General features: G+C 53.4%; 42 protein-coding genes. 21 read left to right on the plus strand and 21 right to left on the minus strand.

The window, feature by feature from the left end; all coding sequences use genetic code 11:
- Window positions 1–173: 173 nt before the first annotated feature.
- Window positions 174–3,980 carry a calcium-binding protein gene (locus ACUHMQ_RS10435; protein ID WP_445295402.1) on the minus strand — a complete coding sequence of 1,269 codons (3,807 nt, stop codon included), beginning with the start codon at window positions 3,978–3,980 and terminating at the stop codon, window positions 174–176.
- A gap of 811 nt (window positions 3,981–4,791) precedes the next feature.
- Here ACUHMQ_RS10435 and ACUHMQ_RS10440 point away from each other — a divergent pair.
- Entirely contained in the window at window positions 4,792–5,943 is a 1,152-nt protein-coding gene (locus tag ACUHMQ_RS10440; RefSeq protein ID WP_445295403.1) for an NHL repeat-containing protein, read from the plus strand.
- A gap of 336 nt (window positions 5,944–6,279) precedes the next feature.
- Here the strand turns inward: ACUHMQ_RS10440 and ACUHMQ_RS10445 are convergent, their stop codons facing one another.
- Window positions 6,280–6,981, minus strand: a complete 702-nt coding sequence (locus ACUHMQ_RS10445) for a hypothetical protein (RefSeq protein WP_445295404.1) — start codon at window positions 6,979–6,981, stop codon at window positions 6,280–6,282.
- 23 nt (window positions 6,982–7,004) lie between these two features.
- On the minus strand, window positions 7,005–7,676 hold the full coding sequence (locus ACUHMQ_RS10450) for a hypothetical protein (RefSeq protein ID WP_445295405.1): 672 nt from the start codon (window positions 7,674–7,676) through the stop codon (window positions 7,005–7,007).
- Window positions 7,677–7,760: 84 nt separating this feature from the next.
- Here ACUHMQ_RS10450 and ACUHMQ_RS10455 point away from each other — a divergent pair, with 84 nt between their 5' ends.
- Together ACUHMQ_RS10455 and ACUHMQ_RS10460 are read left to right on the plus strand one after the other, a co-directional pair.
- Complete coding sequence (locus tag ACUHMQ_RS10455) at window positions 7,761–9,656, plus strand: ATP-binding cassette domain-containing protein (RefSeq protein ID WP_445295406.1); 1,896 nt, start codon at window positions 7,761–7,763, stop codon at window positions 9,654–9,656.
- A 12-nt stretch (window positions 9,657–9,668) separates the two neighbouring features.
- Entirely contained in the window at window positions 9,669–10,823 is a 1,155-nt protein-coding gene (locus tag ACUHMQ_RS10460; protein WP_445295407.1) for an MFS transporter, read from the plus strand.
- 197 nt (window positions 10,824–11,020) lie between these two features.
- Here the strand turns inward: ACUHMQ_RS10460 and ACUHMQ_RS10465 are convergent, their stop codons facing one another.
- The 7 genes from ACUHMQ_RS10465 to ACUHMQ_RS10495 form a co-directional block, all read right to left on the minus strand.
- Window positions 11,021–12,955, minus strand: a complete 1,935-nt coding sequence (locus tag ACUHMQ_RS10465; protein WP_445295408.1) for a S9 family peptidase — start codon at window positions 12,953–12,955, stop codon at window positions 11,021–11,023.
- A 169-nt stretch (window positions 12,956–13,124) separates the two neighbouring features.
- Window positions 13,125–14,165 carry a substrate-binding domain-containing protein gene (locus tag ACUHMQ_RS10470; RefSeq protein WP_445295409.1) on the minus strand — a complete coding sequence of 347 codons (1,041 nt, stop codon included), beginning with the start codon at window positions 14,163–14,165 and terminating at the stop codon, window positions 13,125–13,127.
- 424 nt (window positions 14,166–14,589) lie between these two features.
- Window positions 14,590–17,886: an efflux RND transporter permease subunit gene (locus ACUHMQ_RS10475; RefSeq protein ID WP_445295410.1), complete on the minus strand. Its 3,297-nt coding sequence runs from the start codon at window positions 17,884–17,886 to the stop codon at window positions 14,590–14,592.
- 110 nt (window positions 17,887–17,996) lie between these two features.
- The gene (locus ACUHMQ_RS10480; protein ID WP_445295411.1) at window positions 17,997–19,148 is read right to left on the minus strand and encodes an efflux RND transporter periplasmic adaptor subunit; all 1,152 of its coding nucleotides are present in this window, start codon (window positions 19,146–19,148) and stop codon (window positions 17,997–17,999) included.
- Window positions 19,145–19,981 (minus strand): TetR/AcrR family transcriptional regulator, encoded by an 837-nt coding sequence (locus tag ACUHMQ_RS10485; RefSeq protein ID WP_445295412.1) that lies wholly within the window; start codon window positions 19,979–19,981, stop codon window positions 19,145–19,147. Before ACUHMQ_RS10485 ends, ACUHMQ_RS10480 begins: the two co-directional genes overlap by 4 nt.
- 441 nt (window positions 19,982–20,422) lie before the next feature.
- Window positions 20,423–21,289, minus strand: coding sequence for a DUF4123 domain-containing protein (locus tag ACUHMQ_RS10490; protein ID WP_445295413.1), 867 nt, complete (start codon window positions 21,287–21,289; stop codon window positions 20,423–20,425).
- A gap of 469 nt (window positions 21,290–21,758) precedes the next feature.
- Complete coding sequence (locus ACUHMQ_RS10495; RefSeq protein ID WP_445295414.1) at window positions 21,759–22,307, minus strand: hypothetical protein; 549 nt, start codon at window positions 22,305–22,307, stop codon at window positions 21,759–21,761.
- Window positions 22,308–22,692: 385 nt separating this feature from the next.
- On the opposite strand from ACUHMQ_RS10495, the gene ACUHMQ_RS10500 reads away from it, so the two are divergent.
- Window positions 22,693–23,874: a glycosyltransferase gene (locus ACUHMQ_RS10500; RefSeq protein WP_445295415.1), complete on the plus strand. Its 1,182-nt coding sequence runs from the start codon at window positions 22,693–22,695 to the stop codon at window positions 23,872–23,874.
- Here the strand turns inward: ACUHMQ_RS10500 and ACUHMQ_RS10505 are convergent.
- The 9 genes from ACUHMQ_RS10505 to fdxA all read right to left on the minus strand — a co-directional run bounded on the left by ACUHMQ_RS10505 (window position 23,861) and on the right by fdxA (window position 33,172).
- A complete protein-coding gene (locus tag ACUHMQ_RS10505; RefSeq protein WP_445295416.1) occupies window positions 23,861–24,835 on the minus strand; it encodes a GlxA family transcriptional regulator in 975 nt (324 codons plus the stop codon). The two genes, ACUHMQ_RS10500 and ACUHMQ_RS10505, sit on opposite strands and share 14 nt — an antisense overlap.
- Before the next feature lie 96 nt (window positions 24,836–24,931).
- A complete protein-coding gene (locus ACUHMQ_RS10510; protein WP_445295417.1) occupies window positions 24,932–25,501 on the minus strand; it encodes a cysteine hydrolase family protein in 570 nt (189 codons plus the stop codon).
- A gap of 1,204 nt (window positions 25,502–26,705) precedes the next feature.
- Window positions 26,706–27,350, minus strand: a complete 645-nt coding sequence (locus ACUHMQ_RS10515; RefSeq protein WP_445295418.1) for a hypothetical protein — start codon at window positions 27,348–27,350, stop codon at window positions 26,706–26,708.
- A gap of 352 nt (window positions 27,351–27,702) precedes the next feature.
- The gene (locus ACUHMQ_RS10520) at window positions 27,703–29,154 is read right to left on the minus strand and encodes a bifunctional 2-methylcitrate dehydratase/aconitate hydratase (protein ID WP_445295419.1); all 1,452 of its coding nucleotides are present in this window, start codon (window positions 29,152–29,154) and stop codon (window positions 27,703–27,705) included.
- Window positions 29,155–29,353: 199 nt separating this feature from the next.
- Complete coding sequence (prpC, locus tag ACUHMQ_RS10525; RefSeq protein ID WP_445295420.1) at window positions 29,354–30,508, minus strand: bifunctional 2-methylcitrate synthase/citrate synthase; 1,155 nt, start codon at window positions 30,506–30,508, stop codon at window positions 29,354–29,356.
- A 38-nt stretch (window positions 30,509–30,546) separates the two neighbouring features.
- Window positions 30,547–30,996: an EVE domain-containing protein gene (locus ACUHMQ_RS10530; RefSeq protein WP_445295421.1), complete on the minus strand. Its 450-nt coding sequence runs from the start codon at window positions 30,994–30,996 to the stop codon at window positions 30,547–30,549.
- On the minus strand, window positions 30,996–31,541 hold the full coding sequence (locus ACUHMQ_RS10535; protein ID WP_445295422.1) for a GNAT family N-acetyltransferase: 546 nt from the start codon (window positions 31,539–31,541) through the stop codon (window positions 30,996–30,998). Before ACUHMQ_RS10535 ends, ACUHMQ_RS10530 begins: the two co-directional genes overlap by 1 nt.
- A complete protein-coding gene (gene prpB / locus ACUHMQ_RS10540; RefSeq protein ID WP_445295423.1) occupies window positions 31,541–32,425 on the minus strand; it encodes a methylisocitrate lyase in 885 nt (294 codons plus the stop codon). The genes ACUHMQ_RS10535 and prpB overlap by 1 nt, the downstream gene beginning before the upstream one ends.
- A 408-nt stretch (window positions 32,426–32,833) precedes the next feature.
- Window positions 32,834–33,172, minus strand: a complete 339-nt coding sequence (gene fdxA / locus ACUHMQ_RS10545) for a ferredoxin FdxA (RefSeq protein ID WP_445295424.1) — start codon at window positions 33,170–33,172, stop codon at window positions 32,834–32,836.
- A gap of 215 nt (window positions 33,173–33,387) precedes the next feature.
- Here fdxA and gluQRS point away from each other — a divergent pair, with 215 nt between their 5' ends.
- The 13 genes from gluQRS to ACUHMQ_RS10610 all read left to right on the plus strand — a co-directional run bounded on the left by gluQRS (window position 33,388) and on the right by ACUHMQ_RS10610 (window position 48,719).
- A complete protein-coding gene (gene gluQRS, locus ACUHMQ_RS10550; protein WP_445295425.1) occupies window positions 33,388–34,317 on the plus strand; it encodes a tRNA glutamyl-Q(34) synthetase GluQRS in 930 nt (309 codons plus the stop codon).
- Window positions 34,318–34,499: 182 nt separating this feature from the next.
- Window positions 34,500–37,139 (plus strand): motility hub landmark protein FimV, encoded by a 2,640-nt coding sequence (locus ACUHMQ_RS10555; protein ID WP_445295426.1) that lies wholly within the window; start codon window positions 34,500–34,502, stop codon window positions 37,137–37,139.
- 293 nt (window positions 37,140–37,432) lie between these two features.
- Window positions 37,433–38,215 carry a tRNA pseudouridine(38-40) synthase TruA gene (truA, locus tag ACUHMQ_RS10560; protein WP_445295427.1) on the plus strand — a complete coding sequence of 261 codons (783 nt, stop codon included), beginning with the start codon at window positions 37,433–37,435 and terminating at the stop codon, window positions 38,213–38,215.
- Window positions 38,216–38,410: 195 nt separating this feature from the next.
- A complete protein-coding gene (locus tag ACUHMQ_RS10565) occupies window positions 38,411–39,031 on the plus strand; it encodes a phosphoribosylanthranilate isomerase (RefSeq protein ID WP_445295428.1) in 621 nt (206 codons plus the stop codon).
- 43 nt (window positions 39,032–39,074) lie between these two features.
- Window positions 39,075–40,298 carry a tryptophan synthase subunit beta gene (trpB, locus tag ACUHMQ_RS10570; protein WP_445295429.1) on the plus strand — a complete coding sequence of 408 codons (1,224 nt, stop codon included), beginning with the start codon at window positions 39,075–39,077 and terminating at the stop codon, window positions 40,296–40,298.
- A gap of 51 nt (window positions 40,299–40,349) precedes the next feature.
- A complete protein-coding gene (gene trpA, locus ACUHMQ_RS10575; RefSeq protein ID WP_445295430.1) occupies window positions 40,350–41,153 on the plus strand; it encodes a tryptophan synthase subunit alpha in 804 nt (267 codons plus the stop codon).
- Between the two features lie 78 nt (window positions 41,154–41,231).
- Complete coding sequence (gene accD / locus ACUHMQ_RS10580; RefSeq protein WP_445295431.1) at window positions 41,232–42,098, plus strand: acetyl-CoA carboxylase, carboxyltransferase subunit beta; 867 nt, start codon at window positions 41,232–41,234, stop codon at window positions 42,096–42,098.
- A 142-nt stretch (window positions 42,099–42,240) separates the two neighbouring features.
- Window positions 42,241–43,506 (plus strand): bifunctional tetrahydrofolate synthase/dihydrofolate synthase, encoded by a 1,266-nt coding sequence (folC, locus tag ACUHMQ_RS10585; RefSeq protein ID WP_445295432.1) that lies wholly within the window; start codon window positions 42,241–42,243, stop codon window positions 43,504–43,506.
- A gap of 8 nt (window positions 43,507–43,514) precedes the next feature.
- A complete protein-coding gene (locus ACUHMQ_RS10590; RefSeq protein WP_445295433.1) occupies window positions 43,515–44,252 on the plus strand; it encodes an SPOR domain-containing protein in 738 nt (245 codons plus the stop codon).
- Window positions 44,249–44,740, plus strand: coding sequence for a CvpA family protein (locus ACUHMQ_RS10595; RefSeq protein ID WP_445295434.1), 492 nt, complete (start codon window positions 44,249–44,251; stop codon window positions 44,738–44,740). Before ACUHMQ_RS10590 ends, ACUHMQ_RS10595 begins: the two co-directional genes overlap by 4 nt.
- Window positions 44,741–44,790: 50 nt before the next feature.
- Complete coding sequence (gene purF, locus ACUHMQ_RS10600) at window positions 44,791–46,323, plus strand: amidophosphoribosyltransferase (protein ID WP_445295435.1); 1,533 nt, start codon at window positions 44,791–44,793, stop codon at window positions 46,321–46,323.
- A 285-nt stretch (window positions 46,324–46,608) separates the two neighbouring features.
- A complete protein-coding gene (locus tag ACUHMQ_RS10605; protein ID WP_445295436.1) occupies window positions 46,609–47,799 on the plus strand; it encodes a helix-turn-helix transcriptional regulator in 1,191 nt (396 codons plus the stop codon).
- A gap of 56 nt (window positions 47,800–47,855) precedes the next feature.
- Window positions 47,856–48,719: a DMT family transporter gene (locus ACUHMQ_RS10610; RefSeq protein WP_445295437.1), complete on the plus strand. Its 864-nt coding sequence runs from the start codon at window positions 47,856–47,858 to the stop codon at window positions 48,717–48,719.
- Here the strand turns inward: ACUHMQ_RS10610 and ACUHMQ_RS10615 are convergent.
- Entirely contained in the window at window positions 48,716–49,294 is a 579-nt protein-coding gene (locus ACUHMQ_RS10615) for a thermonuclease family protein (protein WP_445295438.1), read from the minus strand. The genes ACUHMQ_RS10610 and ACUHMQ_RS10615 overlap by 4 nt on opposite strands.
- A complete protein-coding gene (hpnC, locus tag ACUHMQ_RS10620) occupies window positions 49,291–50,130 on the minus strand; it encodes a squalene synthase HpnC (RefSeq protein WP_445295439.1) in 840 nt (279 codons plus the stop codon). The genes ACUHMQ_RS10615 and hpnC overlap by 4 nt, the downstream gene beginning before the upstream one ends.
- A gap of 86 nt (window positions 50,131–50,216) precedes the next feature.
- Here hpnC and ACUHMQ_RS10625 point away from each other — a divergent pair, with 86 nt between their 5' ends.
- The 4 genes from ACUHMQ_RS10625 (at window position 50,217) to ACUHMQ_RS10640 (ending at window position 53,172) form a co-directional block, all read left to right on the plus strand.
- Window positions 50,217–50,552: a PilZ domain-containing protein gene (locus tag ACUHMQ_RS10625; protein WP_445295440.1), complete on the plus strand. Its 336-nt coding sequence runs from the start codon at window positions 50,217–50,219 to the stop codon at window positions 50,550–50,552.
- 113 nt (window positions 50,553–50,665) lie between these two features.
- Window positions 50,666–51,481: an NAD(+) diphosphatase gene (gene nudC, locus ACUHMQ_RS10630; RefSeq protein ID WP_445295441.1), complete on the plus strand. Its 816-nt coding sequence runs from the start codon at window positions 50,666–50,668 to the stop codon at window positions 51,479–51,481.
- 292 nt (window positions 51,482–51,773) lie between these two features.
- Complete coding sequence (locus ACUHMQ_RS10635) at window positions 51,774–52,253, plus strand: GNAT family N-acetyltransferase (RefSeq protein ID WP_445295442.1); 480 nt, start codon at window positions 51,774–51,776, stop codon at window positions 52,251–52,253.
- Between the two features lie 205 nt (window positions 52,254–52,458).
- A complete protein-coding gene (locus ACUHMQ_RS10640; protein ID WP_445295443.1) occupies window positions 52,459–53,172 on the plus strand; it encodes a hypothetical protein in 714 nt (237 codons plus the stop codon).
- Window positions 53,173–53,520: the final 348 nt, after the last annotated feature.

Genomic DNA, 53,520 nt, shown 5'->3' on the forward strand with positions numbered 1-53,520 from the left:
CGCTGCAGGTTGATGGGCATCAGTGGCGCGTGGCCTACGAACTGCTCCATCGTTTCATCGAAGCACGGCGCACGCCATAAACCCGAAGCGCCTGCCGTGGATAGATGCTGCTCGCCGGGGGTTTACAAACAAACACCCTGCCGGCCCTGGCAGGGTGTTTGAAGTGATACGTGCTAGATGGCGGCTGCCGCCAAAGAAGGGTGTGACGATGGAGCCTGATACAGCCTACTTGATGCAGATGCTCCTTTTTCTGTTGGACCGAAGCTTGCCATGCTGTCGAGTAACAAAGATGCCTGGCGTGAAGCCGAAGCGTCAGACATTGGCGTATTGCCTGTGGACAGCAAGGAACTTAACGCTTGTCCCGAGAGCATATCCAGCGATTTCACTCCCGAGTCTTTGGGTGTTACTACCATGATGTCGGCTGGGATGGCTGCAAAAGTATGTAGCTTTGCTGTGGTGTTGCCGACCTTGATGTCGACAGTCCAGGTGTAGCTGTTGCTCTGTGATGTGGTACCCGGTGGGGTAGCGGTACCCTGGTAGGGACGGTAGCTGATTTGCACTTCTGACTGATTGGCACCATCAAACACCAATACCATACGTTGGCTGCGTTGCATGTCGTCAAAGATATCGTCACTGCCATCTTGGGTGCCAAATCGGAGGGTGGTTTCAGCATCTGCCATCAGCCAGACTTTATCGTTGCCGCTACCACCAATAATTTCCGCTTTGTTGCCTGTACTGCCAGCCGCACCACGGATAACGATGGTGTCATCATCCTCGCCTGAATCAATCATCAGGTCGCTGTGGTTCAGCATCAAGCCGAACTGGTCATCCCCCCTACCGCCAAAGAAGGAGCCGTTGCCGTAGGTGTAATCGCGGGCGTCGGTGTTGCTGTAAAGGGAGTCGTTGCCATCCCCCATGAAGACAGTAAGGTCGGAGATTGCACCAACTCGGATCAGGTCGTTGCCATTACCGAGGCTGAAGGAACGCAGTGAATCACTACGTAGGACCGTCAAATGGTCGTCATGCTCACTGCCAATAAACGACTCATACTGCTTGAGTACACCACTTACAATGGTTTTACTGCTTGCTATGGTGCGAATTATGCCTTCGGCGGTATTCGTGGCGTTGGTCTCGTAGTACACCGCTCCCTTCATATTCTGGAACACAGCAACGTCATTCCCGGCGCCGCCATTGGCCAGTGCCGGTGCATCATCGAAGAAGGTGCGATCATCGCCATCACCCATGTCCACGGTAACGCCGCTGCCGACCGAGGCAGTGTCATCGCCACCCCTTAGGTTAATGACATCGTTGCCGCCATTTGATGCATACATATCATCGCCGCCGGTGCCCTCGACAGTATCGGCAAACGCCGATCCTTTCCATGCTTGAATATTTTCAGCATGGCTCATATAAATGTTGTGGCCCCGGGTAGAGAGTTGGAAACTGACTAAGTTGCTTCCCCCGCCGCCATCCAGTTTCTGCGGCATATTTTCGAGCAGGAACATATCGTCACCGGCCCCTGCTGTGACGTCAAAGTAGAACACCTTGGTATTGATATACAGCCCGTTCATTGTAGATCGACTGTTGTCAATCGAGAGCGTGACGGCTCTGCCGTCATATGTTTCCGGCTGGTCGCCATTGTCGACTTGATAAACCGTATCGAAGCCGCTTTTACGTGTTGTCTGGTCGAATAAATTATCCAGCCGCAGCACGCCTTTGGCTCTGCCGTCGCTGCCGGTGTCGCTTTTGATGTTGCTTGAGCGCACAGCGGTTGTCAGAGTGGGGGTAGCGTTAGGGTCTACAACCTTAGCTGGATTGCCCTTGGCGTCAATAATATTGACCGTCCTGTCGACGTTGACAGCGAGATCTGCCCACTCTGCTACCGTTTTTTCAGAGCCATATTTGAATTCCTGCTTTGAGAAGGTGATCAGGTGGTAGCTCTGTACGCCGAATTTGTCTGCGGAGTCGGTAAGGGAGCTGACGCTTTGGTTGGTAAGGTAGCGCATGCGGTCGTCAAATGAATTATGGAGCCACTCATCAGTCATCAGCGCGTCCATATCGTGCTTCAATTTACTTGTGTAGATAGCTGAGAACCAGTTCACGATCGGCGTGGCATCCAGCGCAGCGATCTTATGCATGGTATCGACGACTTGGGCTTCATGATTCAGCCCCTTAGTGCTTAAGTCGTGGTAGACGTTGTTCAGCTCAATAGCGTGACCGATTGCCGAGAAGTTCGGAACAAGAAGAAAAAGCAAAGCCGCAGGGGGGCAGACGAGTGAGACACCGATGCCAGCGATGCCGGCGGCGGTGCCAATGATGGCGTTGGACAAGTCCCACTTCGATTGCGTAGAGCTGAAATCCCCCTTATAGGTATTAGCCACCTCAACGATATTCAGTATTGAACTGACTGTTATGAAACCAGCACCAACCACGGCAGCGCCTTGTGCTGCACGCAATGCTTTGGTGCCTGAGGTAAGCGCGTTGATTATGTCTGTAGCGAAAAACCCTGTATCGGCCAGTGTGGTCAGGGTTAACTGCGCCTTTTTCACATCAGTAGTCGGTGTGTTGGCGGCTGCATAGATATCGTTGGCGAGTGCCAGCATATCGGCGACAAAGAAGACACTATTCTTGCCGAGCTTGCTATTCAGTTCCTTGCCTCGGTTGAAACTGAACTTTGCTTCTTCACCCACCGCCTTGATAGCTTTCACCCGTTCTTCAGCCAGAACATCCACCGTACCGAGGCTAAGTGATTCGCCTCTGCGAAAGAGCTTGTCTACATTATCGGGTAACTGATTGGGTATGTTCGTGACACTTTTCTGAAATGCCATGAAAAGATCATTGAATGCCTTGGTTGGACTTTCTTTTTTTTGGTGTGCTTCAATCAATGCATAGGCAATAGCGAAAGGCGCCTTAAGTGCGTTGGCGGCATAATATGCGGCTGTGATCGCATGTTTGGCGGTTTCATCTTTATTCGCTGCTTGAAAGGCTTCATCGGGGACGGCGAACAATAGCGCCCCACCTGCACCCAGAAAGCGTCCGAATTGTTGTGCATTACTCCGAGCCGCATAGCGACTTGCCATCCGCTGGTATTGCGAATCGTTGAGTAAATTACCTTTCAGCTTGGGGATTTCAACCGCTTCAAGGTTGTAGTTGGCCAATACGACGGCGATTTGCCGTGCTCGCTCAGGGGTGATCTTGTTATTGGGGTCCTTCGCCATCTCATCGGAGATTTTTTTTGCAGAATCGTTAATGGCGTCAGGGGTGATTGTCTTCAGCGTCTCTTCTTTCCACTTTTGCCAGTTTTTGGCGAACGTGGAATCGTTCTTGTTCAGGTTGATGCCCCCTAATTCCTCCGATAATTTGATCTGTAAGCGGTCGATACGCTGCAAGGGGGAAATGTCGAGGCCCTTGTCTCGCCACGCTTTTACGCGAGTGCTGTCCGTTGAAAGGATATTGCCCAAGCCGGACGTCAACTTCTCATATGAACGTTGGTACTGGATCTTCGCCAAGTCGGTATAGATGCGCGAAAATGTGGTGAATACTAGGTAGCTGCGTGCTGGGCCTGCAACCACAGGTAGTGGGAGGTATTCGGTGGTTTTGACCAGATCGTTTAACTCGGTTTTTACCGATTTCAGTTGGGCAGTTGTTGCATCCTTGAGTAGATTGCTCAACAAAGCTAGTGAGTTCTTGCTGTACTCGACTTGGCTGGCCCAGTTCGCCAGGGTGTCCCTGCTGATGATTGTTCTACCCAGCCTTTTCGATTCTTTGAGATCGGACTCGGTAAAGGAAAGGCCGAGTACTTGGGCGGTGTCTTGAAATGCTTGGGCATCGTCGCCCAGATAGTCGGACAGTGTGATGACCTTTGCCCCTGCCCCCCATCTCTGGCTGGAACTACTTAGTACGCCGTTGATTTTCTCCAAAAAAAACGAGAACGAGTCAGTAGCAAAACCCAATTTCTTCCGTAAGTCTTCGAGTGTCATGATGCGACTCCTTGCTTGACGAGATGCACAACCACATCCTGGATCTGGTATGTGGTGCAGTACCATCCCCGGCCATGCAGTACATGCACGTCATGGGATGGCAGAAGATGTACCTGCACCGGCCTCTTTAGGAGGCAGTGCAAGTACAATTTCATCGGTCTACTGAGCGGCCTTTGAGGCCTGGAGATAAGCTAGCGTTTTCGAAATGCTTCGCTGATTTGCTTGGAACCTGTTCAAGATCAGCGGGCTGAAGAAGTGGCCAATGTTGCACCGCAGGCTGGTTTTGACTTCTGCGGTTACCTCTACGAGGGATAAGAGGTGAATCTATTTGACGCGCTGTCGGCGTCCGGTTTTATTCGGGCGTAATTAGCCAGACCAGTTGCACCCTGGAAAAAAGGGGTGCTCTACCCCTGTAGGTAGCTGTGGGGTGCGGACAAAATGTATTCAAATGTCTTGCTGTCTGAATATTGGGGAAAACGTCACGCTGTCTGACAAATCTTTGTGTTATCAGCTAACACAGACAAAGGAGCAAAGCCTAGGTGCAAGTGGTGCTGTATCGTGCATCCAGCGCAGTGTAGGTGTGGCATGTGATAAGAGTTAACTAAGGAGAAGTACTATCTGTTCGCAGAGATATTGCGTCACCCTCGGTATGTTATTTTCCAGCCAAGTTTGCGAGTGACTCAGGACGTGGAGTAATTTATTCATTTGGTATTTTAATGCTTAAGTTTAAGAACTTGAATCATATCTGTATGTGGCAATGAATTAAACTCTATTCTTAAGCTGTTTAATAAAATCGAGCAAGACACCTATCTTGAGTAACGCAAAATATAAATTCTTTGTCGGTTATCTTCCCTGTTCTTTGTTAGGACTGACATTGCTATTCATCTTATTGGCCAGCTTTGCCAATACAATGTTAGCCGTGATGATTTTTTGGCCCTTGTTTTTATACTTAAGCGGGCCATTTTTATTTGTGCAGCTGACAATTTTTCTTCTCCCGATCAGAGATAAAGGTAATAAGAATAAATTTTTTGTCAACGCATCTATCGCTACTTGCTTGAATGCAATCGTTGGTGTGCCCCTACTAATAGCTATTTTAGTGGGTGTCAGCAAACTACCTTGGATCGCTGGGTATTTAAAGCAACCCCGTATTATCGTTGTAGATAAGGTTGGAAATGTTTACATTGATGATCTTGGTCCTCAGTACCAAGAGAGCCGATGGGATGCAATTTATAAAGTATCTAACCGGGGGTATGTAAGCAAATTTGCCGAGCAGGTAAGAGTAAAAGATTCACTAGGTGGAATGGTTGTTGATCAGTCAGGTAATCTTTTTATTTCAGATTGGAATGATCATGCTGTCAAGAGAATTACACCTTCAGGTGAAGTGAGTATATTTGCGGGCACTTCTGGAGTGGTTGGATTTAAAGATGGCTTGAGAGAGAAAGCCTTGTTCAGTGCCCCTGGTGCTATGGCCATTGATGGGAATAAAAATCTTTATCTTATTGATAGAGGCAATCATGTGATCAGAAAGGTTGACGCTAAAGGATATGTCACTACGCTGATTTTCAAGAAGGACGGGTTGAAAACGAACCAACTAGATGCATACGATATATCTGCGGATATAGATGGTAATCTTACGGTTATTTCTGACGATGGTCAGAGAATTGATTCGATCGATAAGAACGGCACACTAAAAAATCTGGCGGCATCTACCGAGAGGTGGCGATTTTTATCAATAGTACGCGATGATCTGGGAGACCACTTTGCTATTGACCAAGGAAATAAAATTATAAAAATATCCCACTCTGGAGCCATATCTGAGTATATAAATACTGTGGCTATTAATACGGACTGGATTCATTGTTTGGCGCTTGATAAACAAGGGAATTTATATACGCTTGGGCGCTACAACCATACGTTGTATAAGATCACACCACAGAAAGAAGTTACAAAACTCATGCGTTAGAAAGTAGTGGCTTAGGTGAGAGGTTGCTTCACTATACAGTTTTACTATTCAACGAGGCTTGAATTGGATAACCCCGTGCTTCAAGATGCTCTTTACATTGATTGAATGCCCCATTCTGCATGCCATTGTTTGGATGTGAAATGTGGTTCAATGACCTATATCGCGTGTTCGGCCAACATCTTGGAACCTATTCACAATTTTATTGCGCAGCCACAATCCGGGTGTATGTGCTGCTCAACGTTCCCCTGCAAAGAGGATGCCAAACTGTTTAGGTGCTTTGTACCGTGCAGTTCGGAGGTACTGGATGGTGTACCTGAATCCAGACGGGCTGTTGATTCAAGCCATGAACAAGCTCTGTAAATCCGTCGTGCTTAACTGCTTCTGCAGCTTATTGGGAGCGTCCTGGTCGCTGGCCAAGAAGTAGAAGAATTCGCGCGCCAGGCTTACGAATACATGCCAACGGTCCTGGCTAGGCAGTAGCGCCAGTACCTGGTCAACACAGGTTCTGTAACTTTCGGTATTCGGGTTTGAGTCGCGCATGGTGTAAAGCAGCAGTTTGATCAACCGGGTACGTGCTTGGACATTGGCTTCTTCCAGGCCCAGTTTGTTCAACTCCTCGCCATAGCGCTGCAGGCTACGGAATTGATGTGCGTGTAATTCCAGCTTTTGCAAGGTGGCTTGGGACCAGGGATCCGCCTGCATACTGGCCAGCGCCCTAGCCAAGTTGCTGTCACCAGTCGGTATGACTGACGGTTGAGCAATGGGCGCTGTGGGGATCACAACGGGAATGGCTTCTCCGCGCCAATAGGGGAAGAACTCACGGATCAATGTACGGAATTGGTCTTCCTCGGGGAAGTTGCGCAGGGTGACATCCGCGCCGGCACGGTAGCCTTGGCCATCATGTGTGACGTCACGTAGGTGACTTAACAAATGGCGTAGAAAGTGCCTTGTCGTGGTGATTTGCTTGTTCGTTACACCCCGGAGTTTCAGATCGTCGAGGTATTGGTCCAGGGCGGCTTCGGGGGTGGGGCAGGTCATGGGCGTACTCGATCGGAATGAGTTCAAGCCGCGCGGGCTAACGGGTCTGGGCGGGTTGCACCGTGCCAGCAATAGAAGAACTCCCGCGCCATATCGGTAAATACCCGGCGGCTGTCTTCATTGGAAAACAAGGTGAGCATGGCGTCCACGCCGGCGCGGTAAGCCATGGGGGTTTCGTCTGTATTACGAATGATATAAAGCAGCAGCGTCAGCAGGCGTTCCCGGACATCGCGTACTGCATTGTCTGCCCCCTGTTCTGCGAGTTGCTCGATATAGAGGGTAAGGCTGGGTTGTACTTCCTGTGACCAGGGGTCAGCATTGAGCCGCTCGAACATTTCAATCAGGTTGCCTTGCAGATCAATGGGAGGATGCGCCAGCGACAGGGCCTCCGCGGCGTTGAGAAGGGCGATGGTTTTCAGGTCACCCGTCCAGAAAGGGTAAAACTCCCGGGCCGTAGTAATGATTTCGACCTGCTGGTCATCCGGGAAACGGTGAAGTATGTAATCGACGGCGTAACGATAGCCGGCATCGCTGTCTGTAATGTGCTTGTCAGTCTGGCTTTCCAGCGCGGTGATCAGGTTACGCAGGAAATGTTTACGTCGGGTGAGAAGGCTGGTGGCCGCACCCTTGCTTTTCAGCAGCTGCAAGTAAGCGGCTTGCGCAGTGATAGCGTGGTTGGCGTCGAATATTGTCATGGCCGCGTACGGAGGATATCGTCTTCCATACTAGTTGATTTCATAAAACACGGCGGCTTGCGTGCAGCTGGTAAAATTCGCCGCATGATTCGTCTCTCCTCCCTTACCCTACGTCGCGGCACCAAGGTGCTGCTCGAACATGTTGATTTGATTTTGCATCGCGGCCAACGCGTTGGCGTCGTCGGGCCCAATGGCGCCGGCAAATCGAGTTTCTTTGGTCTTCTACGTGGTGAATTGCTGCCTGACGCTGGTGATTTCGACTACCCGGCCGGTATGGTGATCGCATCGGTACGTCAGGAGACACCGGCTTTGCATGCCAGTGCGCTTGACTATGTGCTGGATGGCGATGCCGAATTGCGAATGATCCAGCGTGAAGTGAGTAACCCGGCCCATGATGGCGTGGTACATGGTGAATGGCTGGGCCGGTTTGAAGCTGTCGACGGTTATTCAGCCGAGGCGCGGGCCGGTAAATTGTTGCATGGTCTGGGTTTCTCCACTGATGACTTGCAAAGGCCTGTTGCCAGCTTTTCGGGTGGCTGGCGCATGCGGCTCAACCTTGCCCAGGCATTGATGTGCCGTTCTGACCTTCTACTACTCGATGAACCCACCAACCACCTTGATCTGGACGCCGTGCTCTGGTTGGAAAACTGGCTGGCCAGCTACCCGGGCACGTTGCTGCTTATTTCGCATGACCGCGATTTCCTGGATGCGACCGTGACAGCGATTGCACATCTCGCAAACAGCCAGATCACGCTCTACACCGGCAACTATGCCGAGTTCGAGGCGCAAAAGGCCGAGAAGCTCGCCCAGCAGCAGCAGGCCTTTGAGAAGCAGCAGCGGGAAGCGGCGCATTTGCAGAAGTACATCGACCGCTTCCGTGCACAGGCAACCAAAGCCCGGCAAGCCCAGAGTCGCATCAAGGCGCTGGAACGCATGGAGATGATTTCTGCGGCGCATATCGACTCACCGTTTGATTTCAGCTTCCGTCCGCCCGCCTCCAGCCCCAACCCGTTGCTGCGCATCGAGCACGGTGCGGCAGGGTACGGTGGCAATCGCTTACTCGATGACATCAATATCAGCATTGAAAGCGGTGCGCGTATCGGTCTGCTGGGGCGCAATGGTGCAGGTAAGTCTACGTTGGTCAAACTGCTGGCAGGCGATATCCCCTTGGTAGCAGGTGGCCGTGTGGAAGGGCACGGCTTACAGATTGGCTACTTTGCCCAGCATCAGCTTGAGCACCTGCGTGTCGATGAAAGCCCGCTTTGGCACATGCAGAAGTTGGACCCCAATACGCGCGAGCAAGAATTGCGCAATTTCCTCGGCGGTTTCAACTTTCATGGCGATATGGCAACTGGCCCGGTTGCCCCCTTTTCGGGCGGCGAGAAAGCGCGGCTGGCGCTGGCCATGATTGTTTGGCAGCGGCCCAATCTGTTGTTGCTCGATGAACCGACCAACCACCTCGACCTGGAAATGCGCCATGCGTTGACATTGGCCTTGCAGGACTATGTGGGCGCGATGATCGTCGTGTCGCACGACAGGCATTTATTGCGGGCGACGACGGATACTTTCTGGCTGGTGGAAGTCGGTAGGGTAAGACCGTTTGACGGCGATCTGGACGACTACAAGCGTTATCGGGAGCAGGAAGGGCAGGTACTACCGGGCAGCGTCGCAGCAGATGGCAGCAGTGGCCTGGACCGTAGAGCCCAGAAGCGCCAGGAGGCGGAAGAGCGACAACGTCTGGCGGGATTGCGCAAGCCATTGGAAAAGGAATTGTCCAAAATCGATGCGCAGCTGGCCGACCTGGGCAAGCAGCGTAGTGGATTGGTCGACATGCTCGGCGGCGAGGAAATCTATGCCGAGTCGGCCAAAGACAAGCTGCGTGAGGCTGTGCGAAAGCAAGCCGAGCTCGATGGTGCAATCGAAGCCTTGGAAATACGCTGGCTGGAATTGCACGAGCAGTTGGAAGCCTTGGCGGTCTGATCATGGAATCTTATGTCCACTGAAGTAATCGTCTCTTCTGATAGCACGCTGCCACGATTGCGTCGGGCTGCGACACCAGCCTTGTTTTTGTTGCTTGGCGTGGTATATGCCAGCTGGGCAGCCCGCTTGCCTGCTATACGCGACGCTTTGGTATTGGATGCAGCCACCTTGGGCACTGTGCTCCTGGGCGGCGGGATAGGTGCGGTCGCCTCGTTCCCTGTGGCGGCTTGGCTGGTGGGGCACTACGGGGCACGCAGGGCAGCCTTGATGTCAGGTTTGGCGGTATTGTTGGTCCTGCCCATCCTGGCGGTTTTACCTGGCTGGGGTTGGTTGATGGCAGGCATGGTGGCTTACGGCGCAGCAACCAGTTGCTTTGATGTATCGATCAACGCCTTGGGGGCAGAGCAAGAGCGTGTAATAGGGCGGTCCATCATGTCCATGCTGCATGCCTGGTTCTGTATGGGGGCTTTTATCGGTGCCCTGCTTGGCAGTGCTGCAGCCGGTCTGGGTCTATCGCCATTGTTGCATTTGAGTCTGGTGGTGCTGGTGCTGATCGTACCGCTGGGCTTGGCTTACCATGCCTTGCCGTGTGATGCGCCCGATGTGGAACTGGGTAAAAAGCACTTTGCCTTGCCGCATGGCGCGCTGATCTGGCTTGGGATGATCGCGTTCCTTGGTGCGATCTCTGAAGGGTCGCTTACCAACTGGATATCGCTTTATCTGCGCGACCATCTGTATGCCAGTGAAGCGGTTGCGCCGCTGGGCTATGCCGGTTTTGCCGGCGCGATGCTAGTGGCGCGCTTGGTAGGGGATAGATTAAAAGAGCGCTTTGGCGCAAAACGGCTGGTAACCCATGGCAGTGCGTTGGCGATGTTTGGCCTTGGTATTGCCATTCTGGCGGGCAATGTGCCGGTTGCTGTGCTCGGGTTCGTTCTGACCGGGCTTGGGGTAGCAGCGATATTTCCCTGCATCTTCAGTGCTTCAGGAAAAGAAGGGCCAACGGCCTTGGCTGGCGTCGCTACACTGGGGTATTCCGGCTCGCTTATGGGGCCGCCCATGATGGGTTACGTGGTGCATGGCTTTGGCTTGCAAGCAGGCCTGATTTTTTTAGGGCTGACTTCCTTTGCGATGATTATTGCTGCGAGCCAGACGCGTCTGCTGCGTTAAGACCCTCCCCTAAGAACCTGTCTAAAGTCTGCTGTGCGTCAGCAATACGGTGTTGAAAACCCCCTTGGAATGCTCATTTACCATAAGTAAACTCCGCTTCCTCGGCTGTTTTCGCCTTGTCTTGCTCTAGCTCGCGAGACTTTAGACAGGTTCTAAGAATCTCAAAAAAGGGAGTGATATCACTCCCTTTTTGCTGGTCAGCGTTTCAGATAAGTCTCAAAGAAACGCAGGGTGTGGCCGATGCTCATTACCTGGTTTTCGCGTTTGGTGGCGCCATGGCCTTCATCAGCAAACAGGATCAGCTCGGAAGCCACGCCTCGCTTTTGTGCGGCTTCATACATTTGCACGGCTTCACCTACGGGTACGCGAGGGTCGCTCACCCCTTGGATGATCAGCAACGGGTCCTTCAGCTTGTCGATATAGGTGATCGGCGACAAGGCAATCAGCGCTTCGCGGTCTTTGGTGGGGTCGCCATACTCCGCAGCCCGCAAGGCACGGCGGTAGGGGGCAGTGTTCTCCAGGAAGGAAAGCAGATTGGACATCCCGACAGTGGCGACACCTGCATCGTAAGCCCCGGCAAACCGAGTCATCGCGTACAGAGTGGAATAACCACCGTAGCTACCGCCCATGATGCCAACCTTGGGTGCGACGCCATTTTTGGCCCAGGCTTTCTTGATATAGATCGCCGCATCCTCAATGTCGGTGATCACATCAAGCCGCTTGGGGCCGTTGTCGGCATTCAGCCAGGTTTTGCCATAACCGTCCGAGCCACGTACATTCGGCTGTACGTAGATAAACCCGGCGTCGACGAATAGTTGGGCACGGGTTGAGAAACCGGGGCGCGACTGGCCTTCAGGCCCGCCATGGAATTGAACAACGACCGGGCAAGGTCCTGGTTCGCACTTGGCTGGCCGCTGTACGAACATCGGGATTTGCTGGCCATCCCGACTGGGGTAGCTCTCAAGCCGGGCTGCGGTAAATCGTTTGGTGTCGACCTCTGGGGTGGACGGCGCAACCCAGCGTGTCAGCTTGTGGGATTTCCAATCAAACACATAATTGGCATTCGGCAGGGCGGCGGATTCGACCCCCAGCACAATACGTTGGCCATCCTGGCTGGTAGTGAGGACCTGGACATGATCCGCGCCAGGGAAAGTAGGCAATTTGAGGGGCTGGAGCGTTTTTGCATCCAATGCATAGCTTTTGGCGTAACCGGCCTCGTTCACCGCGTAGTACAACCGTTGTTTGGCTTGGTCGAACGAGAAACGCGCGACATCCCATTTCTGTGCCGGTGTGATTGGGCTGAATTTGCCATCGACCAGCTTATAAAGGCGGCGGGCATCATCAAACTTGCTGGTCAGCACGACCAATTCACCCGGCTTGGCACCGTATTGCACCCGGTAGTCCTCGCCTTCACCTTGTCCCAGTACCGGACGGAAGTCCTTACGCGTTGGTGACCATTCCCAGATTTCACTGTCGACATTGGAAAAGGATTTCTGCAGCAACAGGGTGCCATCAGCCTGATGGTCGACGACATTCCAGCTGCCTTGCCGATCGAACAACTTCTCCTTCTTGGCTGTGCCGAGTTCATAGCGATAAAAGGTATAGCTGTCGCGTACTTCATCGTTGCTACGGTAATAGACATAACGGCCATCGTCCGAGACAAATTCGAACAGGGTCTGAATACCCGGCAGGTGTTGGATAGGTTTGAGTTCGCCACCCGCTGTGGCTTGCAGATAGAGACCAGGATTCTCTTCGCCTTTACGGTCGCGGCTCAGAATCAGCCATTTGCCATCAGGGCTGATATCAAGCACCGCTGTAGCGTCTTCCCCCCCAGTCATCTGCATTGGGGCTCGTTCCGCCCCATCTACACGCCATACCTGGGGGGTACCGGTAACACGCCAACCGTAATACATCGCCTTGCCATCGGGTGACAGAATGCCTGCACCGGGGCCACGCAGGTCCAGCATGCTTTGCACCTTACGACTCAGGTCGGGTGGCAGGGCCTTGGCGCGGAATGCTTCCAGTGTTTCAGTGCTGATGCTGGTGGCACCCAGACCGCGATAACTTGGCACTTCGGCGGCTTGGGCGGCGAAGGTGGTGCTGATAAGAAGGATAAGAAAAGAAGACTTCATGCAGCAGGATTCCGTAGGGATGGCGAAAGGGAAGCACAAGGCTGAACAAGCAACAGGCACAGAAAGGAACGACCGGCATGGTAGCGGCTACCATGCCGGTCGTCTGCGTTTGATTTGTAAAAAAGATATGCGCGGAAGTTCTACCGCGAGCGTGTGGGTTCGTTCGCTGCTACTTCCCGGCGGTACCTTTCCAAATGGCGATATAGGCTTCCTTATAAGGAATGTCGGAGTCTATTTCCCGTGCTCCCAGCCTTGCGAGCGATTGTGTCGTTACCAGGATTGGCTTGGTGACAAAGCCACTTGGGGGTTTACCGGCAAAAGCACGATTCAGTTCGTCGGCCAATTGCCAGCCCTGTAGATTCAGGGGTTCCGCAACAGTGGCCGCCTGCAAGGACAGCCCGCTCTTGATACGACGTAAAGCCTTGCCCGACCCATCGCCTGCAGAGATATTACGAATGTCGTTACGGCCGATTTTCGTCAGCGGGAAATTCATCTCATCGAAATAGATGTCATTGATGGCCAGGGTATGGGTCCAGGTCTTGCCAAAGCGCTTATCCAGACGCACAACCATTTGCTCTACCTCCTGTTTTGCCTTGGAGATCAGGACGTTTTCTATTGAGAGTACTTGGCAATTCTTGCATTGCTCCAGGGTTTCTTTCATCCGCTTGGTTTTTTCGTTGGCTACGGCAAATCGGTCGTCATTGATAAGGACGACACCAGCCTTGTCTTTCGTACTGTTGATGACGAATTCCGCTGCAACTCTGGCGACGTCACTTGCATGAGTGGCGATATTGAGAAATAGATCCTTCGTCGGCCCCGGCGCGGCATCGGCATGCCAGCCAATCAGTACAATCCCGGCGTCTTTGGCTTTTGGCAGTAGCGTGGCGATGTCTTCCGCCTGGAATCCACCAAACACAATAGCATCGGGCTTTTGTGCAATTGCAGCGGCGAATTCTGTGTTGATAGTGGGTGTATTCCCTTTGCCATCCACCGCAGACACAGCCCACCCCATTACCTGCGCAGCTTCCTCCAGGCCCCTGTAAGCGGCAGTTGGCCCACCATTTTGCAAGTCTTGCGAGAGAAAGATAACTTTGCGTTTGCCTTGGGTGATCGGTCCGCTGGACGGTCCATCCCAGGCTGCTGCAAAACTGGGAAGGCTGAGGCAGAGCAACATGAAAAGCGAGGCAATGTTGTTTAATATTTTTAACATGATCAGCGCCCTCTGGAAAATGTCTGAAGCCCCTGTTTTCCCTATGTTTTAAGACCGTTCATTTGGGAGGAGCGACGACTAATTTATGTATGGTGAGTCCACTCTCAAAGCGCAATCCTTTATCCGACAAGAGTATTCAGAAAGCGAGGTTTTAAGCTGGAAGGTCTGAGAACCTGTTTAAAGTTTGCTACATGTCAGCAGTACGGCGTTTAACCTCCCCCTCGGAATGCTCATTTACCATGAGTAGACTGTGCTTCTTTGGGTGATTTCGCCTTGTCGTGCTTGCTAAGCGTTGAATAGGTTCGGGGATGTGGATAGTCGGTCGGGTGAATATTGGACTAAATAAAAACGGCATGTACAAAGGTACATGCCGTTTTCTGGTTTCCAACGCTGTATTGCGGCGCAGCAAGCTATGAGCAGGTTGTTAGTGGCCTGTGCCGGACTGCGTTACCGCATCCTGTATTGGTGCGTCCGGGGCTGGGTGTTTAATGGAAAATTTCTGCTTCAACCACATGCCCAGGTCATCCAGATAGGTAAACACCACCGGCACCACAACGAGGGTCAGCAACGTAGAGGTGATCACGCCGCCAATAATGGCATGGGCCATGGGTGCCCGTTGTTCGGAACCCTCACCCAAGGCCAGCGCCAAGGGCACCATGCCGCCTATCATCGCAAAAGTGGTCATCAGGATAGGGCGCAACCGCACGTGGCCTGCTTCGACAATCGCGGCGAAACGCTCCACCCCCTGTTCGCGCAGACGGTTCACAAAGTCGATCAGCAGAATCGCGTTCTTGGTCACCAACCCCATCAGCATGATCACACCGATGATGGAAAAGAGGTTAAGCGTGGAACGCCAAGCCAGGAGCGCAAGGAAGATACCCACCAACGATAGCGGCAGCGATGTCATGATGGCCAGCGGTTGGCTGAAACTGCCGAACTGCGAAGCTAGGATCAGGTAGATAAAGATCACCCCGGTCACTAAGGCCTGCACCGCGTAGCCAAAGCTCTCGTCCATATCGCGATTCGCGCCTTCCTGGGCAAAGCGATAGCCCGGCGGCATCTGTATGCTCTTGAGCACTTGGTCCACTTCCGCTTGTACTTCGCCGACCGGCACGCCTTCTACATCGGCATAGACCTCGACATTGCGGAACAGATTGCGCCGCTTGATCAAAGTAGGGGTACCGCTGTCCTTGATCTCCGCCACTTGTGACAGCGGAATCATTACCGGCTGGCCGGTACGCGAGTCGATATCCGTACTGGCGATGGGCAAATTGGCCAGGTCTTCGGCAATACGGCGATTGTTTTCCGGCAGCCGCACGATGATGTCGTAACTTTCCCCATCAGGCGCCTGCCAGGTGCCGATATCGTCACCCGCAATCAAGGGACGCAGGGTCGTACCGATCTGGCTGACCGACAACCCAAGCGTGCTGGCCATTTCACGATTCACATTGATGTCGATTGCTGGTTTGGCTGCCCGTAACGAGGTCTGTACGTTAACCACATGCTTGATCTTGCCCAGACGCTCGGCAACATTTTCCGCAATACGTTGCAACTCACCCAGGTCCTTGCCTTGCAAGGTGATGAAGATCGGCGAGCGACCGCCGCCACCTTCCGGTCCTTTCACGCTACGCAGCTCGATACCGGCAATCTGCTCCAATCGCCCTCGGATCTTCTTGATCAAGGCCTCCTGGCTGATACGCTTTTTCTTCTCGATCAAGGTCAGGTTGGTATGGGCGATGTGCTTGCCGCCAGAATCCCCAGTATTGATTGAGGTGTACATCTCCTCGATCTCGGGGAAGGCATGCAAGGCTTCTTCCACCTGCTGTGCTTTCGAAGTGGTGTAGTCGAGCGAGCTGCCAATAGGGGTGCGGTAATCGATGTTGATCCGCCCGACATCTGCGGTCGGTATGAACTCCGCGCCTATCATCGGTACCAGCAGGAATGAACCAAAGAACAATGCACCGGCGGCAATGAGCACCATGGATCGGTGAGACCAGCTTGGTTTCCCTTTCAGCCCCGACTTCAGCCAGGCCCGGGCACGTGGCCGAGTGGCAAGAATAAAGAGCGTGATTGGAAGGAAGAGCACAGCCAGCATCAGTACCAGCCATTTAGGCATGGACTGGCGTGTGGGGTTGAGCACCCACTCAATGGCGCGGGCGTACAGGGCGGATACCTTGTCCATCCAACGCTCAAATCCATCCAGTACCTTGCCCACAGGCCCTGAGTGCTTCATGCCATGGGCGTGTGGGTCGTGCCACACCGAGCTGAGCATCGGATCGAGGGTGAAGGAGACAAACATCGAGATCAGCACCGCAGCGCAGACGGCGATGCCGAATTGGAAGAAGAACTTGCCGATGATGCCGCCCATAAAACCGACAGGCATGAACACCGCCACAATGGTCAGCGTAGTGGCCAATACCGCAAGGCCGATCTCAGCCGTGCCATCCATCGCAGCCTGGTAGTGGCCTTTGCCCATTTCGGCATGACGTACGATGTTCTCGCGTACCACGATCGCATCGTCCACCAAGAGGCCTACGCAAAGCGACATGGCCATCAGCGTCATCACATTGATGGTGAAGCCGAACAGCTGCAGGAAGAAGAAGGTGCCGATCAAAGCCACCGGCAAAGTGAGCCCGGTAATCACGGTGGAACGCCAGGAACCGAGGAAAAGCCAGACGATCAGCACCGTCAGTGCAGCGCCCTCGAACAGAGTGGACTTCACGTCCGCCAACGACCGACGTATGCCGCGTGACCCATCGCCTACGACCTGTAGCTGGATATTTTCAGCACTTAGCTCCTTGTTGAGATTATCGACCATGGCGCGTACATCGTCGGCCACCTGCACGGTATTCGCACCGCTGATCTTGGTAATGTCGACCGTCAATGCTCGCTTGCCATTCACCAAGGCCAACGAGTCACGCGTTTGCTCGCCATCGATGACATTGGCGATCTGATTGAGCAGAATCGGCTGGCCATTACGACGTGCTACCACGATCTTGCCGAACTCGGCCGCTTCGATCAGGCGGCCCTTGAGCTGCACGACGCGTTCGGTTCTGTCGAACTCGATGTTGCCGACGGGTACTTCCTGGTTCTCGGTACGAATCGCAGAGATCACTTGGTCTGCGCCGATACCCAACGCACGCATCTTCTCGGGCAATATTTCAATATTCAGTTGCCGTTTGATCGCGCCAACCAGCCGTACGCTGCCCACCCCCTTCACTGTCTGGAACTGGCGTTGGATGTATTGGTCGGCACGGATAGTCATCTGCCGCTCATTCAGTTTGTCGCTGGTGATGGCGACAGAAAGCGTGGGACCGTCGCTTTCGCGTGCCCGGGTGATGTAAGGCTCTTTTACCTCTTTGCGAAATTCGGCCTTGGCTTCGTCAACCTTCTCGCGCACATCTTTCATGGCTTGGTCGACATTGGTGTCGAGTTCGAACTCGGCTACCACGATCGATTGGCCACTATAGCTGTCCGAAGTCAGGTTCTTGAGACCAGAGATGGTGGACAGCTTTTCTTCGACGCGCCGTGAGATTTCCGATTCGATGATCTCGGGCGATGCGCCTGGATAACTGGTAACCACAATGGCGAATGGGAATTCGATATCGGGCATTTCCTCGATCGGTAGGCGCTGGTAGGCAAACAAGCCAAGCACCACCAACGCCACCATCATCATGGTGGCGAAAACCGGGTTTTGGATGCTGATGCGGGTGAACCACATGGAAACAACCTCGTTTATGCGGCAGCGCCGCGTGCGTGGTATGTGAATGCGTCAGCCCAGGCAGACCACAGGTAGGGCATACCTGTTTCTGCCCAGGGTTGGTAAGTCGATCAGGCGGTTGGTTTGGCTACAGGCAATTTCACAGCCTGGCCAGGCTTGAGGTTTTCGATCTTGGCGATTACGACCACCGCACCGGACTTGATGCCCTCGGTGATCGCCACCTGTTTGGTCAGCTCGTTCATGAGGCCGAGCTTGATCGGGCGGGAAACAATCTTGCCGTTCTCCACTGCCAATACATAAGGTGCTTTGCCGTCGAGGTCACGGATCGCGCTATAGGGCAGGGTGGCAGCATGCTCAACCTTGGCCAGGGTCGCTTCGCCCTGGGCAAACATGCCGCCGCGCAGACTATGGGCCGGGTTGTTCACTTTTACGTAGACCGGCACCATGCGTGAGCCGGCATCGGCCACCGGTGCGATGCGTTCAATACTGCCGGTGAATTGCTGCTGGTCAAACCCTTCGATCTTGAGCGTTACCAGCTGGCCTAGTTTGACGGCAGGAAGGCGGGCTACTGGTACGTTGGCTTCGTACTCGAGTTCATTGAGGTCTACGAGGTTGAATAGCGCCTGATTAACATTGACCCGGCTGCCCGGCTCCGCTTTACGGCTGGCAATGATGCCGTTGAAGGGTGCGCGCACCACGCCGTCCGATACCGCTTTGTTCGCCACGGCAGCCTGGGCTTCCTCTGCCCTGAGTTGTGCAGCTGCGACGGCGACGGCATTTTCGCTCTTGTCGTAGACGGTGGGTGAGATAAAGCCTTGCTTGAGCAGGTCTGCATCCCGTTCACGGGTTTTCTCGGCGAGGTGTAGTTCGGCCTTGTAGCGTTCTCGGTTGGCAATGCGGTTACGCAGCTGATTATTACGGTCGCCAGCCTCAAAGCGCGCAATAACCTGGCCGGTATTCACTTTGTCGCCCGGGCGGACCAGCACTTCTTTCAATACCCCGTCTACTTCAGCACCGATAACCGTTTGCCGTATAGGATTGAGCGTACCGGACAGGCTCAGTGGCTGGATCAGGGTACTGTCTGTGACGTGTGCAAGGTCCGAAGCGGCAAGTTCCAACGCGATAGCAGCGGTATCGGCTTTGTCAGGGGTGGTTGCTGCGTTCTTCTTTTGGGCCACCACAATGCCGCCTGCGGCGAGTGCTAGCAGAACGGTGACAATGACGGCGTGGCGTTTTGCACGCGATGAGATTGGGCGGTTCATGCGGAATCTCCTTCCTGAGGAGCTTGCTTCTCTGGGTCCAGTCCCTGCCAGAGCATGTCGACAATGCGTGGCATGAGGGTGTCGAGGTCAATTGCCTCGGGGTTGAGTAACCAGGCGGTAATCAACCCATCCATCAAGGCGCTCCAGAATATGGCCTGCAGTTGAGGGTCAACCGGTGCGGGTTGTTTGTGCAGGCTATGTTGTTGGGTAATCAGGGTGGCTGATAAGCGATAGCTTTCCTGATAAGAGCGGGCCAGACGCTTACGTACTTCCGGGTCGCGTGCCTGGCCTAGAAACTCCAGGAACAGGCGTGGCCAGTCGGGGTCCTGCTTCACCCGGTCCAGCACGCCCGCAAGTAGCGCCTTGGTGCCTTCGCGTGGCGATACATGAATGGATTGTTGCTCAATGGCTTCCGGCAAGTGATGGTCGAACTCAACCTGGAAGCGACTGTCGAGCAGCGCAAAGAAAAGGTCGTTCTTGCTTTTGAAGTGCCAGTAGACCGCACCCTTGGTCAACCCCGCATCGGCCGCCACCTCGTCAAGCGAGGCGCCCAGGTAACTCTTTTGGGAAAACACGCGTGCAGCGGATTCGAGAATACGGTCGCGGGTGTCCACGGGCTCTGCAACAGCACCCTCAAGCAACGCAGCAAACTGCTCACGCGGGCCAAGCAGGCGCTTTACCGTCTGCCAGGGCACATTGGATGCCTTTGCTATATCGGCATAGGTCAACGTATCAGCCGGTACGGTAGCCGCAAGCGTACGTAATGCGGCTAAAGCAGCTTGGCGGGCAGTCTGGGCGTCAATTTCAATTGCGGGTTGAGCAGCGTGGTTCAAGTCCGTGCACTCCTATAAGCATACTGTTTGGTATTTTATTTATTCACGAGGCGTTCTGTAAAGCATTCTCGGCATTACTGATGAAGCCCTCTATGTCATGCACGCTTGTTGAGTCACAGAATGGGTGATGGCAAAGCCTTGTCAGATGCGACACGAGACCGAACCTTCCCCTTACTTGAGCATGGAAGGGGTGCTGACAAGTACGTTGCATTTTTCTCTGTTAGTTCGGTTTGCCGCTTGGGGGAGATTTGGTCGATGGGATGTAAAGGCGGAATACCTACTCTGTGGGGATCTGAAAACCTGCTCAAGCTCAAAGTCAGTTGCACGTTATCCAAATACAAAAAACACCCTCGGAATGCGCATTTGCCCTATGTAAACTCCCTTTCCTCGGGTGTTGTCGCCTTGCCTTGCTTTAATAACTCGCGAGACTTTTAACAGGTTCTAAGCGTGAGTGGCCACTGTGCTGGCGACCAAATTCGCCAAGGTGATCTCACCTGCTTTTACTTGTGAAAAGCCGGCTTGCCAGATTGGGTTGTCCAGTTGTGTCGGCCCAGGATTTTGATGCAGCAGTGTCATCAGTACGAAGTCGCTTATTGTATCGAGACCCAAGCTGCGTGCCTGGGCAACGGCAGCATAAGCAAGCGTATAGCGCTCACCTGGGTTCAGCGATGCAATCTGACTGGGCATTTCGCGCTGCATCACGTCCAGTACCGTATTGGCCATGGTGGCCGAATCCAGCTGACTATGCTGTACCTCGTCCAATGGAAAGGGGGATTGCCATGCCTCGGGCTGAAAAGTAACCGGCACGTTGCACAGCACACCATATCGGTTGGCATAGGCAAGGTTGCTGGCAAAACCCAGGAATGCCTTTGCTTGGGTTTTGGTGAGTAAGGCCAGCAGTTCCGGCAGGATACGAGTATCGAAATAACGCAGCATGGCGTTTCTACGATTTGGCTGCGCCGCTTCGGTACGTTTGGCAAGGGCACGGCGCAACGTGGGGAAATCGAGTGGTGAGGCGATGCATGTAATGGCATTACGCATGGCCGCGCCTTGCGCCAGTTGCCGGATGAACTGTATCGACTTGAACATGGATGCCACAGGCAATACCACCAGCAGCGGCAGGGCGTGCGGCTCTCTAGGGTTGACCGTATCCCATAGCGGCCGGTAGGGAAGTTGCGCTTGGTTCAGCCAGTCAATCAAAGCGGGAATGGCGGCGTGGTCCAGTAATAAATAGTGATAGATATTTGCGGGGCGTGGCTGGCTTAGCCAGTAAGTGACTTGGATACGAAGTTGCTCGGCAGTTTCCATGGTACATCTCGGGGTTTACGGCGAACCCGCCGTGCTGGACTTGAGCAAACTTTTAGATACTCACAGTGGTTGCGAAGCTATGGCAGCAGCGCTTCCATCTTGTCGGTTTTACGAACGATTTCTTACTCGTCTTGACGGTAATCGCTCCGTGACAGGCAAAAATCATGGCGCCAATGCTGATCGAGCAATCTAGCCGGTGGTCGAAGTATCGAGTGGAGGATAAGCGAGGGAATGGGTGTTACAGCGCCGGATGTGCCAGTTGATACTGCACAGTTGGACAAGCGCCTTTGGCTGGTAGGCGGGAGATGGAGCATGAGGCTTCCTATCGGTAAACAGTTGGCGGTGCGCCTTGGCATTGACACGTATACAACTACCGATTTGCTACAGATAGATAACCGAAAAGGAAGCGAAGTACGAGAAGGCGGCATTAAGCTGCCGCTTCAGGTTTTTTGATTACAAATAGTCAGTTTTAATTGATCTGAGTTTTCAACCCGGTACACCCCTGGTCCACGAGCGACCACTTCTTTGCAAGCACCTGCCGGATCTGGATGGCTTCTTCAGCCTCCACCCTCGTTTTCTTCAAGAGCTTGTCTTTTGTGCGGACAGAGAAATTACCCAGTTCAAACTTCATAAAGTTACGACTGTTGCCGAGTTCAATTGCAGTCACGCACCGGCTCACCTCCGATGGCTCGATGATGTAACTTCTGATCGCGTCAAAATCATCGCGTTTGTACGTTTTGGATGAGCGAAGCCCAGGAAGCGACCGGTAACGTACGGTGATTTCACCGCTCTCTATATCGATCTCTGTGCTTTTGACGGTACGGCTGATTGTGATAAAAGCGATCAGGACCAAGCCGCCCAGGAGCGACACTTCAAGTATTGGGTGGGACTTGAAGGTGATGTTGCTAAGCGTGCAAACAAGTAAAACTACGTTACACAACAAGCTTAATTTAAGAAACGTAGGCAAAGGAAAAGGCCATTGGATAGTTATCTTGTCCATTTTTAAACCCTCAGCCATATGACTAACACAATGTCATTTTTTAAAGAGGAGTACTGCTTCATGCTTCCGGGTTTCAGCAAAAGTTTTAGGTTTTCATCCAAAAATATATTTTGAATAGCAAGAAGAGAGGATTCTGAGGAGCTGTTCAACGTCTCGCGGGCCAGGGCAAGATAAGGCGTAAATGCGCGAGGAAGCGGAATTTACGAAGGAATAAATGCGCATTCAGAGGGCATTTTCAACGCCGTATTGCTGACGCACAGCAGATTTTGAACAGGTTGAGAGCGTGTTTACGAACTGTCGCGAGCAGCTGTCAGCAGGGGGGCAGAGCACTTGCTTGGTCCACCGTCATCAATTCTTCATACTGTAGGAATAGTCTGTCTGCTCCTGACTATGGAGTGTACGTATGCGTGTGCTGATGGTCTCGGATGTCTATTTTCCCCGCGTCAATGGTGTATCTACCTCTATTCAGACATTTCGCCAGGAGTTGGCGGCATTAGGGGTAGTGGTGGACCTGGTCGCACCAGCTTACCCGGATGAGGTCGATGAGCCTGGCCTCATACGGATACCCTCCCGCTATCTGGCGTTCGACCCTGAGGACCGCATGATGCGGCGAAGTCTTTTGCGTCGTTTATTACCGAAGTTATGCAAAAAAGGGTATCAACTGGTCCATATCCAGACCCCGTTTGTTGCTCACTATGCCGGGTTGGAGATAGCGCAGGCTTTGGGCGTACCGGCGGTAACGACCTACCACACCTTTTTTGAAGAATACCTGCATCACTATGCCCGCATACTGCCGGCGAGTTGGACACGTGCAGTGGCCCGGCGTATTTCACGCGGGCAATGCAATGCTACTGATGGTGTTGTTGCGCCGTCGGTTGCCATGCGCGATGCGCTGCATCGGTACGGGGTTACTGCGCCAATAACAGTAATACCGACAGGTATTCCGCTAGAGCGGTTCCAAGGCGGAGATGGTTTGGCATTCCGCCGTGCCCATAACATAGGAGAGCACCAGGAAGTCGCGCTGTTTGTCGGTCGTGTGGCGCATGAAAAGAATATCGGCCTCTTGCTGCAGGTGGCTGAACGTGTACGGCAGGTCCGACCGAATTTTGTGCTGCTGATCGCAGGCGAAGGCCCGGCCCTGACCAGTCTGCAAGCACAGGCTCAGCAGCTTGGGTTGGGCGAGTCGGTTCGATTTATTGGCTATCTGGACCGCAAAACGGCATTGATCGACTGCTACCGGGCTGCTGATGTATTTGTGTTTGGGTCCGTCACAGAAACTCAGGGTCTTGTATTGTTGGAGGCTATGGCGACGGGCCTGCCAGTAGTGGCAGTCGCCGCCATGGGAACACGAGACATTCTGCTGCCGGAACGCGGCTGCTTATGCGCAAAGAACGAAGCGGCTGATTTTGCTGGAAAGGTGATCGAAGTGTTGATAAAGGCGGATTTGCGTCACCGTTTGGCAACAGAGGCGCAAATCTATGCGCAGAGCTGGAGTGCCCCTACTACTGCGGAACGTATGGCCGACTTTTACCAGCATACGGTGTTGACGACGGTATTGAATGGGGCGAGGCTCAATCCAGCATAAGCGTGTTGTCGAGCTGAACTGATGTTGGGCTGCGTAATGGTGTACCACGTTGCTGGTGCCAGATTCGGCGCAGTTCCCGCGCTGAACCAAAGCCTCCGATTTCAGCAATCTGTTCAAGTGAATAGCCCTTCTGTTGCAAAAGGGGCTCGATATGCGCCAGTTGCATGCGCTGTCGGTAATCCAATGGCGATATGCCGATATGTTGCTTGAACAGTCGTGCTAAGTGCCGTGTGCTGACGCAAGCGACGGCAGCGAGCGCGTTGAGTGACCAGCTCCCGGCCGGTTCTGCCGCAATCGCATCTTGCACGCGGTGTACGGCAGGATGCATATGCTCACGATAAGTCTGAAATGGTGATAGCTGGGGGGTTTCACCATCACGCCGGTGCCATATCACCATGTCGCGCGCTACCGCCATAGCGATCTTGGGGCCGAACTGGCGGGAAATAAGTTCCAGGGTCAGGTCGACAGTTGTGGTGAGGCCGGCTGAAGTGGCGATATTGCCATCAATCACAAAAATGCGATCGCCCTCAACATGTGCATTGGGGGCGACCTGGCGTAACCGTGCAGTTAGTGTGTGATGTATGGTGCAGGTATGCCCATCCAAAAGACCTGCGGCGCCCGTCAACAGCGCAGCGGAGCAGATGCTTACCACACGGATATCTGGTCGCCAGATTCGTTTCAGCCATGTAATCAGTTGTTGTGACGAGACGTTGTACTCATTAGTCAGGGGGCAATGAAAGCCCGGAATGATGAGCCAGGCATCGGAAGGAAGTGTGTCTGGTAACGTTGCCGTAATTTGCAACGTCAAATTTAGTGAGCATAAGGGCAGGGCAAGGGGGCCGGCATAGTGGAGCGACAAATCGGCTCCATATCGCTGGGCAATACGTAGGGCCTCTGCAGGCCCTGCAAGGTCGAGCAGCAGAAAGTCCGGTAGTAAAATGAAGTAAACTGATGTAGTCATTTACATGTGCCCTATATAGCTAGGCTGCTGAATTCAAAATGCGTTCTTGTAATTGCTCGAGGGAATGACTGATCCCGCACCTGGGTGCGATTGATGTCATGCCAATACGGGCCATTCGGCTAATACTTCATCCACACTCAGGATGCGGGCGATGCCACCAGCCAATACAAGTTCGGTTCGTTCCTTGATTTCGGCCGGGCTGAAGTGGCGGCCATTGCTGTGTCGCATGGGAAAGGTGAGGGTGGCTTCAGTAATGAAGTCAACGGCAAAGCCAATGTCCGAAGCATGCCGTGCTGTTGCTTCGCAGCTTTGTTCGGTACGGATGCCGGAAATAATTACTCTGTTGATGCCTTGTGCGCGCAACCAAGTTCTTAAGCCTGTATCAGCCAATGCGCTATGTGTCTGTTTAAAGACGATATGGTCTGCAGCCGGGTCGCTACCCGCTAATGCGACGATATACCCGGAGCTGTGTCTGAATTTTTCAGAAGCCTGATTGTGTTCATGAATATGGACATGGTAGATACGTACTACCGGTATGCCAGCAGTGCTTGCACCCCTAATCAGCTTGTTCTGGGCGACTAAAAAATCGGGTAAATCATTGTTTTGCCAACAGGGCAGATAACGAAATGATTCTTGGACATCAATTACGAGTAAAGCACGGGTCATTGCAAATAAGTCAAAGCTGTGAGTGATTCAACAGTAATCCCTATCGAAAGCAAAGTAAGGAGGCAAAACCGACCAAAATAGGAGAAATTCAGACAAGCTTTACGCCAATGCTTCTTTGTTAAGAACGGCGGATATTTGTCAATACCAATAAATCGCTATGAGGGGATGAGGGGTGAGATCAGTGAATGGAAATCTGTATAAGCCAACAAATTGCTATTTTTATATTTGGCAAGGACTAAAAATTTGATCTGAAATAGAATTTATTTTGATTGCCGTAGTCGACACGCCTTTGCGTAATGCTTCTGAAGAAGTCTCGTTTTATTCTTATTCAAAGCAGTGTTGGTAATGACTTTACAAGTAAGCAGCACTTTGTATTAGGCATGTACTGTGAATTGTTGTGCTTAATTGGTAACGCCATTATTGGCTTTTCTATTTTTGAGCGAATGAGATTGACTAATGGGTAACTAGGCATTTTGATATGCTTATAAAGAAGATTTGATGGATTTTATCTTCTATGTTGCTGATTGCATTGACAATGATATGAATATCATCTTGTGAGATTTGCTTCTTGAAATAAATTAGATTGTTGTGTAATTGTGCTGTTAGTAATAGGGAATGCTTATCCAATTTTCTATGTTTTTTTATGCGATTTAAATCTGGTTGAGGTGCCAATCCAAAATGAGGAACAGGGGGATTTGGTTATGAGTGCGTACCGTTAAATAGGCCAGTGGGCTTGTTTAATTCAAGAGGGAGGGTAATACCTGTGCCAAATACCTATACGTTTTTTTATGCGTTCATATATTCGAGGAGATGAGCCGCTTGGCGTGCAAGTATCGTACTTGGAACTTGCTTATGATCTTACTGCGCAGCTGTAATCAGTGCTCATCATGTGCTACTTGAAAACCTTAGGTACAACATACGTTTTGGTTTCTGTGCTGTTCTACGCCCCCTTGCGGGGGTTTTAAGAGTCGCTAACAAAACCCAACGAAGCGATCCTGGCTAGGCGTGCAAGCGTAGACAGTACGTGGGTACGGCAAGCTTGCGCAACAACGCCAGAAGGGTTTTGTTAGCGATTCTAAGCAGCATACGAACTTGGGCGAACCGGAAACACCTAGGAAGAGGCTCCTTAGGTATCTTCGCCGTTCCCTGGCTCGTTAGGCTTTAAGCAGATCTGTATCTCAAGAGATGGAGCGAAAAGGGTTGATCACAACGCTGGGGTGGTTTTGAAGCTGAACAGGGGAAGTGTGGGGTAGACGTATTGCAATGCTTTATCAGCGTGGAGGTAACCATTGGATTTGGCCAGGGCTTCGCGCAGCGCCATCAGGGTAAGACGAAGTTCAGCTTCGGTCTCGCTTTTACTGATACGGCGCTTGAGCATCGTTGCCCTCGTCCCGAGGTGAGTGTCGGTTACCTTATGCATCATCAGGGCGATAGGTTGAAAAGGCTCAGGTAGCTTGGTCGATACAAGCGGTTCCTGATCATCTTCCTCTGTAACCTGCCTGGTATGCCCAACATCTGTACTGGCTTGTACTGGTTTGGACTGGGATGCGGTGACTTGGGCTAAAGCGGCCGCAGCGACGCCACGTTGCGTGGCAACTGGTTCAGCTACAGGTACAGGAGTGATGATCTGGCTGCCAGGAATAATCTCCACCAGTCCCATTTCCATCAGCGTTTCAACGGCATCAGATGGGGTGCCGAGTGATAAGGCGAGCCTGGAAAGTTCGGGCGTACGCTTCTGACCATCGACTTGCAGCAGCAAGGTCCGTAATCGCGCCGGGAGTCGTACCCCGGCTTCCCGAGATTGCAGCGCCTGCAGGCCGGCTTCAGTTTTGCGCAGTTTTACGTTCATGATGCGTACTTCCACTTGTTTATTTCTTGTGGTTTATTTGTTGACGCGACAGATTGGCACTAGCGATAAGGTTGCGCTGCGAATACCGGGCAAGGTGCCGGATACGACGCTGTTCCCCTGAAATGCAGCAACAGACAGCGTGTATTCCCATAAATTTGAGCGTGGCGATACGAGTCGGCATGACGCAGGCATGAAAACTATCGAGGGATAAAGCAAATTCGTAAAGTCGGGAAAACGAGGGGGGGCGCGTATTTTACGAGTATGGTGTGCCAAATCTGTTCAATGACGGGCGTGGGACCCGATCCTGTTGCACTGTGGCGGTGCAGCGGGACCGGGGATCGGTTTCACATACTTACTTCACCATCATGTCGACAAACTCGTTGACGGGTGTGAGCTCCAGGGTTTTCTGGTCGTCGCAGAGGTCATAGATCGCCTTGGCCTGCTTGAAGGCGAACACACGGGCTAGGTTGGTCTTGAACTTGGCTTCCAGAAGCGGAATACCATCGCTACGGCGGCGGCAGTGGCCGATGGGGTATTCGCAGACTTCTTCAGTCAGTACGGTGCCGTCATTGAGCTCAACAGTCAGGCCATTGGCGATCGAACGCTTTTCCGGATCGTGATAGTCGCGCGTAAAAGCGGGGTCTTCCACGCAGACGATCTTGTCACGCAAGACATCGATACGTGGGTCGGCTGCAATTTCATCTTCATAGTCGGCAGCAGTCAGGCGGCCGTGAATCAGCGGTACGGCCACCATGTACTGCACGCAATGGTCGCGGTCTGCCGGGTTATTCAACGGGCCTTTCTTGTCGATGATGCGGATACAGGCCTCGTGCGTACGGATGGTGATCTTCTTGATGTCCTCAGCAGTCTTGCCCATGGCGCTGAGTTTGCCGTGCAGGGTCATGGCGCATTCCACGGCGGTCTGTGAATGGAACTCTGCCGGGAAGCTGATCTTGAACAGCACTTGCTCCATCACATAGCTGCCGTAGGGGCGTTGGAACTTGAACGCATTACCCTTGAACAATACGTCGTAAAAGCCCCAGCCTTTGGCCGAGAGGACGCCGGGATAGCCCATTTCACCCTTGAGTGTGATGAGCGCCAGGCGCACCGCCCGGCTTGTCGCATCGCCTGCAGCCCAGCTCTTCCGGCTGCCTGTGTTTGGGGCGTGGCGATAAGTACGCAGTGCCTGGCCATCGACCCAGGCTTGCGAAACTGCGTTGATGATTTCTTCGCGCGTACCACCAAGGAGCTTGGTCACCACAGCGGTAGATGCCACTTTGACCAATACGACATGGTCCAGCCCCACCCGGTTGAAACTGTTTTCCAGCGCCAGCACGCCTTGAATCTCGTGTGCCTTGATCATGGCGGTGAGTACATCACGCATGCTGAGGGGGGCTTTGCCGGCAGCGACACGGGTCCGGCTGATCCAGTCGGCAGTCATGAGGATGCCACCGAGGTTATCGCTGGGGTGGCCCCATTCCGCGGCTAACCAAGTGTCGTTGAAGTCCAGCCAACGTATCATTGCGCCCAGATTGAAAGCCGCCTGGATTGGATCGAGCTGGTACGGGGTGCCGGGCACCTTGGCGCCATTTGGGACGACGGTGCCGGATACAACCGGGCCGAGCAGCTTGGTACAGGCGGGGTATTCCAGCGCCTCGAAGCCGCAACCCAGGGTATCCATCAGGCAAAGGCGGGCGGTGTTATAAGCTTCGTTGGACGTGATTTCGTAATTGCAGACGTAATCCGCAATGTCGACCAATACCTGATCGGGTTCGGGGCGGACGTTGGAAATATGGGCGGACATGGATGGTGGTTCCTAAAAAGGAGTGGAGATGGTTCTTCTACAGAGCCGGTCGCAACGTTTCGTGGGCCGAGACAAGACGGAAACAGCCGAGGAAGCGGAGTTTACGAGGGGTAAATGAGCATTCCGAGGGTGTTTCCCATGCCGTATCGCAGACGCGCAGCAGACTTTGAATGGGTTCTAGGGGGAGCTCGCCCGACCTCTACCGACGATTCTCAAGCGGTACAAACTTGAGGTCCTCAGGCCCGACATAGTTGGCGCTTGGACGGATGATCTTGCCATCAATGCGTTGCTCAATCACATGGGCGGCCCAGCCACTGGTGCGTGAGATAACGAATAAAGGTGTGAACATGGCGGTGGGCACCCCCATCATGTGGTAGCTGACTGCGCTGAACCAGTCGAGGTTCGGGAACATCTTCTTGATGTCCCACATTACGGTTTCCAGGCGCTCTGCAATGTCAAACATCTTGGTATTGCCCGCTTCTTTCGACAGCTTGCGCGCTACCTCCTTGATCACGACATTGCGTGGGTCGCTGACGGTATATACCGGATGACCAAAGCCGATCACGACCTCCTTACGCTCGACACGGGCGCGGATATCGGCCTCGGCTTCGTCCGGGTTGTCGTAACGTTTCTGGATCTCGAATGCCACTTCATTGGCGCCGCCATGTTTGGGGCCTCGTAATGCGCCGATGGCACCGGTAATCGCGCTGTACATGTCTGACCCGGTACCCGCAATTACTCGGCCGGCAAAAGTGGAGGCGTTGAATTCGTGCTCGGCATATAGCACCAACGAGGTATGCATGGCCTTCACCCAGTGTTCGCCGGGTTTTTCGCCATGCAATAGGTGCAGGAAATGGCCCCCGATGCTGTCGTCGTCGGTTTCGACTTCGATGCGCCGACCATTGTGGCTGAAGTGGTACCAGTAGAGCACCAGCGAACCGAACGAGGCCATGAGTTTGTCGGCGATATCGCGTGCACCGGCGATGTTGTGGTCGTCTTTTTCAGGAAGTGTGCAACCTAGTGCAGAGGCACCAGTTCGCATTACATCCATGGGGTGGGTGCTTGCAGGCAGCGCTTCCAAGACGGTTTTCACCGAGGCAGGAATGCCGCGCAGGGATTTCAACTTCTGCTTGTACCCTGCAACTTCGGCTTGGTTGGGCAGTTTGCCGTGTACCAGCAGGTGAGCAATTTCCTCGAATTCACAGGCGTCGGCGACATCGAGGATATCGTAACCGCGGTAGTGCAGATCATTTCCGGTACGGCCCACGGTGCACAAGGCAGTGTTGCCGGCGGCGACGCCTGAGAGGGCGACAGACTTCTTGGGCTTGGCTAGGGTTGTCGGTGTGTCGCTCATACGATGTCTCCTTATACAGTGGCTGGGCCACCCTCTACTTAGTTGCGATCGATATTGGATGTGATGGCGGAAGATGTTGTGTCGAACATGGCTTGGGCGATCTGCTTGAAGTCGTCCTGACCGATTTCCAAATGGCCGAAACGGAACGCAGCCCCCCAGCGCTGTTTGTTCCGAATAAACGTCAGTTGTTCAATCATTGGCCGAATCTGCACCTCCCGGCAGGGACGGAAAGCGACATTACGCCGATAAAACGTTTCCTCGCCCATTTCGACCGGGTAGGCATCACTGTCCTGAACCTGACCGATTGCCGTAAAACGCTGGCAAGAACCCGTTTCACCCATACGCTCGCTGGGGGAGTAGTAGATCAGCCAGTCTCCAGGCGCCATACGTCCCAATGGCCCGCTCTTGCCATGGCATAGCTGGCAGAACCCGCCTGTGACACCACGCAATACATGGTCGCGTGATACAACACCGATCCAATAACGCATCAATGCTTATCCCGATGAATGTGGTACAGCACATGCCGGCGCATCGGATGGCCAACTGGAACGTTGGGGTGGTCGAAGTCAGCAGCCAGGTCTCTCGCCATGCCTAAGCGGGTCATGACGGATTGAGAGGGCAGATTGTCGGGCGTGGTGATCGCGACGATTTTATCGAGCTTCAACTGATCAAAGCCGTAAGTGAGCGCCAGCCGTGCCGCTTCTGTGGCATATCCTTTTCCCCAATGGGCGCGCGCCAAACGCCAGCCGATTTCCACGCACGGTGTAAACGATGCTTCGAACGGGATACGCAGCAGACCGACAAAGCCGATGAAGTCGGCCACGCCCGGTACTTCCACCGCCCAGAAGGTGAAGCCTTCTCGTTCGGCGTGTTCGCGCAGGAATGCCGCACTGGCATCACTTTGCGCCTGCGTTAATACATCAGGAAAGTGACGCCGGACTTGTGGGTCGGCATTCAATGCGGCGAAGGGCGCCAAGTCGCTATCACGCCAATCACGTATGACCACACGCTCACCGCGCAATGCAAGGCTCATTACTGCTTTCCATCGGCGAATAAGGCGTCAAGCTTTTGTTCGTAGGTGTGGTAACCAAGATGATCGTATAGCGCCATGCGTGTCTGCATGGTGTCGAGCACATTCTTCTGCGTGCCTTCGGCTGCAATATGGCTGTAAACATTCAGTGCCGCGTTGCTCATGGCACGAAAGGCGCTAAGTGGGTAAAGCATCATGCTGACGCCGACGCTACCCAGTTCATCACGGGTAAATAGCGGGGTTTTGCCAAACTCTGTGATGTTGGCGAGCACCGGCACCTTTACCGCATCGACAAACTGCTTGTACATATCGAGGCTTTCCATGGCTTCGGGGAAAATCATATCTGCCCCGGCCTCGACGCAGGCACAGGCACGGTCAATCGCAGCCTGTAGTCCTTCCACCGCCAATGCATCGGTACGCGCCATGATCACGAAATCTGGGTCGGTCTTTGCATCGAGGGCGGCTTTGACGCGATCAACCATTTCCTCCTTACTGACTATCGCTTTACCAGGGCGATGGCCACAACGTTTGGCCAGCACCTGGTCTTCGATATGCACCGCAGCCGCCCCAGCCCGTATCATTTCGCGTACGGTGCGGGCAATGTTGAAAGCACCCCCCCAGCCGGTATCGATATCGACCAGCACAGGCAACTGCGTGCGATCGGTAATGCGTCGCACATCTATCAGTACATCTTCCAAGGTAGTGATACCGAGGTCCGGGATGCCACAGGAGCTCGCCGCCACCCCACCGCCCGATACATACAAGGCTTTATGCCCACTGTGTTCTGCCAGCAAGGCGGCGTAGGCATTGATGGCCCCAACGATCTGCAAGGGTTTTTCGGCTTGAACCGCAGCGCGAAAGCGCGCGCCTGGCGTGGTCAGGGGCATAAAGTGTCTCCATTCAGACTGCTGGTTTGTATCGCAAGGACCAGTTCAGTTGAGCATCGCATTAGGGCTCGGCCACTACTGCATGGATTACGCATCAACAAAGGCTGGCATGCCGCTTTGTTAGCGGCAGCATTGACGTTCGCGGAATGATACCTGAGCGAGTACCGTTGTTGGCTGCCCGCAGTAGTGGCGAGCCATGGCTGTTGTATGAATCTGTGCTGGTTGCTTGATGAACTGCAGCGGGCAACCCCGTGTGTATGGGGTTAAGGCTGTTGAAGGCGTGATGAATAAGTTGTTGTTCAGGTGTTACCTAGGTGATGGCAGCTGACTCATTGGCATGAAAAAACGCCCGCCAGATTCGGGATGGCGGGCGTTTTTCTACTTGGCTATCGCAGCCAAGCGGCCTGATCAGGCGTCATTTTTGTCCAGATGTGCAAGCTTGCCTTTGACGTTGGCCCACTGGTCATGATCGGGCAGCGGGTCTTTCTTCTCTACAATCGCGGTCCAATTGGCATGCTTGGAGAGCTCGGCATTGAGTTGGATATAAACCTGCTGATCGGCAGGTACGTCGTCTTCTGAATAGATGGCCTCGACAGGGCACTCGGCGACGCACAGTGTGCAATCAATGCATTCGTCCGGGTCGATGACCAGGAAATTAGGCCCTTCGCGGAAGCAATCAACCGGACATACGTCAACACAGTCGGTATATTTGCACTTCACGCAGGCATCAGTCACCACGTAAGTCATTCTATTTATTCCTCGATAATTTCGGCGCTACAGATCACCCATGATTGTATCAGAGCCTGTTTGCGATCTGTCGCCAGCAGCTTGTCAGCAAGTCTTCACGTCATCGCAAGGTTTGGTGCCGTTGTCGCCGGTTCAGCCTATGGTGCATGCTTTCGGGTAGGGCTTCCTAGAGGTGTTGAGCCTATCTTCAGAACTGCTTATTACATTTATAAAGCATGACTACTTTCCAAGAAAAACCCAGCGCAAATCGAACTTACCGCGGTCGTTTTGCCCCAAGCCCGACAGGGCTTTTGCACGAAGGATCATTACTGACCGCAGTGGCCAGTTATCTGGAGGCCCGTACCAGAGGCGGGCAATGGCTGGTGCGTATGGAAGATCTCGATCCGCCACGAGAAATGCCGGGGGCGGCAGATAATATTTTGCGCACATTGGCGAGTTTTGGTTTTGAATGGGATGGTCCAATTCTTTATCAAAGTAAACGCCTTGATGTATACCGAGAAATGTTGAATGATTTGATTGCCGGCAATGTTGCTTATCCATGTGGATGTACTCGAAAAGAAATAGCGGATTCAAGTTTGAGAGGAATCGACGGGCCAATTTACCCGGGTACCTGCCGGAACGGATTACCTGCCGGACGACAAACCAGAGCGTGGCGATTACGTTTGGAAGAGACTGCTTTGATGGAATTTAATGATGTGATTCAAGGTACTCAGCAACAAAATCTTATAGACCAAGTTGGGGATTTTGTCTTGTTGCGAGCGGATGGATATTTCGCCTATCAATTGGCTGTGGTGGTAGATGATGCCGAACAGGGAATTACCGACATTGTCCGAGGTGCCGATTTACTTGATTCCACCCCACGTCAATTGTATTTGCAGAAATTGTTGCACATTTCCAGACCGAATTACGCGCATTTACCGATATTGGTCAATGCGGCAGGTGAGAAACTAAGTAAGCAGACTCGAGCGGTTGCTCTGGAGATTTCACGTGCCACTGTATTGCTGTGGAAGGCGTTGGAGAGACTCGGGCAACGACCGGACCCTGCGCTGAAAACAGCTTCTTTGGATGAAATCTGGACTTGGTCCTGCTCAAACTGGCAGCTAGAATTGGTTCCGCAAGCTAAATTTTTGCATGACTACGCGTAGAAAGTGATTTGTGGGATTCCACGCCAATGTCATGTATCCCTTTGAAATTTAAGTAGCAAATTTCTTCTTTTTATTCTGTGAAATTGCTGCTTAAAATCATATGGCGCGTTAGCTTGCGTGCATAACCCCGTGATGTTAATTTAGTTGTTGGAAATTTGACTCCGCAAAAAAGGGTGGGAGCCGTGAGAATCGAATCAAAACTCAAAGCCACCGTGATGGCTGTAGCCTTGGCAACAATTCCCGTTGCGCTGCATGCGGCTGGCTTGGGGCGTTTGAATGTACTGTCCGGATTGGGGCAGCCCTTGCGTGCCGAGATCGATCTGGTGGCGGTACAACCTTCCGAGGTTGAATCGCTCCGCGCCGCATTGGCGTCACCGGAAGCATATCGTGAAGCGCAAATTGACTTTCCGCCTACTTCGTTGGGTTTACGCTTTAATTTAGAAAAGCGTAGCGGCGGACAATATTACATTGCGGTCAATTCGGCACAATCGGTAAATGAGCCTTTTCTTGATTTTCTACTTGAGTTGAAATGGGAAGGTGGTCGGGTTCTTCGTGAATATACGGCCTTGCTCGATCCGGTAGGATATAACGCGACTACATCACCGGCCTCCCGGCCAACGACTTCATCTTCAGAAGTTGGGGAAACCTCGCCAAAGTTTCCATTGCCAAAGCCAATGGTTGGTACAAGGTCATCCTCAAAAGCCGAAACCAGATCGCAGGAATCCGGTTCTGGTGAATCTGCTTCCAATACCTCCGGTTCCACTCACACTGTTAAACAAGGTGACACGCTTGCGGGAATTGCCCGGGAAAATGCAGTCGAGGGTGTGAGTTTGGAGCAAATGCTGGTTGGTTTATATCGCGCCAATCAGGATGCATTTGACGGTAAGAATATGAATCGCTTAAAAAAAGGGCGAATTCTTTCTGTTCCGGATAAAGAAACATTAACTTCAATTAGCCGTCGTGAAGCTGCACAGGAAATTCGTGTGCAGGCGGATGATTGGCACGGATACCGTAGCAGGGTGGCGGGTGCTGCTGCGCCTTCCCGTGGTGACCAGGCAAGTGGTTCTGGCAAGATCAGCACCCATGTCGAGGAACGTGCAGCGCCTCGTGAATCCGGTAGCAAAGACAATCTGAAACTCTCCAAAGGTGAGGAAGGCAAGCTTAAAGAGCGTGTTCAGTCGCTTGAGGAAGAGTCCACTTCACGTCAGAAGGCGCTTAACGAAGCTAATCAGCGAGTGGCTGAGCTTGAACGGACCAACAAGAAGCTGGAAGATTTGTTGGCATTGAAGAGCAAGCAAGGCGCAGAGTTACAGAAGCAGGCGCAAGCTGCTGAAAAGCAAAGTAAGCCTCTTGAGCCAGCGCCAGAAGCCAAGCCGGCAGAGCCTAAAGTTGAACCCCCTAAGCCTGAGGCTGCAGCTCCCACCCCCCCTGTAGAGACGCCTCCTGCCGTGCCTCCAGAAGCGACCGCGGTGGAAGCTAAGCCCGCTGAGCCTGTGGTACCGCCTGCACCTGTAGAAGCGGAAAAGCCCAAGAAGCCACGTCCACCTGTTGTCGAGCCGGAGCCGGAGGAGCCTTCCTTATTGGAAGATCCAATGGTGTTGGGAGGCGGTGGATTGCTTGCACTACTGTTAGGTGGCGGAGCGTTCTGGGCGATACGCCGACAAAAAAAAAATGACTTCGTAGATAGCGTAATTACCGGTTCTGATTTGAAAACCAACACCATGGTGGGTAATACCGGTGGTGCGGTGATCAGCACTGGCGTAACAGAAAATTCCTTTCTGACTGATTTCAGTCGTGCGGGTCTTGGCACGATTGATACGGATGAAGTAGATCCGATCGCCGAGGCCGAGGTATATATGGCCTACGGCCGTGATGCCCAGGCAGAGGAAATACTAAAAGATGCCTTGGCGCGGGATGGTAGCCGCCAGGAAGTCAGGTTGAAGTTGTTGGAAATCTATGCAGCTCGCAAGAATGCGGTTGCTTTTGAGGCAGCCGCTCGTGAGTTGTATGCGTCGAATCAAGGTCAAGGTCCAGTCTGGGCGCAGGCTGCCGAGATGGGACGTGCATTGGACCCCAACAATAGTCTTTACCAGCAGAAGTCCCCGGTAGATACGGGGGCACTGGATAAGACGATGGTCATGTCTGCAGGTACCTTGGGTGATATTTCAAGTAAGCCAGCCAGCCCGGCGCCGGCAGCAGCTGCGCCAGCCCCTGTGCCAGTTCCGGCTCCAGTCCCAGCGCCGCCGCCACCAGCTATGCCTGAGATGAGCTTTGATCTGGATACGCCAGCTCCCGCTCCTGCGCCGATGGCACATAAGGCAGTCGAAGAGCCTGTGGCAGCGGGTGCGGATACCGGCCTTGATTTCAATCTGAGCAACTTCTCGTCAGCGAAGGCTGCTGCACCAGCGCCGGCCGCGGCCTCCTTGGCTAGTGGCGATAGCGACATCCTTTCGCTGGATATTCCTCTCGATCTCGGCACTGATAATGCTTCGGCTTCCTCTGCATCATTGGCTTCGTCAGACCTGGCCAGTGATTTGGACTTCGATTTTGAATTGAACGAAAGTTCTGCTGCATCGGATATGTCGTTGGGTTCCAACGCAATGAGTCTTGATATGGATATGGCGCCAGAGTCTGGCGGCAGTGCCGATATTTCAGACTTCGGTGCTGAAATGGACGATCCGGTCACGACCAAGATCGATTTGGCACGTGCCTATATCGATATGGGCGACAAGGAAGGTGCCCGCGAAATCTTGCAGGAAGCGATGAGCGAAGGAACAGCGGAGCAGAAGTCGACAGCGAATTCGTTGTTGGCTCAACTGTAATCCATCGTTCTTGGAACCTGTTCAACATCTATCTCGCGCAGCTGTCAGCATGGGGCAGAACAGTGCATAAGTCCTGATCACAGCTGCGTAGTAAGATGGTGCAGTTCTTCTAAATACAGAGGCGTGGGTCGTTCTAGGCGGCCCACGCCCTTGTTTTTATCTGGGCGTTGAGGCGGAATAATGGTGACTAAGTAGTCTGGTGCCGTTTGATAGTCTGGTAGCTTGGCGCTGAGCCCAGTCTTGCTGAAAGTTGATTGTGTTGGTTTGTGTCTTATTTTGGATGAATTGTCGCGATGCGTATTGCGCTGGGTCTTGAGTACGATGGGCGGGCCTTTTGTGGTTGGCAGTCCCAGCCAAATGGCTTGAGTGTTCAGGATGCCTTGGAGGCTGCTATTGCCCGGATGGCTGGTGTGCCGATACGGGTACATGCAGCCGGCCGTACAGATGCCGGTGTGCATGCGGCGCGGCAAGTCGTCCATTTCGACTCCGAAGTCAATCGTCCGATTACAGCTTGGGTACGAGGCGTAAACAGCTTCTTGCCTGCGGGTGTTGCCGTGTTGTGGGCGCAACCGGTGGATTTGCAATTTCATGCCCGTTTTTCGGCAATGGCCCGGCATTATCGTTATCTGTTGCTTAATCACCCGGTTCGGCCAGCATTGCTTGCAGGTCGGGTAGGGTGGCACCATGCGCCTCTCTCGCTTGCGCAGATGCGTGCTGCGACCACATGCTTACTGGGTGAGCATGATTTTTCCAGTTTTCGATCTGCCGAGTGCCAAGCCGCCAGCCCGGTGAAGCATTTGACCAGGTTTGAAATCCAGCAACAGGGCGATCTTTTCTCGATTGATGTTTCGGCCAGCGGGTTTCTGCACCATATGGTGCGTAATCTGATGGGGGCATTGATACACATTGGTAAAGGTGCGGAGGAACCCGCGTGGATGACAGCATTATTGGCGGCGCGGGACCGCACGGTTGCTCCGCCTACATTTATGCCCGATGGGCTTTATTTTGCGGGGGTCAGCTACCCTGAAAGCTTTGGCATTGCCAGCGAGCCAGCCTTCCGCCACTATCTGATCTAAGCACCTGTTCACGAACTTACTGCGCAGCTGTGATCTGGGCTTATGTGCTGCTCGAAATCCCCATGGGCAACAGTACATTCTGGTTTCTGCGCTGCTCTGTGACCTGCTGATAGCTGCTTGTGACAGATATATAAGCAGGTTCTGAGTTCCGTTGGGTTTGTTAGCTGCTTTCATTTTATTGTCGTAATTTCTGCTATGACGCCACGAATTAAAATATGCGGTCTGCGCGATGTTGCCAGTACGCAAGCCGTTGTCGCCAAGGGGGCGGATGCCCTCGGTCTGGTCTTTTATGAGCCCAGCCCACGCTATGTTTCTATCAATACGGCACATGAAATCGTTGCGGCGACGCCACCATTTGTCACAACGGTAGGTTTGTTTGTCGATGCGGAACCGTCCCTTGTTGAAGGTGTATTGCGTACCGTACCACTTGATCTGCTGCAGTTTCATGGCGACGAATCACCAGAGTACTGCCGTGCATTTGGGCGACCTTATATCAAAGCAGTACGAGTAAAACCTGGGCTTGATTTGTTAGAATTCGCTGACCGCTACGGCGATGCGCGTGGTTTGTTGTGCGATGCCTATTCGGCAGCAGCGCCAGGAGGAACTGGTGAGCGCTTTGATTGGTCTTTGCTGCCGGACAACCTACCTTTGCCCTTGATATTGTCGGGTGGGTTGACGCCTGCCAATGTAGTAGAGGCGATACGTATGGTACGGCCCTGGGCGGTGGATGTGTCCAGTGGGGTTGAATCCAGCAAAGGCGTAAAGGACGTCGAGTTGGTTGGGCGGTTTGTCGCTGCGGCGCGCACCGTGTTTTGAACCGGCCTTGCCGGCCTGCAATATTGCTTAACTGAAAGTACAGATGCATATCAACGATCTGCTGATCCCTCAGTCCTACGATTTGCCCGATAGCCGTGGTCGCTTTGGTGACTATGGGGGTATCTATGTTGCTGAAACGCTTATGGCAGCGCTGGAAGAATTGCGCTGTGAGTATGAGAAAGCGCGTAAAGACCCTGCCTTCATGGCGGAATATCAATACGAACTTAAGCATTATGTCGGTCGACCCAGCCCTATCTATCATGCCAAGCGATGGTCGGAGCAGCTCGGTGGTGCGCAGATCTACCTTAAGCGTGAAGACCTGAACCACACTGGCGCGCACAAGATCAACAACACCATTGGCCAGGCTTTGTTGGCCCGCCGCATGGGTAAAAAGCGCGTGATTGCAGAAACCGGGGCAGGCCAGCATGGTGTGGCTTCGGCGACGGTTGCTGCGCGTTACGGTATGGAATGCGTGGTCTACATGGGCGCGGAGGATATCCAACGCCAAGCTGCCAACGTATACAGAATGAAACTGCTCGGCGCCACTGTTGTGCCGGTCACTTCGGGTTCCCGTACCCTGAAGGATGCGCTGAACGAAGCGATGCGCGACTGGGTGACGAATGTCGACAACACCTTCTATATTCTCGGTACTGCTGCAGGGCCGCATCCTTATCCGATGCTGGTGCGTGATTTCCAGGCCGTCATCGGTGAAGAGTCGAAGGTGCAGATGCAGGATATGGCGGGGCGGCAACCGGATGTCGTTGTGGCTTGCGTAGGTGGCGGATCGAACGCGATCGGTATGTTCTATCCGTATATCCAGGTGCCCGGCGTAAGAATGGTCGGTGTGGAAGCGGGTGGAGATGGTGTGGAAACCGGTCGGCATGCCGCGCCGCTGACGGCAGGTACCCCAGGTGTGCTGCATGGCAACCGTACCTACCTGATGCAGGATGAGAATGGCCAGATTATCGAGACCCATTCGGTTTCCGCTGGGCTGGATTATCCTGGTGTCGGGCCTGAGCACAGCTATCTGAAGGATATCGGTCGGGTAGAATATACCGCTGCCAATGATGATGAGTCGCTGGCGGCATTTCACGAATTGTGTCGTACCGAGGGTATCATTCCAGCCCTTGAGTCGAGCCATGCGTTGGCCTATGCCAAGCGCCTTGCGCCGACCTTGGATAAGGATAAGATCGTACTGGTTAATTTATCCGGCCGTGGTGATAAGGATATTCCCACCGTGGCACGGCTTGCCGGCCTCGAATTATAAGAACCCGAGTGTGCCGTTCCCTTCTGGGGAACGGTTGAACAAGTAGACCCCATGTCACGAATTCAGACTACTTTTTCCCGTTTGCAGACAAACAAGAAGCAGGCGTTGATCCCCTTCATTACTGCTGGCGATCCGCATCCTGCAGCAACTGTTGGATTGATGCATGCCCTGGTTACCGGCGGTGCCGACATCCTGGAATTGGGTGTTCCATTTTCCGACCCGATGGCGGATGGTCCGGTTATCCAAAAAGCATCGGAGCGTTCTTTGGCGCACGGCACCAGCTTGCTTGATGTATTGGGCATGGTGCGTGATTTTCGACGCAAAGATGCCGATACGCCCGTTGTATTGATGGGCTACGCTAACCCGATTGAGGCAATGGGTTATGAGCTGTTCGCCCAGAAAGCCATGGAGGCTGGGGTGGATGGCGTCTTGACTGTGGATTTGCCGCCTGAAGAGGCAGGGCCATTGGCCAGCATCCTCAAGTCTCATGGCTTGGAAGCGATTTTCCTGCTTGCGCCGACTACACCCGATTGGCGTGTGACCGAGGTGGCCAAGCATGCATCTGGTTATGTCTATTATGTTTCGCTCAAGGGTGTAACCGGTGCAACGAATCTTGATCTGGAAAGCGTCGCCACCAAGCTGTCGAGTTTGAGGCAGAAGCTTAGCCTGCCAATTGGAGTCGGTTTTGGTATCCGTGATGCGACGACAGCCCAGGCTGTGGCCAGAATTGCGGATTCCGTCATCATTGGTAGCCGCTTGGTGCAGGAAGTGGAGGACCATGGTGCGGATGCGGCGCCCAGGTTGATGGCTTTCATGCGCGAGGTGCGCAGCGCAATGGATAGCGCCAGACAGTAAATGAGTAAGGGGCCGCTTGTGCGGCCCTTGTTTTTTCAAGCGCTTGGTCGGTTAATTGATTGGCGCAGGAGTTGAATTATGAGTTGGCTGCAAAAATTACTTCCACCGAAGATCAAGGCCAAGCCTGCCGGCCCGTCAAAGTCGGTGCCCGAAGGTTTGTGGAGCAAATGCTCCGCCTGTGAAGCCGTGTTGTACCGGACGGACCTCGAAAATAATCTGAATGTCTGCCCAAAGTGTGATCACCACAATGGTGTGTCGGCCCGTCGCCGGCTTGATTTGATGTTGGATGCCGAAGGTCGTTTTGAAATAGGCGCCGAAGTGCGTCCTACCGATTTCCTTAAGTTCAAGGATTCCAAGCGCTATGTTGAGCGCCTCGCCAGTGCACAGGCTGGCTCGGGTGAGGAAGATGCGCTGGTGGTGATGCAAGGCGCGATTTTGTCGGTGCCGGTGGTGGTGGCAGTCTTTGAGTTCCGGTTCATCGGCGGCTCCATGGGGTCGGTGGTGGGGGAGCGTTTTGTACGTGGCGTGAACGCAGCGATAGAGAACGGTTGCCCCTTCATCTGTGTATCGTCTTCTGGCGGCGCGCGTATGCAGGAAGGCTTGATGTCGTTGATGCAAATGGCCAAGACCAGCGCGATTCTGACCAAGCTTGCCGAACGGGGACTACCTTTTATTTCCATCTTGACCGACCCAACCATGGGCGGGGTTTCTGCTTCCTTTGCGTTCCTCGGTGATGTTGTGATTGCAGAGCCCGGTGCATTGATCGGCTTTGCCGGACCGCGTGTGATTGAGCAGACTGTGCGCGAAACCTTGCCTGAAGGGTTTCAACGTGCAGAGTTTTTGCTAGAGAAGGGTGCTATCGACATGATCGTCGACCGCCGTGAGATGCGGCAACGGCTGGCAAGTGTGATGTCTTTGCTGCTTAAGCAGGCAGCAGTGGCTTGATCGGTTAAACTTCGGGGCGGTCGTCCTGACAGCTCTTACGGCAGATACGCTTGATGAGCTTGATTTGCCGTGTGTACAGACAGGGCTGCTTTCGAGCCCCCTGTGTTTATTTCGATACCCCTGAATTTTTTCATTGCCCACCATGCAATTTAATGCCGACACCTTGGATGCTTGGCTTGCTCATCTTGAGCAGCTGCATCCCAATGCGATTGATATGGGGCTTGAGCGGGTAGCACGCGTACGAGACGCGATGCAGCTCAAGCCTACTTTTCCTGTAATCATTGTTGGCGGCACGAATGGAAAGGGGTCGACCTGTGCGATGTTGTCGGCGGCCTATTGCGCAGCAGGCTTCAAGGTAGGCACCTATACCAGTCCGCATCTGTTGCGTTACAACGAGCGTGTAGCGATCAACCTTGAGCCTGTGGCGGATGCTGGCATCGTTTCCAGTTTGCGGGCTGTAGAAGCGGCGCGAGGAGTGGATTCGTTGACCTACTTCGAATTCGGCACGCTCGCAGCCATGCATCAATTCATTGCCGAAGAGGTGGATGTCGCTGTGCTGGAGGTCGGGCTGGGCGGGCGACTAGATGCGGTGAACGTGTTCGAACCCGATGTCGCTGCGGTAGTCAGTATCGATGTCGATCATCAGGCTTTTCTGGGTGATACGCGTGAGGCTATCGGCTATGAAAAAGCTGGCATCTTCCGGGCCGGTAAACCGGCTTTCTGTGCCGATGCCAATCCACCAGAGAGCTTGTTGGCCCAGGCGGCGAAGATAGGTGCAGACCTGCAACTGATCGGACGCGACTTCAGCTTTAGCAATGAAACGACACAATGGCGTTGGCGTGGCAAGCATGGCCAGAAGCCGGGCTTGCCTTTCCCTGCACTGCGTGGGGCTTATCAGCTTGGTAATGCCAGTCTGGTAATCGCCATTCTCGATGCATTGCATGACCGCGTGCCTGTCAGTGTGGGCGATATCAAACGTGGATTGGTGGAAGTCGAGCTGGCCGGGCGGTATCAGGTTTTGCCTGGTCGTCCGTCAATTGTGTTGGATGTGGCGCACAACCCGCATGCAGCATCAGCATTGGCCCACAATCTGCTCAATCAAGGTTTTTTCCAGACCACGCATGCGGTTTTTGGCGCGCTGGCCGATAAGGACATCGCCGGGGTAGTTGCGCAGTTGAAGGACCGGATTGATGTCTGGCATGTTGCCAATCTGGATTGGCCCAGAGCGGCACCGGCAGAGCAAGTGGCTGGTTTAATTGCAGAATTAGGCGCAGTGCGCGTGCATGTTTACCCCGATGTGGCAGCTGCTTTTACAGCAGCACGGTCGACAGCGGGGGAAAATGATAGAATCGCTGCCTTCGGATGTTTCAAGGTGGTGGCCGATATGCTCGCATTGAGGCCCCGTTAAACGCGCTTATGGCTGACGCTCCTATTAGTGAAGAACTCACCGCCCTGAAGAAACGTGCACGCCGCCGCTTGGTCGGCGCGATTGCATTGGTTCTGGTCGCTTTGATCGTTTTGTGGACGGTGATGGATGATAAACCGCCGCAAAGCCTGCTCCATGAATCGGTTGCGATTGTCAGTTCCACTCCTTCGCTGGCCGGTTCTGTAAAACCGGAACCTGTTCCCGTCCCGGCCCCTGAGTCACATATTGCCGACTCACCGAGTGGTGTGGTATTGCCTCCGCCGAAGCAGGAACCCGCAAAGTCAGTGGTAGAGAATATGCCGCCAGCAGTTGCGCCCACACCAAAACCTGTGCCTTCTAAAGTGCAGACACCGCCTGCGAAGCCGGTGGAGAAACGGGCGGAATCCAAGCCTGAACCGTCGAAGAAAGACCCCGCCCGCTTACTGGCTGGGTTGGATGATGAGATGCTGGCGAAGCCCGCCACAACGCGGCCTTCGGCTAAGGAAGACGCAGGGGCTGCGGCAAAATTCTTCCTACAGATTGGGGCTTTTGCGGATGCCAGCAAGGCCACTGCGTTGCAAACCAAGGCGAAAGAGGCGGGTGTGACGGCCCATACTGAAGCGGTAAAAACAGATAAGGGTGAATTGACCCGGTTGCGCGCTGGCCCTTACACCAGCCGCGATTTGGCCGAGAGAGCACATGACAAGCTGGCGGCTGCCGGCGTTGCCAGCAGCATCGTTGGCAAATGACCGGCTTTGACTACGCCGTACTGATTATTCTTGGCCTGTCGGTGCTGCTGGCAGTGCTGAGAGGGGGTATTTCCGAAATCCTTTCGCTGGCGGCGTGGATACTGGGCTTTTGGCTTGCGCAGCAATACGCCGCAGAACTTGGCGCGCGTTTGCCGCCGGGCATACCAACCGTTCAATTACGCTTGATCGCGGGTTTTCTCGGTATCCTGCTCGGCGTCTGGTTTGTGTCGGCTATTGTTCGTATTACGTTGGCGCAGTTTATTAAAGCAAGTGGATTGGCAACATGGGACCGGTTGCTGGGTGCGGTGTTCGGTGTGATACGGGGTGGTTTGATCATCATGGCCTTGGTGGTTGTCGCAGGGCTTACCTCGCTGCCCAAGATGCCGATCTGGCGTGATGCGATGTTCAGCCCGCCGCTTGAGGCCGCAGCAATTGCATTGAAACCGTGGTTACCGGCTGAATTGGCCAACCATATAAAGTTTGAGTGAATACCGACTTTTAGCGTCGATATTTTGGAATCGAAAAGTAAGGAAGCATCATGTGCGGCATTCTCGGTGTAGTGGCGAAAACACCCGTTAACCAATTGCTCTATGACGGTCTGCTGGTATTACAGCACCGAGGTCAGGACGCAGCCGGCATTGTGACGGCAGAGTCCAGCGGTGTTATGCATATGCATAAGGGTCAGGGTTTGGTGGCGGATGTGTTTCGTACCCGCAATATGCGCTCACTGATGGGCAATGTTGGTATTGGCCATGTGCGTTATCCAACAGCGGGCTCAGCCTCAAATCTGGCGGAATCCCAGCCTTTTTACGTCAACAGTCCATTTGGCATTGTATTGGCGCATAACGGCAACTTGACCAATCACAAGGAGTTGAAGGATGCGATGTACCGCAGCGACTTGCGGCATATCAATACCAATTCCGATTCGGAAGCGCTGCTGAATGTATTCGCCTATGAGCTGCAGAAGCGTGCAAAGGGATTCCTGCTTGATTCGGAAACCATTTTTGATGCGATTGCCGCAGTCCATCAGCGAGTAAGAGGCGCCTATGCCGTAGTGGCGCTGATTGCCGGCTACGGGCTGGTTGCCTTCCGCGACCCGTATGGTATTCGGCCATTGGTTCTTGGTGAGCACCATACACCGGAAGGGACGGAGTATCTGGTCGCTAGCGAATCGGTGGCGCTCGATACCATGGGCTTTAAGCTGATGCGTGACATTGAACCGGGTGAGGCGATACACATTGCACCGGATGGCCAATTGTTAAGCCGTCAGTGCGCCAGCAACCCGCAACTGGTGCCTTGTATTTTTGAGCATGTCTATTTTGCCAGGCCCGATTCGGTCATGGATGGTATCTCGGTGTACCAAGCTCGGCTCAATATGGGCGATAACCTGGCAGAGAAAATCCGCAAGAGCTTGCCGGCGATGGATATCGACGTGGTGATCCCTATTCCGGATACCAGCCGTGCGAGTGCATTGCAATTGGCTAATCATCTGGGGCTGCCGTATCGCGAAGGTTTCCAGAAGAACCGGTATATCGGACGTACATTCATCATGCCGGGGCAGGCAACGCGTAAGAAGTCGGTGCGTCAAAAGCTCAATGCCATCACGGTGGAGTTCAAGGGCCGGAATGTGTTGCTGGTGGATGACTCGATCGTCCGTGGGACCACGTCGAAGGAAATCGTCCAAATGGCGCGTGAAGCCGGTGCAAACAAGGTCTATTTCGCTTCGGCCGCGCCCCCTGTGCGTTTTCCGCACGTGTATGGCATCGATATGCCAACGCGTGCCGAGTTGATTGCAACAGGGCGTGATGATGTGAAAGTGGCGGAAGAAATTTCAGCCGATGCGGTTTTCTATCAGGACATCGACGCGTTGGTGCAAGCGGTCAGTGATGCCAGCGAAGGTCGTATTACCCGTTTCGAAACATCCTGTTTCTCGGGTGAATATATTACCGGCGATGTGAATTCAGCTTATCTCGATGAAATGGAAAATCGGCGTGCCAGCCCATTATCGAAAGAGACGGATGCCGCCACTGTAGACCTGAATGTCGGCGTCGCTGAACAAAACCTGATGTGAATTAGACGTGGGCTAGGATCGAACCGGCCCTGAAATATGAAACGGGCGATCCACTGGGTCGCCCGTTTTCATTTGCTGGCTAACGTCGCTCGGCTGATTTTAAATTCTATGCCTAGTCCGGTTGCCGGCTTTATGTGGACCACTATTATTCTAATAATGGCCGCGAGGAGATTCCTCCTCCCCCCGAGATTTCCTCCTCCTCGGGCGATGGGCTAACTTTAGTGCTTGGGTTTTGGTGCGTCATCCCCCAAATGGTGTATAGGGGAAATTTATGAGTAATTTTGTTTGAATATAAACGCCAGCCTGATAACAATGCCCGCTGCAGAACAACAAGCCACTGCTGCAAGGAAGCAGTTCAATATGGGCGATAATCGATCCCGGCAATATGACCAACTCGTTACCACCATTCATGCGGCGGTATTAGAGCCCGCAAAATGGGAAGGCTTGCTCCATCGTATCGCCGATTCCATTGGCGCTACGGCCGGTGGCTTTTATCTGCGGAACAAGCAAACCCGTGAACCTGTGCGGTGGCATTTGTTCGGTCATAGTGACCAGGCAATCCGTGCCTACAACGAATGCTATCTGGCGATAGACCCTTGGGCTGAGATCATCAATCGCACGCCGGTAGGGGTGTGGGTGGCCGAGCATCAATATTTTGATGAGCGTTTTGTCGCTAACAACGAATTCTTCCAGCGTTATATGTTGCCGCATGGCTTGCGTCGAATGATAGGCGCGCGGGTGTTCGACGATGGGCGCAATGAGGCGCTGATTGCGTTCCAGCGCGGTTTGGACGGCGAAGTGTTTGACCAGGAAACCTCAGTGTTTCTGGAGCGCCTGTCTCCGCATATCGAGTTGGCGTGCCGTCTTTCCACAGAGTTCGCACGCCTGAGCATGCAGGCGGCGGTAGCGCGCCAAGCTTTGGACAGACTGGTTGCTCCAATGTGGGTGGTTAATGCGGAGGGGCGGGTCATTTTTGCCAACCGTGCTGCGGAAGAGGGCGGCTTGAACGGGATTTCGATCAAGAATGGCCGGGTGCTGGCGGTTGGCCCCGGTATGTCTGCCAAACTGGCTACCCTGTTGCTCCAAGCCACTGATGCGCCGGCGCAAAGCGGCGCGTTGGCCTTGGAAAGTGCAGAGGGAGACCGGTTGACCGTGCTGGTGGCCCCGCTGCCGGCAGATTCGCCATTGGTAGCAGATGGCCGTCGCCCGCTGGCATTGCTGATGGCGCATAACCCTGCTGGCAATGAAGAGCAGCCGCTTGATGTGTTGGCAGCCCTGTATGGTCTCTCTCCAGCTGAATGCAGGCTTGCTGCGTTGATCTTGGAGGGATGTACCCCTACCGAGGCCGCAACGCGCCTGTCAGTACAAGTATCGACGGTTCGTACCCAGCTCAAGTCCATGTTCTGGAAGACAGCTACCCATCGGCAGACCGAACTGGTGAAGTTGCTTTCCGGGGCATTGCTGTTGAAGGTTTAGCAACAATGTGAAGCCAGCCTGTTTGTGGATATAGATGGCCGGCTACAATGCGGCCCATGTCACGTTATCTGTCCGTTGTACGGGATTCCGGCCCCTTCTGGATGCTGCTGGCTTCCCTTCTGTTTGCCTGCATGGGGGTTTTCGTCAAGCTGGGCGCGCCTCAGTTCAGCACGGCGGAGCTGGTTTTCTACCGTTGTCTGGTCGGCTTTGTGTTTATCGGTGTGGTCGTGTTGATGCGTGGCGGGTCTCTGCGTTCACCAGTGCTGGGGAAGCAATTCAGCCGTGCCATTGCAGGTACTGTTTCGCTGATGTTGTATTTCTACGCAATCGCCCATTTGCCGTTGGCGACGGCGGTTACGCTTAACTACACCTCCCCTTTGTTCCTGGCGTTGTTCACGACGATCTGGCTGCATGAACGCCCTTCGCGTGAACTGCTGTTTGCTGTGGCCATGGGGTTTGTTGGGGTGATGGTATTGCTGCAGCCCACATTCAGTCGTGATCAGTGGTTTGCGGGGCTGCTTGGATTGGCCTCAGGTTTTGGTGCGGGCTTCGCTTATTTGAATGTTCGCATGCTGGGTGAAGCGGGAGAGCCCGAATGGCGTACAGTTTTCTATTTTTCCCTGCTTGCTACTGTAGCCGCAGGCGTCTGGATGGTTTTCGATCGTTTCAGCCCGGTGCATTGGGGCAATATCGGGATTCTGCTTGGTATGGGAGGCTGCGCTACGGCTGCCCAGTTGGCGATGACGCGAGCGTATAGAAAAGGCCGCACCTTGGTGGTGGCTGGGCTGGCCTACAGTACGGTGCTTTGCTCAAGCCTGTTTGGTTTGCTGATTTGGGGGGACAAGCTTGGCACCAGCAGTTGGCTGGCGATTGCCTTGATTATTGCCAGTGGGGTATTGACGGTGCGTAGCGGTCGTTAGCCATGTACTTGGCGGCGAAAATCCCAAGGGGCTTCTGCCTTCGGGTCTCGCCATAAGCCGACGTTATGCTGGCGGGCGGTCTGTTCCAGCTGCTGGTAACGTTCGAACTGTCCGGCACTCTGTTCTTTGCGGGCATAGTACAGATAGTGCCAAGCGAGTCCCTGCTGGAGCTGTGTTTCGCTGACGTCCTGACCGTTGTGGCTGACTTCGCCAAGCAGCCGGTCGAATTTGTCCTTGCCATGCACCCGTACCATGACCTGTTTGCCAATCACCAGCCGGGCAAGATTCTGGCGCGCGAGCGGGCCATAAGGCTGGGTGAATTCCGGTGCATCCACATAGCTGAGCCGAACCCGGATGGTGTGTTCATCGGTATCGATCAGGTCAAGGGTGTCACCGTCCATTACTCCTACCACCCTGCCTTGAAGCATGCTCACCTTGTCGGATTGGTGCCGAGCCTCTGGCAGATCGTTCGGCCTGAATGTGTAGGTTGCGGCAACTGCGGCTATCAGTATTAATGCGCCTAGGTGCCATTTATACGTTTTCTGTCTTTTTACAGGCAGATCGGGTGATGTCATGAGCGGATCTTTTTCGGAAACAGTGCGCGTAACAAAAGCATGGGCCAGTCAGTACTACGCAGGGCAGGGCGTCGATGGAAGATGTCGTAATCGCAGGCGGTAATCTTTTTCAGGATGGTATCGCCACCTAATACCGTCAGCCGGATCTCTAATCCTAACCTCCCCGGCAGCGCGAGGCCCAAGGGCGAGCCGGCACGCAGCATTCTACGGGTTCGGTCGACCTGGTAGGCCATTAATGCACGCCAATTTTCATCTATCTGGCCCGCAGCGATCTGCGCTTCACTGACGCCAAAGCGTGCCAGCTCGTCCTGTGGCAGGTAGACCCTGTCTTTCTGCCAATCGATTGCTACATCCTGCCAGAAGTTGATCAGCTGTAGGGCTGCGCATATACCATCAGACCATGCCAGGTTACGGCTGGTGGCTTTGCCGGCGATATGAAGCACAATGCGACCGACTGGATTGGCGGAACGCCGCGCGTACTGCATGACTTCACCAAAGTCTGCAAAGCGGGTTTTGATCACGTCCTGCGAAAAGGCATCGAGCAGATCATGGAATAATTGGACGGGGAGTTGGTAGGGCTGTATCACGATATCGCGCAAATCGTGAAACAAAGTCTCGCCAGGGTCTTCACCATTTTCGATTCGCTTTAATGCTTGGCGGTATCCGTCGAGCAGTGCCAGGCGTTCTTCGGATGATCGTTCGCCCTCGTCCGCGAAGTCATCGGCAGTCCGGGCGAAGCGATAGACGATAGCAATTGGCCGTCGCATCGCGACCGGCAATAATAGAGACGCGACAGGGAAATTTTCGTAATGATTGATGGCGTAGGTTTCTGACATAGCCCGCAATTATATGTGGCTTGTCTGTCTTGCGTTGCGCGGTGTGCGAATGCCGACAGCGTGAAATTGGGGGAGGAGGGGATATTGTGCGCGGAGTGGATGTCTTTGGGAGAACAGGTTTGGGCAGTGACAAGCGTATTTCTCGCCGTGTGCCGATAGAGTGCCCGACGCGTATCCGTACCATGGATATCGGCCCCAGTTACTACGGTACTTGCATTGATCTTTCGGTCAAGGGACTGACTATACACACCAATTTCGTACCCCGGCCTGACGAAGAGCTGGAGGTGACGGTATTGCCCCCGCGGGCAGGTGAGATAACTACGCCACCTATGACGGCGCGGGTGCGTGTAAAGCGTTGCCACGAGTTGGAACAAGGCGAAGTGTATGAGATAGGCCTGGAGATTGTGACGATTCTGAGTTGAGTCCGCAGCAAGCGTTACACGTAGCCGCAAACGAGTTGTTGGCTGCTGCGCCAGAATGACGCTGAGGTAAACAGGCGGCGTATACTGGTCGCTTTCCGCTCCCATCCTAAATCATGGTTGCCTTTCAGCCCGCCGTCAGTCCTTTGCTTCCAGCATCTCCTGTCGCATGGCAATTCAGCTTTGTTTCGGGCAAGTTGCTTTTGCCTGAGCCGGAGCAGGGAATGTTCGGCCCGCAGGTTTTGAGTGAATTACCGCTTCATGCAGTGCAAACGCACTATCTTGGCCGTTTGGATGGGGTGGATTGCTGGACAGCCAGCCTGGAAATCATCCCTACGGGGTGGCGAGCTGTGTCGTTACGGACCGCCATGCAGGAGATGTCCACAGAGCTGATGTCACTGGCAGCCAGGGCGGCACAGGTAATCGAGTGGGACAGGGCGCATCGTTATTGTGGTGTTTGCGGCACGCCCACGGTGCTGGAGCCAACCGAACGTTGTCGTAGCTGTCCTGCTTGCAAGCACGTTGCTTACCCACGTCTCAGTCCTGCCATGATGGCCTTGGTTTGGCGCGGTAAAGAGTTGCTATTGGCACGCTCGCCGGGGTTTGCGCCCGGTTTCTATAGTGCCTTGGCAGGGTTTGTGGAAGCGGGTGAGTCGCTGGAGGACTGTGTACACCGTGAAGTGGCGGAGGAGGTCGGTGTGCAGGTCAGCAAACTGCGCTATTACGGCAGCCAGAGCTGGCCGTTTCCTCATAGCCTGATGGTGGCGTACACAGCGGAATGGCAGGAAGGCGAGATCGTGCCGCAAGCCGGAGAGATCGAGGACGCGCAATGGTTCTCTATCGACGCGCTGCCAGGCATTCCTCCACGCTTCAGTATTGCTGGCCATTTGATACGCGATACGGTGGCGGCAATGCGTGCCGAGGAGGCCTGAGGGGTTACGTAGCCGTAGTTTCCAGCGGTTTTATCCGGTTGCTTGAAGCTTGATCGTGCCCTGTGCGTGACTTGCCGCCGACTGCTCTGCCCTGGCCATACAACTTGATTTTGTAGCCCACGTTTTCGCGACACTGCTTGGGTGGTCAAGCCCTATAGAATTACGGCTTCACTTCAAATGACGCATACAGGCTATTGGATCAGTAATCTGTCAGCTGTGTAACACAGTGTACATACAGAAGCGCAATTTAGTCGCGCTTCAATGATGAGCAAAAAACAAGAAGTAAAAAGCAATGGAAAACACTGATCAATCGCAACGCAACCCACGCATTCGCATGGCTGTCACAGCAGATGTAGCCGCTCTTTTCAAAATACGCACAAGTGTGCGGGAGAATCATTTGTCTTTGGAAGAATTGAGAGAGCTAGGCATCACAGCCGAAACACTTCCCGCCATGCTTCAGGGCGATGGGCATGGTTGGGTGGCAGAGGAGTGTGGTGAGGCCGTGGCTTTCTCTATGGTAGATGCTAGTCTTGCGACTGTTTTTGCCATGTTTGTGTTGCCCGAATACGAACGGAGAGGGTTAGGCCGATTACTGATGCAAGAGGCGGAGCATTGGCTGTTTTCGCGGAACTGTAAACAGATTTGGTTACAGACAGACAAAAACCAAGAAGTCCGGGCAAATGGTTTTTATCAGCACCTAGGTTGGACATGTGATGGCATACAGGATGATGGGCAGGTTCGATACACGAAAAGCGCCCCGCATCACCTTTAAACCTGAACGATTTCTTCTAGCCGATGTCGGCTCCATCAAGCTTTATTGCCCTACTTCTCTCATTGCTTGATTCTTGTCACGAAGTTCCCGAGAAAAATTAGCAGATAAATAGAACCAAGTTAAATCAGACTTCTCTTATGCAAGAAAATCCACAGCCAATGGCTTCCCAGAATTGGTTTCGCCCAATCTTATGTGAGAGACGTCTATGCAAACACTTTCCACAATTAAAACTTACCAAATATCTAGTGCAAGAAATATATTAATTTGGCACCTTGGATGTACAATACCTTTTAGGCCCTATTACAGACGACTTAAAGCAATGAAAGTACTCAGCATTGCTTCTATCTTTGGTTTGTTTTCCGTAGTGCCAATTCATGCAGCTAACAATCCTTTGGCAACAGGTTCAATCGATTTCGTCAATATGCAGGATTCAACGGGCACTTATAATGCGGTTCACTGTGTCGCGGAAAATAAAATGGGCCAGCGCTTCACGTTAGATGGACAACAAAGAGAGCGAGCCGTTAGTGTTAGTCTGAAAAATCTACTACTAGGCGATGATGGCTATTACATAGTGAAGTGTACTGCGCATCATATGCCATCTAGAGAGCACTATACTGCTGAATTCAAAGCAGTAAAGCTTACAGAGGGACAATTTGGAAACACTGCACCCGCATTATCATTTGATGAAAATAGGAAAGCATACGGTATCAAGTTATCTGACACCGGCTCGGCAATGAGTTGCTATATTCCAAGAAAGACAATTCTGGATGAATTGTGTTTGACAGAATTTTACGGAAGTAAGCCATTTTACCTTGATCAGGTATTGGCAGAGACCAATGTTGCAATGGCGTATAACTCGGGCTTCTCTTCTCATGTTGGCATTTTCTTGAAACCAAATCCAAGAAGAAATAGATTGTAAGGCACCATAATTTCGATGGGGTGGTCATTAGTTATTGCACCAGCCCATCTTTGCCAATTAAAGCGCCCGTGGCGGAATAGATAGAATCTTAATAGCTGTTGTTGCCTTTTGTATAAATCAATTAAGGCTGTTAGCTGGTAGTCCGATATCCGCGGGCGATAAGTGCGTTTTGGAATTCTGAAGCGGCTTCTTGTGCCATGGTAATCCCCCCATTTTTAAGAGGAGTCAGAAGTAGCGCTATGCGACCATGGCCAGCCGCTGTATTGGGGTAATACCGCCCAAGGCCATGTTAGGGCGTTCGTGATTGTAGAACCAGATCCAATCCGTTGCGTAATCCTGAACTTCTGC

It is taken from the genome of Chitinimonas violaceus, from assembly GCF_052601015.1.

Coding starts and splice junctions, on each gene's coding strand:
- ACUHMQ_RS10435 (WP_445295402.1), bottom strand. CDS start 3,980: ATGACACTCGAAGACTTACGGAAGAAATTGGGTTTTGCTACTGACTCG.
- ACUHMQ_RS10445 (WP_445295404.1), bottom strand. CDS start 6,981: ATGACCTGCCCCACCCCCGAAGCCGCCCTGGACCAATACCTCGACGAT.
- ACUHMQ_RS10450 (WP_445295405.1), bottom strand. CDS start 7,676: ATGACAATATTCGACGCCAACCACGCTATCACTGCGCAAGCCGCTTAC.
- ACUHMQ_RS10455 (WP_445295406.1), top strand. CDS start 7,761: ATGATTCGTCTCTCCTCCCTTACCCTACGTCGCGGCACCAAGGTGCTG.
- ACUHMQ_RS10460 (WP_445295407.1), top strand. CDS start 9,669: ATGTCCACTGAAGTAATCGTCTCTTCTGATAGCACGCTGCCACGATTG.
- ACUHMQ_RS10465 (WP_445295408.1), bottom strand. CDS start 12,955: ATGAAGTCTTCTTTTCTTATCCTTCTTATCAGCACCACCTTCGCCGCC.
- ACUHMQ_RS10470 (WP_445295409.1), bottom strand. CDS start 14,165: ATGTTAAAAATATTAAACAACATTGCCTCGCTTTTCATGTTGCTCTGC.
- ACUHMQ_RS10475 (WP_445295410.1), bottom strand. CDS start 17,886: ATGTGGTTCACCCGCATCAGCATCCAAAACCCGGTTTTCGCCACCATG.
- ACUHMQ_RS10480 (WP_445295411.1), bottom strand. CDS start 19,148: ATGAACCGCCCAATCTCATCGCGTGCAAAACGCCACGCCGTCATTGTC.
- ACUHMQ_RS10490 (WP_445295413.1), bottom strand. CDS start 21,289: ATGGAAACTGCCGAGCAACTTCGTATCCAAGTCACTTACTGGCTAAGC.
- ACUHMQ_RS10495 (WP_445295414.1), bottom strand. CDS start 22,307: ATGGCTGAGGGTTTAAAAATGGACAAGATAACTATCCAATGGCCTTTT.
- ACUHMQ_RS10500 (WP_445295415.1), top strand. CDS start 22,693: ATGCGTGTGCTGATGGTCTCGGATGTCTATTTTCCCCGCGTCAATGGT.
- ACUHMQ_RS10505 (WP_445295416.1), bottom strand. CDS start 24,835: ATGACTACATCAGTTTACTTCATTTTACTACCGGACTTTCTGCTGCTC.
- ACUHMQ_RS10510 (WP_445295417.1), bottom strand. CDS start 25,501: ATGACCCGTGCTTTACTCGTAATTGATGTCCAAGAATCATTTCGTTAT.
- ACUHMQ_RS10515 (WP_445295418.1), bottom strand. CDS start 27,350: ATGAACGTAAAACTGCGCAAAACTGAAGCCGGCCTGCAGGCGCTGCAA.
- ACUHMQ_RS10520 (WP_445295419.1), bottom strand. CDS start 29,154: ATGTCCGCCCATATTTCCAACGTCCGCCCCGAACCCGATCAGGTATTG.
- prpC (WP_445295420.1), bottom strand. CDS start 30,508: ATGAGCGACACACCGACAACCCTAGCCAAGCCCAAGAAGTCTGTCGCC.
- ACUHMQ_RS10530 (WP_445295421.1), bottom strand. CDS start 30,996: ATGCGTTATTGGATCGGTGTTGTATCACGCGACCATGTATTGCGTGGT.
- ACUHMQ_RS10535 (WP_445295422.1), bottom strand. CDS start 31,541: ATGAGCCTTGCATTGCGCGGTGAGCGTGTGGTCATACGTGATTGGCGT.
- prpB (WP_445295423.1), bottom strand. CDS start 32,425: ATGCCCCTGACCACGCCAGGCGCGCGCTTTCGCGCTGCGGTTCAAGCC.
- fdxA (WP_445295424.1), bottom strand. CDS start 33,172: ATGACTTACGTGGTGACTGATGCCTGCGTGAAGTGCAAATATACCGAC.
- gluQRS (WP_445295425.1), top strand. CDS start 33,388: ATGACTACTTTCCAAGAAAAACCCAGCGCAAATCGAACTTACCGCGGT.
- truA (WP_445295427.1), top strand. CDS start 37,433: ATGCGTATTGCGCTGGGTCTTGAGTACGATGGGCGGGCCTTTTGTGGT.
- ACUHMQ_RS10565 (WP_445295428.1), top strand. CDS start 38,411: ATGACGCCACGAATTAAAATATGCGGTCTGCGCGATGTTGCCAGTACG.
- trpB (WP_445295429.1), top strand. CDS start 39,075: ATGCATATCAACGATCTGCTGATCCCTCAGTCCTACGATTTGCCCGAT.
- trpA (WP_445295430.1), top strand. CDS start 40,350: ATGTCACGAATTCAGACTACTTTTTCCCGTTTGCAGACAAACAAGAAG.
- accD (WP_445295431.1), top strand. CDS start 41,232: ATGAGTTGGCTGCAAAAATTACTTCCACCGAAGATCAAGGCCAAGCCT.
- folC (WP_445295432.1), top strand. CDS start 42,241: ATGCAATTTAATGCCGACACCTTGGATGCTTGGCTTGCTCATCTTGAG.
- ACUHMQ_RS10590 (WP_445295433.1), top strand. CDS start 43,515: ATGGCTGACGCTCCTATTAGTGAAGAACTCACCGCCCTGAAGAAACGT.
- ACUHMQ_RS10595 (WP_445295434.1), top strand. CDS start 44,249: ATGACCGGCTTTGACTACGCCGTACTGATTATTCTTGGCCTGTCGGTG.
- purF (WP_445295435.1), top strand. CDS start 44,791: ATGTGCGGCATTCTCGGTGTAGTGGCGAAAACACCCGTTAACCAATTG.
- ACUHMQ_RS10610 (WP_445295437.1), top strand. CDS start 47,856: ATGTCACGTTATCTGTCCGTTGTACGGGATTCCGGCCCCTTCTGGATG.
- ACUHMQ_RS10615 (WP_445295438.1), bottom strand. CDS start 49,294: ATGACATCACCCGATCTGCCTGTAAAAAGACAGAAAACGTATAAATGG.
- hpnC (WP_445295439.1), bottom strand. CDS start 50,130: ATGTCAGAAACCTACGCCATCAATCATTACGAAAATTTCCCTGTCGCG.
- nudC (WP_445295441.1), top strand. CDS start 50,666: ATGGTTGCCTTTCAGCCCGCCGTCAGTCCTTTGCTTCCAGCATCTCCT.
- ACUHMQ_RS10635 (WP_445295442.1), top strand. CDS start 51,774: ATGGAAAACACTGATCAATCGCAACGCAACCCACGCATTCGCATGGCT.
- ACUHMQ_RS10640 (WP_445295443.1), top strand. CDS start 52,459: ATGCAAACACTTTCCACAATTAAAACTTACCAAATATCTAGTGCAAGA.